This is a genomic window from Methylobacter sp. (genome assembly GCF_036845245.1).
In the GTDB taxonomy this organism is placed as follows: Bacteria; Pseudomonadota; Gammaproteobacteria; order Methylococcales; family Methylomonadaceae; genus Methylobacter_A.
In genome coordinates, this window is the sequence record NZ_DAIUEH010000044.1 from 1 (window position 1) to 48,376 (window position 48,376).

The 48,376-nt window shown below is 50.6% G+C and carries 41 protein-coding genes; 21 read left to right on the forward strand and 20 right to left on the reverse strand.

Translation table 11 applies throughout. The features are described 5' to 3' along the window. Positions 1-413 precede the first annotated feature (413 nt). The 14 genes from V7051_RS17875 to V7051_RS17940 all read left to right on the forward strand — a co-directional run bounded on the left by V7051_RS17875 (position 414) and on the right by V7051_RS17940 (position 12,915). Positions 414-680 carry a hypothetical protein gene (locus V7051_RS17875; protein WP_333877198.1) on the forward strand — a complete coding sequence of 89 codons (267 nt, stop codon included), beginning with the start codon at positions 414-416 and terminating at the stop codon, positions 678-680. Between the two features lie 13 nt (positions 681-693). Beyond that, on the forward strand, positions 694-996 hold the full coding sequence (locus tag V7051_RS17880) for a hypothetical protein (RefSeq protein ID WP_333877200.1): 303 nt from the start codon (positions 694-696) through the stop codon (positions 994-996). Between the two features lie 177 nt (positions 997-1,173). Next, complete coding sequence (locus tag V7051_RS17885; RefSeq protein WP_333877202.1) at positions 1,174-2,373, forward strand: efflux RND transporter periplasmic adaptor subunit; 1,200 nt, start codon at positions 1,174-1,176, stop codon at positions 2,371-2,373. Continuing rightward, the gene (locus V7051_RS17890; protein ID WP_333877204.1) at positions 2,370-4,319 is read left to right on the forward strand and encodes a MacB family efflux pump subunit; all 1,950 of its coding nucleotides are present in this window, start codon (positions 2,370-2,372) and stop codon (positions 4,317-4,319) included. Before V7051_RS17885 ends, V7051_RS17890 begins: the two co-directional genes overlap by 4 nt. Before the next feature lie 132 nt (positions 4,320-4,451). Then, positions 4,452-5,804, forward strand: a complete 1,353-nt coding sequence (locus tag V7051_RS17895) for an efflux transporter outer membrane subunit (protein ID WP_333877206.1) — start codon at positions 4,452-4,454, stop codon at positions 5,802-5,804. 495 nt (positions 5,805-6,299) lie between these two features. Further along, entirely contained in the window at positions 6,300-6,473 is a 174-nt protein-coding gene (locus V7051_RS17900) for a hypothetical protein (RefSeq protein WP_333877270.1), read from the forward strand. A gap of 137 nt (positions 6,474-6,610) precedes the next feature. Then, positions 6,611-6,808 (forward strand): hemin uptake protein HemP, encoded by a 198-nt coding sequence (gene hemP / locus V7051_RS17905; RefSeq protein WP_333877208.1) that lies wholly within the window; start codon positions 6,611-6,613, stop codon positions 6,806-6,808. Between the two features lie 247 nt (positions 6,809-7,055). Further along, a complete protein-coding gene (locus tag V7051_RS17910; RefSeq protein ID WP_333877210.1) occupies positions 7,056-7,301 on the forward strand; it encodes a hypothetical protein in 246 nt (81 codons plus the stop codon). Further along, positions 7,291-8,052: an energy transducer TonB gene (locus V7051_RS17915; protein ID WP_333877212.1), complete on the forward strand. Its 762-nt coding sequence runs from the start codon at positions 7,291-7,293 to the stop codon at positions 8,050-8,052. Before V7051_RS17910 ends, V7051_RS17915 begins: the two co-directional genes overlap by 11 nt. A 6-nt stretch (positions 8,053-8,058) precedes the next feature. Continuing rightward, a complete protein-coding gene (locus V7051_RS17920) occupies positions 8,059-8,847 on the forward strand; it encodes a MotA/TolQ/ExbB proton channel family protein (protein ID WP_333877213.1) in 789 nt (262 codons plus the stop codon). Beyond that, positions 8,844-9,272 (forward strand): ExbD/TolR family protein, encoded by a 429-nt coding sequence (locus V7051_RS17925; protein ID WP_333877215.1) that lies wholly within the window; start codon positions 8,844-8,846, stop codon positions 9,270-9,272. Before V7051_RS17920 ends, V7051_RS17925 begins: the two co-directional genes overlap by 4 nt. Before the next feature lie 107 nt (positions 9,273-9,379). Then, a complete protein-coding gene (locus V7051_RS17930; protein WP_333877217.1) occupies positions 9,380-11,521 on the forward strand; it encodes a TonB-dependent receptor in 2,142 nt (713 codons plus the stop codon). A 44-nt stretch (positions 11,522-11,565) separates the two neighbouring features. Then, positions 11,566-12,237 (forward strand): Fe2+-dependent dioxygenase, encoded by a 672-nt coding sequence (locus V7051_RS17935; protein ID WP_333877219.1) that lies wholly within the window; start codon positions 11,566-11,568, stop codon positions 12,235-12,237. A gap of 21 nt (positions 12,238-12,258) precedes the next feature. After that, positions 12,259-12,915, forward strand: coding sequence for a PepSY-associated TM helix domain-containing protein (locus tag V7051_RS17940; protein WP_333877221.1), 657 nt, complete (start codon positions 12,259-12,261; stop codon positions 12,913-12,915). 69 nt (positions 12,916-12,984) lie between these two features. On the opposite strand, the gene V7051_RS17945 is transcribed toward V7051_RS17940, so the two are convergent. Beyond that, positions 12,985-13,317, reverse strand: coding sequence for a YnfA family protein (locus V7051_RS17945; RefSeq protein WP_333877222.1), 333 nt, complete (start codon positions 13,315-13,317; stop codon positions 12,985-12,987). 472 nt (positions 13,318-13,789) lie between these two features. Between V7051_RS17945 and V7051_RS17950 the strand changes: the two genes are divergently transcribed. Beyond that, on the forward strand, positions 13,790-22,330 hold the full coding sequence (locus V7051_RS17950; RefSeq protein WP_333877224.1) for a GH36-type glycosyl hydrolase domain-containing protein: 8,541 nt from the start codon (positions 13,790-13,792) through the stop codon (positions 22,328-22,330). Positions 22,331-22,403: 73 nt separating this feature from the next. On the opposite strand, the gene V7051_RS17955 is transcribed toward V7051_RS17950, so the two are convergent. The 4 genes from V7051_RS17955 to ppnN form a co-directional block, all read right to left on the reverse strand. Then, a complete protein-coding gene (locus V7051_RS17955; RefSeq protein ID WP_333877225.1) occupies positions 22,404-24,629 on the reverse strand; it encodes a putative bifunctional diguanylate cyclase/phosphodiesterase in 2,226 nt (741 codons plus the stop codon). Between the two features lie 164 nt (positions 24,630-24,793). Then, on the reverse strand, positions 24,794-27,718 hold the full coding sequence (locus V7051_RS17960; RefSeq protein WP_333877226.1) for a chemotaxis protein CheB: 2,925 nt from the start codon (positions 27,716-27,718) through the stop codon (positions 24,794-24,796). Between the two features lie 172 nt (positions 27,719-27,890). Next, positions 27,891-30,257: a type IA DNA topoisomerase gene (locus V7051_RS17965; RefSeq protein WP_333877228.1), complete on the reverse strand. Its 2,367-nt coding sequence runs from the start codon at positions 30,255-30,257 to the stop codon at positions 27,891-27,893. A gap of 156 nt (positions 30,258-30,413) precedes the next feature. Beyond that, entirely contained in the window at positions 30,414-31,787 is a 1,374-nt protein-coding gene (gene ppnN, locus V7051_RS17970; protein ID WP_333877230.1) for a nucleotide 5'-monophosphate nucleosidase PpnN, read from the reverse strand. Positions 31,788-31,919: 132 nt separating this feature from the next. Between ppnN and V7051_RS17975 the strand changes: the two genes are divergently transcribed. From V7051_RS17975 to V7051_RS17985, 3 genes are all read left to right on the forward strand, one after another. Next, positions 31,920-32,273: a hypothetical protein gene (locus V7051_RS17975; protein WP_333877232.1), complete on the forward strand. Its 354-nt coding sequence runs from the start codon at positions 31,920-31,922 to the stop codon at positions 32,271-32,273. Positions 32,274-32,525: 252 nt separating this feature from the next. After that, positions 32,526-32,732, forward strand: a complete 207-nt coding sequence (locus V7051_RS17980) for a cold-shock protein (RefSeq protein WP_006892427.1) — start codon at positions 32,526-32,528, stop codon at positions 32,730-32,732. A 111-nt stretch (positions 32,733-32,843) separates the two neighbouring features. Beyond that, on the forward strand, positions 32,844-33,110 hold the full coding sequence (locus V7051_RS17985) for an RNA recognition motif domain-containing protein (protein WP_333877236.1): 267 nt from the start codon (positions 32,844-32,846) through the stop codon (positions 33,108-33,110). Between the two features lie 659 nt (positions 33,111-33,769). On the opposite strand, the gene V7051_RS17990 is transcribed toward V7051_RS17985, so the two are convergent. The 14 genes from V7051_RS17990 to V7051_RS18055 form a co-directional block, all read right to left on the reverse strand. Further along, a complete protein-coding gene (locus V7051_RS17990) occupies positions 33,770-34,132 on the reverse strand; it encodes a hypothetical protein (protein ID WP_333877238.1) in 363 nt (120 codons plus the stop codon). Positions 34,133-34,158: 26 nt separating this feature from the next. After that, positions 34,159-35,388 (reverse strand): beta-ketoacyl-ACP synthase, encoded by a 1,230-nt coding sequence (locus V7051_RS17995; RefSeq protein WP_333877240.1) that lies wholly within the window; start codon positions 35,386-35,388, stop codon positions 34,159-34,161. Next, on the reverse strand, positions 35,382-36,107 hold the full coding sequence (gene fabG, locus V7051_RS18000) for a 3-oxoacyl-ACP reductase FabG (RefSeq protein WP_333877242.1): 726 nt from the start codon (positions 36,105-36,107) through the stop codon (positions 35,382-35,384). The genes V7051_RS17995 and fabG overlap by 7 nt, the downstream gene beginning before the upstream one ends. Positions 36,108-36,179: 72 nt before the next feature. Then, complete coding sequence (locus V7051_RS18005; protein WP_333877243.1) at positions 36,180-36,590, reverse strand: hotdog family protein; 411 nt, start codon at positions 36,588-36,590, stop codon at positions 36,180-36,182. Beyond that, positions 36,587-37,765, reverse strand: coding sequence for a beta-ketoacyl-[acyl-carrier-protein] synthase family protein (locus V7051_RS18010; RefSeq protein ID WP_333877245.1), 1,179 nt, complete (start codon positions 37,763-37,765; stop codon positions 36,587-36,589). The genes V7051_RS18005 and V7051_RS18010 overlap by 4 nt, the downstream gene beginning before the upstream one ends. After that, complete coding sequence (locus V7051_RS18015) at positions 37,762-38,100, reverse strand: nucleotidyltransferase domain-containing protein (protein ID WP_333877247.1); 339 nt, start codon at positions 38,098-38,100, stop codon at positions 37,762-37,764. Before V7051_RS18015 ends, V7051_RS18010 begins: the two co-directional genes overlap by 4 nt. Then, a complete protein-coding gene (locus tag V7051_RS18020) occupies positions 38,097-38,516 on the reverse strand; it encodes a nucleotidyltransferase substrate binding protein (protein ID WP_333877248.1) in 420 nt (139 codons plus the stop codon). The genes V7051_RS18015 and V7051_RS18020 overlap by 4 nt, the downstream gene beginning before the upstream one ends. 24 nt (positions 38,517-38,540) lie before the next feature. Beyond that, on the reverse strand, positions 38,541-39,083 hold the full coding sequence (locus V7051_RS18025; protein WP_333877250.1) for a DUF3261 domain-containing protein: 543 nt from the start codon (positions 39,081-39,083) through the stop codon (positions 38,541-38,543). Between the two features lie 14 nt (positions 39,084-39,097). Further along, the gene (locus tag V7051_RS18030; RefSeq protein ID WP_333877252.1) at positions 39,098-40,324 is read right to left on the reverse strand and encodes an NAD(P)/FAD-dependent oxidoreductase; all 1,227 of its coding nucleotides are present in this window, start codon (positions 40,322-40,324) and stop codon (positions 39,098-39,100) included. Positions 40,325-40,577: 253 nt separating this feature from the next. Beyond that, positions 40,578-42,890, reverse strand: a complete 2,313-nt coding sequence (locus V7051_RS18035; protein WP_333877254.1) for an MMPL family transporter — start codon at positions 42,888-42,890, stop codon at positions 40,578-40,580. Next, complete coding sequence (locus V7051_RS18040; protein WP_333877255.1) at positions 42,871-43,500, reverse strand: LolA family protein; 630 nt, start codon at positions 43,498-43,500, stop codon at positions 42,871-42,873. Before V7051_RS18040 ends, V7051_RS18035 begins: the two co-directional genes overlap by 20 nt. Further along, positions 43,493-43,879, reverse strand: a complete 387-nt coding sequence (vapC, locus tag V7051_RS18045; RefSeq protein WP_333877256.1) for a type II toxin-antitoxin system VapC family toxin — start codon at positions 43,877-43,879, stop codon at positions 43,493-43,495. Before vapC ends, V7051_RS18040 begins: the two co-directional genes overlap by 8 nt. After that, on the reverse strand, positions 43,876-44,082 hold the full coding sequence (locus V7051_RS18050; RefSeq protein ID WP_333877258.1) for a type II toxin-antitoxin system VapB family antitoxin: 207 nt from the start codon (positions 44,080-44,082) through the stop codon (positions 43,876-43,878). Before V7051_RS18050 ends, vapC begins: the two co-directional genes overlap by 4 nt. 158 nt (positions 44,083-44,240) lie before the next feature. Beyond that, positions 44,241-44,654: an acyl-CoA thioesterase gene (locus tag V7051_RS18055; protein ID WP_333877260.1), complete on the reverse strand. Its 414-nt coding sequence runs from the start codon at positions 44,652-44,654 to the stop codon at positions 44,241-44,243. 396 nt (positions 44,655-45,050) lie between these two features. On the opposite strand from V7051_RS18055, the gene V7051_RS18060 reads away from it, so the two are divergent. From V7051_RS18060 to V7051_RS18070, 3 genes are all read left to right on the forward strand, one after another. After that, a complete protein-coding gene (locus tag V7051_RS18060; RefSeq protein WP_333877262.1) occupies positions 45,051-45,347 on the forward strand; it encodes an antibiotic biosynthesis monooxygenase in 297 nt (98 codons plus the stop codon). A gap of 4 nt (positions 45,348-45,351) precedes the next feature. After that, on the forward strand, positions 45,352-46,545 hold the full coding sequence (locus V7051_RS18065; protein ID WP_333877264.1) for an iron-containing alcohol dehydrogenase: 1,194 nt from the start codon (positions 45,352-45,354) through the stop codon (positions 46,543-46,545). Positions 46,546-46,803: 258 nt separating this feature from the next. Continuing rightward, positions 46,804-47,532 carry a Crp/Fnr family transcriptional regulator gene (locus V7051_RS18070; RefSeq protein WP_333877267.1) on the forward strand — a complete coding sequence of 243 codons (729 nt, stop codon included), beginning with the start codon at positions 46,804-46,806 and terminating at the stop codon, positions 47,530-47,532. Between the two features lie 296 nt (positions 47,533-47,828). On the opposite strand, the gene V7051_RS18075 is transcribed toward V7051_RS18070, so the two are convergent. Further along, on the reverse strand, positions 47,829-48,376 hold a 548-nt coding region (locus tag V7051_RS18075; RefSeq protein WP_333877269.1), incomplete at its 5' end, for an efflux RND transporter periplasmic adaptor subunit.

Here is a 48,376-nt window from a genome sequence, read left to right on the forward strand (position 1 = left end):
TCAAAGAGGTTTATCGGGGCAAGCACAAGAATTACTCACTGAATTGGAATTTAGTAGCGGCTCTTGTTAACTTGCGCTATCGCTGTATTTAGGAAAGATGTCTAATAAAAGCATTGACTCATTTACATTCTGTTGTTAAGTATCGGGAGAAAATGTAAACAAGCATTGACTTTATAAATGATAATGATTATCATTTATACAAAAGTAACCTGACCTGTTTTCATTATGAAAAATAACTTGGTACACATCGCAATCTCTGCAAATACCTTGGCATCACTTATTGAAAACGAACGTATTCATGCAGTGGATTTTAAGTGTCTGGATATTGATTCGAAAAAAAACAGTCTGGAAATTACTCCTATCCACAGTGAAGTTAACACAAAAGAAAAATCTCGGATCCAAGGAGAATTATTATGTCTGAAAAAGATCAGCAAGAAGCCTTATTAATGGCTATTGAATATTTGAAATCTCAGTATGAAGCTCTGCAAAATCCATGCATTGCTTTACTTATTTCTCGATATTACCGCTTACTTGCAAATTTTAATGTGGTTAAAAGCAAGCAGGAAAAGTACACCAAATACTCAAAACTATGGCTTACTTGCCATATAAATAACCCGCGACATTCTCAAAAAATGCAAAATCAGCTTATTGATTTTATTCTGCCCCATGAAATTAACTGATACATAAAAAACCGTGGAACAAAACCTTGATAGCATCGCAACCCTCATTAAAGAGAAAAAGACTGATGATGTATCATTTGTTAAATTACATTCGGTTCTTTGCTTTTTATTGACACAATTTCATAAGGATCAATGCCCAAAACTTGCCCATTTTATCGTCAACCATCTTCGTCTGGTGATTGAGCATCCTGATGTAGCAGCTTCTCCTGACAGCCAAACTCTGTACTTGCAACTACTTCAACAATGGCAAAACATAACCACTGTCTTATTGGAACAAAGGCAAAATCTTGCAACAGAAAGCAAAAACATCCATTAAATTGAAAAAAGCGGAAATCGGCTTGACTGTACTAGCTTCAATGGGCAGTATAACTGCTTCTTTTACTGGATTATCAGGCGCTGTCAAATTGCATCCCTTTATAGCAAGCCGCCTGAATTCGGTGATGACTGTTCCATAGCCGCCTGTTTAAACTAGGCCCCAGTCCTTATCACCACCATGCTGCGAACCTGTTTTCGTAAATACCGACACGTTGTCCGTAGTCGTTTCCTGTGGATTTCTTTAATTTTTCTGATTGTTGCCGGGTCTATCGGTTACAACTTGCTGCACCCCAAGCAATCGAAAGACGTCAACAAAAATGTCGTCATCGTAACCTTGGGCGACATTGAAGAAAATGTCACCGCCCAAGGCAAACTGGAACCGAAAGAATATGTCGATGTCGGTGCCCAGGTCACCGGCCAGTTACAGAAGATTTATGTACAAATCGGCGATAATGTCACGACCGGGCAATTGCTGGCGCAGATCGATCCAAGAATTTATGCGGCTCGGGTACAGGCCGATGAGGCCAATATCAAAAACTTGCAAGCTCAGTTGATCGGGCAGCAGGCGCAAGTGCTATTCTCCAGACAGCAGTACGAACGTAATCACGAATTACTGAAAAGCAAAGGCGTCAGCCAGCAGGACAACCAGAATAGTGAGTTTAACCTGAAAATGGCCGAGGCGACCGCAGCTTCGATCCAGGCGCAAATCGAACAAGTGCAATCGACTTTGTCCGGCGATAAAACCAATCTCGGCTACACCAAGATTTACGCATCGATGAACGGCACCGTTGTCGACCAAAAAGCCCGCGAAGGCCAGACCTTGAACGCCAACCAATCGACACCGATGATTTTGCAGTTGGCCAAACTCGATACCATGACCGTGCGCGCTCAAGTCGCCGAAGCCGACGTAACGCGTTTGCGGCCTGATTTGGCGGTCTATTTTTCGACCATGGGCTCCAATGAGCGGCGCTGGCAGGGCAAGGTGCGGCAGATATTGCCGACCCCGGAAGTGATCAACAACGTGGTGCTTTACAATGTACTGGTCGATGTCGACAATCAGGACCGGCAGTTGATGACCGGCATGAGCGCGCAGATGTTTTTCGTTTTGGGCAAGGCCGAGCAGGTACCCCAGATACCGGTTGCCGCATTGGGAGCCAGAGTACGCCATGAGGACAATAGTTACGGTGCAGCTTACCGGGTTAAGGAAGTCACCGGTCAGGGCATACAGGAAAAGATCATCCATGTCGGTTTAAGAACCCGGCGTTTTGCTGAAATCCGCGACGGCGTTGAGGTCGGCGCACAATTGCAGACCGTGGCGCGCAGCGAAGACAAAAAGAAAGACAAAGTCAATCCGGCTGCGGGTGCACCGCGTTTATGAGCGCAATACCTGCGGACAAACCGTTACTGGAGCTTAAAAATATCCAGCGCTTCTATCCTAGCGGCGATAGCGTCGTTAGGGCTTTGGACGATATTTCCCTGACCATCTGGCCCGGCGAGTTCGTGGCGATTATCGGCCAGTCCGGTTCCGGCAAGTCGACGTTGATGAACCTGATCGGCTGCCTCGACAAGGCTAATATCGGCAGTTACCGTATTTTGGACCAGGATGTGGCGGAACTCGATGCCGACCGGCTGGCGGCCATGCGCCGTGAGACCTTCGGTTTCGTATTTCAGCGCTATAATCTGCTCAACAATGCCTCGGCCGCCGAAAATGTCGAAATACCGGCGCTATACGCCGGCTTGCCGAAAGCCGAACGGCATCGCAGGGCCCTTCAATTGCTCGAACAACTGGGGCTGGGCAATCGCGGCGGGCATAAACCAATGCAGTTATCCGGGGGGCAGCAGCAACGCGTCGCTATCGCCCGTGCGTTGATGAACGACGCGCCGGTGATTTTGGCCGATGAGCCGACCGGAGCGCTCGACAGCCAAAGCGGCATAGAAGTCATGGCGCTGCTCCGTGACTTGCATCAGCAAGGCCGTACCATTCTACTGATTACCCATGACGAAAAAGTCGCGGCCCATGCCCAGCGCATCCTCACACTTCGCGACGGCAAAATCGTCAGCGATGGCGTAGAAAACCGCAGCGGCCGCCTGTTGCCGCCACCCCAACATCAAGGCATCGGAGCCGCCGGAGTAGCTGCCGAACTGCTGGAAGCGGCCAAAACCGCGTTGCGTTCGTTGCATGCGAATCTGTTCCGCACGGCATTGACTTTGCTCGGCATTGTGATCGGCGTCGCCGCCGTCGTGACGATGCTGGCGGTAGGACAAGGCAGCCAGGAAAAAGTGCTCGATCAAATGCGCGCCATGGGTACCAATATCCTGTCGATCCGTCCCGGTGCTCCCGGTCTGCGCGCTAGCTCCGACGTTGCCACCCTGATCCCGGCCGATGCCGATGTCATCGCCGAATTGGGCAATGTCGAATGGGTCTCGCCGGAACGCAATACACGCTTGACCGTGCGTTACGGCAACATCGATTACGCCACCAGCGTTCAAGGTGTTGCGCCCAGTATGACCGCGGTTCGCGAGTGGGCGGTTGCCGACGGCGATTTTTTCGATGAACGCGATATGCGCCGTTATGCCCCGGTGATTGTGCTGGGGCAAACCATCAAACAGATATTGTTTCCCGATGATGCCGATCCCATTGGCCGCTATGTGATGGTCGGCAACATTCCGTTTGAAGTGGTCGGGGTAATGACGGCCAAAGGTGCCGATGCCCAAGGCAGCGATCGCGATGACGTCGTGTTTGTGCCGCTGACAACCGGATTGATCCGCTTGTTCGGCCAGAATTATCTGGGCGGTATCACTGTGAAAGTGCGCGATGTCGAACAGATCGATGCAACACAGCAAGTGATTTCCGATTTGTTAATCGACCGCCATCAAGTTGAGGATTTCCGGATCCGTAACATGGCGTCGATTCTGGCAACCGCCACCGAAACCCAGAATACCTTTACCCTGATGCTGGGCATTGTCGCTGCGATTTCCTTGCTGGTCGGCGGCATTGGCGTGATGAACATCATGCTGGTCAGCGTCACCGAACGCACCCGCGAAATAGGTATTCGCATCGCCACCGGTGCCCGCCGCCGAGACATCCTGTTGCAGTTCAACACCGAAGCGGCGGTGGTCTGTACGCTGGGCGGCCTGATCGGCGTATTGCTTGGTTTTGCGGCGGGCTGCGGCTTGCGCTATTTCGATATGGCGGTGGTTTTTTCGCCGCTGCCGGCCATATTGGCTTTTTCCTGCGCATTAGGTACCGGCTTATTGTTCGGTTATTTGCCGGCTCGTAAGGCCGCCGGGCTTGATCCGGTAGTGGCGTTGGCTGCGGAGTGAAATACTTTAATATAATTTTGGTAAAACTTTTAAAAGCTCTCACCACGAAGGCTCGAAGGACACGAAGAAAATATAATTTCTTGTCCTTCGAGCCTTCGTGGTGAATGTTTCTTTCATTTCAATACAATCTTGATGAAAAATAAAGTATCGATCATTTCCTTGCTGTTGTCTTTGACGGCCTGCAATCTGGTGCCTGATTTCCACAGACCGAATATAGAGACTCCTGCTCAATGGCATGACGCCAGTCTGTCGCGGCAAAAGTCCACTGTCGATCCGCAGTGGTGGCGGGCTTTCGGCAGTGCGGAACTCAATCGGCTGATAGCGGAAGCCCTGATCTACAACAACGATTTGGGTGCGGCCAAACAGCGTGTCGAGCAGGCCAAGGCCCAAGCCAAAATTGCAGGCGCCAATCTGTGGCCGATGGTTGGGCTACAGGGTGATGTGACCGATACCCGCAACAAAATAGGCGACAGCCACAAGGAAACAGGACAGTTTACCGTCGCCTATGAAGTCGATTTGTGGGGCGCCAATCGCGCCCGTCGCGATTCCGGTTCGGCGCTGCTGCTCAGCGAGGTTTTCGCCCGCGATGCGCTACAACTGGTGGTGATGTCGAATGTTGGACAGGCTTATTTTAACCTGCTGGCATTGGCCGAACGCAAGCGTATTGCGGTCGATTTCTTGGACAACGTCACTAATGTACTGGCGGTTGTCGAAGCCCGCCATCAGGCCGGTGCGGTATCGGCGCTGGATGTGATGCAGCAAAAGACCGAGCTGGCAACGGCGCGGGCCAACCTGGATTTGCTGACCCAGCAATATACATTGGCGGAAAATGCGTTGACGATATTGATGGGGCATCCGCCTCAAACGATGTCTTTCAATGCCGGGCATTTTTTCGACATTCTGCTGCCGCCGGCCGATGCGCTGCAACCGGCCGCTTTGCTGGAACGCAGGCCGGACATTCGGCAGGTTGAAATGGAATTGATCGCCGCCAACGCCGACATTGGCGTGGCGCGAGCGGCCTTTTACCCAAGGCTGCAATTGAGCCTGGATACGCTTATCGCCTCGCCGCAACCGGCGGGCGTGGCCTTGGCGATGGCTGCGGGCCTGACGCAACCCTTGTTCCAGGGCGGCCGTCTGGAAGGCGGTCTGGAGACTGCACAAGCTTTTAACGCCGAATTGGTCGAAATTTATCGAAAAACGGTTTTGACTGCATTTAAAGAAGTTGAGGATGCAGCGGCGGTGCGCAGCAATTCGACCCGCCGCCTGCAAGCGCTGGCCGATGCGGTGGATATGGCCCGGTCGGCATACCGGCTGTCTCAAGATCGCTATAAACTCGGGGCGATTGATTATCAAACCCTGCTTTCAACCCAACGTAGCTTATTGACTGCCGAGAACAGCCAGGTTCAAGCCCGGCAGGATGTCTTGGTTGCAATGGTGCAGCTCTATCAGGCTTTAGGCGGCGGCTGGTCGAACAAGCAATCTTAATATCATCGCACTCTATCCATCCAGGCTGAAAAACATCAGGTCGGATGGAGCAATGGCTATTGCCGGCCCATATTTGGGTAAATTATCCGATTAGCAAGGCTTTGTTCAGCATTACCGGATATGAAACTTAATAACTTCAGCGCGCCAGAATTTTTCGCGAAAGCTAAAATGGATCCGTCCGATTTTAGCAGCGAAAAATGACCGGGCCATTAATGCCTGCGGTGGCCCGCGTTCGTCCTCCTACCGTCACGGCACACAACTTCACGTTGCTACGCTGTGCGCCATGACTCCCGTAATGACCTGGCACCGTATCGGATAGTCTTGTATTTTGACTACGCTTACTCTAACGCTCCAACTTCGTCAAAACGCCCGGTCGCTGCGGCTACGCGGGGGCGTCAACGCCGCTACACTACGTTACGCTTCCTGTACTCCTTCCATGATGTCAGCGCTACAGGGCTTGAAATAATAAGGCAAATGGTCTGAGCGGGAACCGGCATAACTTTTATGCCCAAAATTGCTATTCATGAACCTGAAGACGGCATTCGGTATATTCCATTTGAGGACCCCGTCCCCAATCGTACTATCGGTATGGTTTGGCGTAAAACCCGTGTGCGCAATGAATTGTTCGATCTGCTAACGAAACTAATATCCGGAAGCCACGTAATTTGAACAACCTAAATCATAGAGACATCAATGGCTGAATTGAACATAGGTAATCGAATCTATGATTGACGTAGACCTTTAAATTTTGCGGAAATAGCAACAAATGTTGACTCGTCAAATGATAATCATTATTATTCGTACCCATGAACAAACAATCTACTCCCTCTCTCGAATCTTTGGACTTGGTGCTTCTTACAAAGCAGGCCATAACGCCGGCTTTAGGGCAGCGTTTACAAAGCACGGAGCTATTTGGTACAGCACGCGAGATTGTTATCGAACATGCGGGAGAGGAATACCGATTGCGTTTGACTCGTCAGGGAAAATTAATCCTGACCAAATAATTTAGTTATTGCACTTCATTGTCGGCAGGCTTTCTCCTCAACTGCGGACAACTCTCCTCCTGATGTTGGGAATGAGCATGCCGACAATGAAGTGCAAAGAGTAAAAATAGCCAGCCATCCAATACATTCAGGTATTGGTAGCCAGCCAATGTAAAGCCGCGCACTGCAAATATCCAGTGCCGTCTAAACGCTGCACACAACAATTTCGGCAGACTTTATCCTGCTTAACATTTGGATGGTGAGATCAATGAATTCAACTAAACAACACAAGAAAGTAGGCCTTTCCGGTAACGGCGATTGCCGCGTGGTGCTTTGCCCTGATTGCGGTGCGTTGGAGATAAATTTTGGTTCATCGACGATACACACCAATTATGAATCGCTAGAAGTACTTAGCTCGGTTTTAAATCATGCCAAAGTGCGGCTTGCCCAGATGAAAAATGAGTCATCGACAAATGACAATCCTCAACAAATAAGGAGCGGCCATGTTCACTAAAATGATCTTCCCAACCGCCACCTTTTATTTTTTGGAAAACCGCCCTGCTCCCATGTTGGGAAATATCAGTCACGGCGGAGCTAAGCGTATCAATGACCGCACATGGCTTGCCATTGGCTTGGTGCTATGCGCGCATCTGGCGCTGTTTGCAGCATTACTGCCGCAATCGCAGTCTTTACCGATTGAGACAATGCCCGAACCCATCATGGTTAGCTTGATTAGTTCGCCGCAAGCAGCACCGCAAAAGCCGACATTACCCGCTACGCCGATAGAAAAAACGCAAGAGCCAATCAAGAAGCAAGTCAAAAAACCGGTCACTAAACCTGTTGTACCGGCGATAAAGCCGACAAGTCAGCCAATCACTCCGCCTGTGGAACAGACATCCATGCCTGCAACCCCGACAACTTCCCCTGCGGCCCAACCGGAGGCGAAGCCAACGAATAACAAGGCCGCCGACACGCAGGCATATCAATCGCCAAGCTTTAACGCCGCTTATTTAAATAACCCGGCGCCGAATTATCCATCAATCTCGCGGCGACTGGGCGAACAAGGCTTGGTCCTACTACGCGTACAAGTAACAGTAGACGGCACAGCCGGCTCCGTAGAATTGCAAACCGGCAGCGGCTCAAGCCGACTCGATGAGGCTGCGCTGGAAGCGGTCAAAAAATGGCAATTTGTTCCAGCCAAACGCGGCGAGCAATCGGTTAGTGCATCGGTCGTTGTACCGGTCAGATTTTCAATAGAAGGATAAGTCATCATGCAAGCAGAATATCTCTTAGACAACCTGAAATTCATCAGCCAAGGCGGGGCGGTATCGATTACTGTAGCGGCAGGGCTGTTAGCCATGTCCATCGGAAGCTGGACTTTAATGGTCATCAAAGCGGTACAGGCGCGGCGTTTAAGAAGCAGCAGCGCCCGTTTTTTAGAACGCTTTTGGCAAGCCTCGTCGACAACCCTGTCATCAATGGTGACTGTCATGAGCGAAGATTTGAATAAAGCGGAAAACCCGTTCGCGCGTCTTGCGATACAAGGCATCAATGCTGCCAACCATCACAAGCGTTACACCGCGCAACTTTTTGCGGAACACGCAGTTACCGCCAATGAAGGTGGAAGTAGCGCACTGCAAGAACATTCGCGCCATGATGAATTTATTGCCCAGGCGCTACGTCGCGTTATCAGCCAGGAAGCCATGCACCTGGAAACGGGGCTTACCTTATTGGCTTCGGTGGGCAGTATCGCCCCTTTCATCGGGCTATTCGGCACAGTCTGGGGCATCTATCATGCGCTCGGCGCCATCGCCGTCGGCGGCCAAGCCTCTGTAGACAAAGTAGCAGGACCGGTCGGCGAAGCACTGATCATGACCGCATTCGGCCTGGCCGTTGCCATACCCGCAGTGCTGGCCTATAACGCCCTGGTACGCGATAACCGCCTGTTAATGGGCCAATTGGAAACGTTCGCCCACGATCTGCATACTTACCTGACCACCGGCGTACCGTTAGCAGCCGGGGAAGTTACCGAAATGACACCCATGGCGGTGTCATTATGATGGGCTCAGGCGGATTCGGCGGCGATAACCCCCATACCCAGCCGATGGCGGAAATCAACACGACGCCGATGGTGGATGTCATGCTGGTACTGCTGGTCATTTTCATCATTACCGCACCGCTGCTTACCCATTCAATCAAAATCGACCTGCCGCAAGCCGGCAGCCAGTCCAATCCGGAAAAACTCGATATTGTGACCCTGTCGATTAATGGAGAAGGCAAACTGTTTTGGAACGATGCGCCCTTTGAAGAGGCGGAACTTGCTTCAAGACTGGGGACAGAAGCGCAGAAAAAACCCCAGCCCGAATTGCATTTACGTGCCGATAAACAAACCAACTATCAGCAGTTAGCCATGGTTATGTCCGCCGCACAAACAGCAGGAATAGAAAAACTCGGCTTTGTTACTGAACCGAACCCCAAGCAATAACAAAACCGATAGATACCTAAAGCGTCGATCTCGAATATTTAGCCAGCCATCGCCTCATGTGTGACTAGCCAGCCAATAACAAGCTACATATAACAGGCAATATATTTATGAAAAATCACAAAAACAGACCGCTAATGCTGGCTATTGCCGCAATATTGAACGCACCGCATATCGAGGCGGCCGAAACCGCTCAGCCAGTGCTTCCTGAGGTTAAGGTGAAAGTCTCCGCTGAAAAAGAACCGGCCTACAAGGCAGATACATCCAGTACCGGGCTTAAGTTTGAAACCGCTATCCGCGATATTCCTCAATCTGTCAGCGTAGTAAAGGAAGAATTGGTTAAATCGCAAAATGCATTCAACCTGCGCGATGCCCTGAAGAATGTCAGCGGGCTTACCATCGCGGCCGGCGAAGGCGGACGCACCGGCGACTCGATCACCTTGCGCGGATTTTCAGCGAACTCCGACACCTATCTCGACGGTGCGAAAGAAAACGGCCAATACTCGCGCGACACTTTTTTCCTCGATCGCGTCGAAGTGCTGAAAGGGGCTTCTTCGGTGCTGTTCGGACGCGGATCGACCGGCGGCGTCATCAATCCGATTGCCAAAAAGCCGGTCATGGGTAAATCATTCGCCAATGCCGATTTCACCTACGGTAACTACGACTTCAAACGCACCACGCTGGATGCCGGAACAAAATTGACCGATAACGTAGCCGTGCGGCTCAACGCGCTGTACCAGGATGCCGATTCCTTCCGCGATTACAATTACACCAACCGCTGGGGCGTCGCGCCGTCGATAAAATTCGACATTACCAAGGACACCGACCTGACCCTGATGCTGTTGCACCAGGAAGAAGACAGCGTGTTCGACTATGGTGTGCCGATGATCGGCGGAAAACCCGCCAATGTGCCTGTCAACCAATTCTACGGTTTCAAGGACGACCTTCTGCAAACCTATGACACTTCGGTTGCGACTGCGATATTTAATCACCGCTTTAACTCGGAATTTTCAGTGCGGAATACGTCCCGCTACGGTAATTACGACCGCAAATACCGTACTTTGCTGTTTTCCGGAGGAGCTACCGGTACCGGAGCGGCTGCGACAATAGCACGAAGCCAGGCACTGCGCGAAAGTCCGCAAGAGAATTATTACAACCAGACCGATTTCACCTTCAAGAAACCGATATTCGGATTTAACAACACCCTGCTTTTTGGGGCGGAAGTCGGCTGGGAAGATTATACCTTCCGGTCCAAAGACTCGACCGGCGTCACTCGAGTTTCCATCTATAATCCGCTAAGCAGCCCAACCGTAGGAGCAGGACGCGCCAACGACTTCTCAGGCGTATTAACGACTGACAGGAATACAAAAACCAATACCGCTGCCGGTTACGTACTCGATCAGTTTGAGATTACGCCACAGTGGAAACTGCTTGCCGGAGGACGTTACGATGTCTTCCAGGCAAAACAGAATGACAATCTTCTCAACACCAATGATTTTGAACGCACCGATCACCAATGGAATCCGCGTGCCGGACTGGTTTGGCAGCCGAAAAATTGGCAGGCGTATTATTTCAGTTACGGCACCTCATTCAATCCTTCGGCCGAGACATTTTCGCTCGCCACTAATACCGCCAACCTTAAACCGGAACAAAACCAAAACTTGGAAGTCGGCGCGAAAATAGATCTTTTTGACGGACGACTCAGTGCAACCGGCGCATTATTCCGCTTGGAAAAAACCAATGCGCGAACAACCGATCCGACCGATCCGACTAAAAATATCCTGGCCGGTGAACAGAAAACCGACGGTTTCGAATTAGGCCTGGCTGGCGATCTAATGCCTGACTGGAGTCTTTCGGCGACCTACGCTTATCTCGATGCTGAAGTAACCAAATCGACTACTTTTGCAACAGGTTCGGTCAGCGGGCTATCCAAATCGCTCCAAGGTAAGAATTCCGTCAATGTGCCGGAGAATAGCGGCGTAGTCTGGACCAGCTACAATATCACGCCGGAATGGGAAGTCGGTGGCGGGGTATTCATGTCGGGCTCGCGTTTCACTGATGCGGTTAATGAAGTGACTTTGCCGGGCTATGCGCGTCTCGATGCGACAGTGGCTTATCACCATAAGCACTTCGATATCCAGGCCAATGCGTTCAACCTTCTGGACAAAGTTTATTACGAGTCAGGACAAACCAATACCGCCCTGCCGGGGGTACCGCTTTCGGGGCAACTCACACTACGGGTAAAATATTAAATTTTAATACCCGACTGCAACCACACCACAGATAGAGGGTAACCATGCTACTTGCCATTGAAAATATCTTAACCAACGAAGAACTCGCCGGCGCGCGTGAACTATTCGCAAAAGCACGATTCGTAGATGGCAGGGTCACCGCAGGCGAGCTCGCCGCGAAGGTAAAAAACAATCTGCAACTGGCCGCCAATGCGGAGGAAACACAAGTGCTGACCGCCATCGTTCATGATGCGTTGCATTGCAATCCGCTGTTCGTTTCCGCCGCCTTGCCGAAAGTGGTATGCCCTCCCCTGTTTAATCGCTATGTTCCCGGCATGGATTTTGGCATCCATGTCGACAATGCGATCCGCGTCGGCACGACCACTTTTCGCACCGACGTATCGGGCACACTGTTTCTGTCCGAGCCGGAAGAATACGAAGGGGGGGAATTGATCATCGAAGACACTTACGGTGTGCAGCAAATCAAACTACCCGCCGGTAGTTTGGTGCTTTATCCATCAAGCAGCCTGCATCGGGTGGAACCCATTACCGGCGGACACCGCGATGTCGCGGTATTCTGGGTGCAAAGCATGATTCGCGATATCGCCCAGCGTAGCTTACTGTTTCAGCTTGATGCCGGTATCCAGAGCTTGCGTGCCCGTGCTCCGGAAAGCCCCGAGATTATTCCCCTGGTCGCGACTTACCATAACCTGCTGCGTATGTGGGCAGACATTTGACAACAAACGGAGATTATCATAATGACGAATGTACAAAATCCGGCACTGTTAATCCGGAAACCTAAACGTATTCAATGGCTCAAATGGCTGCGCCGTACCCATGCCTGGGTCGGATTGTGGGGAGCTGCGTTGGGTCTGTTGTTCGGCATTAGCGGAATTTTACTTAACCACCGTACGGTGATGAAAATTCCGGCTGTAAAAATGGAACAGTCGCAAATCGAACTGGCTTTGCCCACCCCGGTTCCGGCCGATGCAAAAGCCCTGGCCTCATGGTTGCAGGCACAATTAAGCATTGACCGGGCACCCAATAAAGTTTCCACCGAACCGTCAAAAACCGTTACCTGGTCCGGTCAAAGCATCCAGCAGCCTAGGCAATGGAAGGTGGACTTTCAGAGTCCGCAACAATCGGTTACCGCCGAATACTGGGTAGGTAATACTTTTGTTTCGATAAAACGTCAGGATGCAAACGTGTTCGCCTTCATCACCCGCTTGCATAAAGGTGTCGGGATGGGGACAGCATGGGTGCTATTGGCGGATACGCTGTCCGGCGGACTGGTGTTTCTTTCTCTGACCGGCCTTTTACTATGGACCAAGCTGCACGGCTCGCGTCTGGCTATGGCCGGTTTGGGGCTGACCTCACTTGGGCTGGCAGGGTTTGTTATATTGGATTCACTGTAACGCTCGCATTTAATGCCCTTTTCGGCTCAAATCATATAGCGCTCAAGGGCAACGCGCTTTTGCCACGGGTTAGGCATGACGCGGCGCAAACATGATGATGCCCATGCCGACCAACGTAACAATAACGCCCACAACATCCCAAAATGAAGGGCGGACACCATCAACGCCCCAGAGCCAACCGAGAGCCACCGTAACATAAACCCCGCCGTAAGCGGCATAGACACGACCAGCCGCCGATGGGTGCAAGGTCAGTAGCCATGCGAACAGCGTCAACGACGCTGCGGCGGGAACAAGCAGCCAAGCGGACCCGCCTTGCCTGAGCCAGAGATACGGCAAGTAACAGCCGATAATTTCGGCGAGCGCTGTAACACAAAAGAGAGCGATAGTTTTGCCTATGAACATGTCCTCACCCATACGAATAAAAACAGTGTTGTAAATTCTTAGTCATAATTAATAGCCTTTCTTTATTGTTATCTGCCGGTTCAAGCAAATGCGTTACGCCTACCGGATCTTTCTGAAACAGCGGCACAATCCATAGCGTTGGATATGCGGATCAAAGCCGATTTTAAGCGTTGCATTGCACCAATTGTGCATACTCTAAAGCCGAACGCGACCTGTTTCAAATATAATCCTTTACATCTCCCCTTCATAAACCTGCCCCCGATCAGTAATACTACTTATTGCCTCAAGCATTCGGCTTCTCTAATCTACAGACGTTCAAAAGCAACATCCTCGCGCGCGAACATATTACCTTACCGGAGATTGAGTTAATTGCCCGCTGTGCTACACATAGAATTCCATTATCTTTGTAGAGTGGGATGCCCATAACCGGTAAATATTATTTTGACCGAGCGGCAGCCTAGACGGAGGACAAATGATAATGAAATTACGGGAGCATCGACGGAACATCAGGCTTGCCGACCCGGGCGGCGAAGATGAACCGATCCGGTTTGAATTATTCAGCGATGAACGCCTGGAGCAGCATGCCGCCAGTTTAGCCAAAGCACAAAAAGCCCGCATTATGCCTGAAGGGCTCAAACTGATGCCGCGAGTACGCGAAAACTCCAGAGTATTGTTTGAAGCTTACAAAGCGATAGGCAAATCGGCGCGGGAACAGCGAGCCATCACTCCGGCCGCGGAATGGGTACTCGATAATTTTCATGTCATTGAAGAGCAGATCAATGACATCAACGTCTACCTGCCGGAAAAGTTTTACCGGCAATTACCCAAGCTGATCAACGGCTTTCTTGCCGGTTATCCGCGTGTTTACGGCATTGCCTGGGCGCTGGTCGCTCATACCGACAGCCGTTTTTCCCAAGAACAGCTGAATCTTTTCATAAACGCATACCAGCAAGTCCAGCCGCTCAGTATTGGCGAGCTTTGGGCAATTCCGATCACATTACGCATCGTGATGATCGAGAACTTGCGGCGGCTGGCATTAAAAGTCATGCGTTCGCAAGTTGGAAGACGCCTGGCTGACGAACTTGTCGATCAAGCCGACAGGCTAGATCTCGCGCCCCAGACTGCCCTTTTACCCGACCCGCCTTTTCGTCAGGCCTTTGCGGTTCAACTTGTTCAGCGTTTGCACGAACCGCATCCCGGCCCTGCGCCGGCACTCGATTTTCTTAACGAATGGCTGGCCGAACAGGGCGTCACGCTGGATGAAATCGTACACCGTGAACACGCCGCGCAAATTGCAGCCAATCTGACCGTACGCAATATCATTACCAGTATGCGCGCCATATCGGCATTCGACTGGCCGCAGTTTGTCGAAGATTCGAGTCTGGTAGATAACTATCTGCGCGCTCACCCCACTTACAAAGAAATGGATTTTCTGACCCGTGACCGCTACCGTCATGCGATTGAGGATCTTGCCAAACGTTCGCCGTATTCTGAGGTCGAAATCGCCCATAAAATCATCGACAAAATTGATCAGACCGGTCAAGAACCGGATACCACGCCGCAGCAGCAGGAACCGGGTTATTACCTGATCGGCGCCGGTCGGAGTGAATTCGAGCGGGAAGTCGGTTTTCGCCCTTCTTTCGGCCAAAAGTTTCTGCGTGCCTATATCGCCCATGCTGCGTTTGCTTATCTGACCAGCATTGGGCTGGGTACACTGCTTTTGCTGGCGCTGCCGGTGGATGCCGCCGTCAACGCCGGATTAAGCGGCTTGCAGGTTGCATTGATTATCTTATGCGCATTATTTCCCGCTTCGGATATTGCGACGGCTTTGGTTAACCGGTTTATCATTGCCGCGGTGCCGCCGCGCCATTTACCCAGGCTTGAACTGAAGGACGGCCTCCCCGACTCATTGCGCACTTTTGTCGTGGTGCCGACGATGTTTATCAGCGAATACAACGTAAAAACGCAAATCGATGAGCTGGAAGTTCAATATTTGTCCAATCCGGTCAATGATGTTCATTTTGCCCTGTTGTCCGATTGGGCTGATGCAGACCAGGAAACGATGCCTGAAGATGATCGATTGTTGAGCATCGCCATCAGCGGCATAGAAGCGCTTAATGCCAAGTACGGAGATCAGCGTTTTTTCCTGTACCACCGCAAACGTCGCTGGAACCCGAACGAGAGCAAATGGATGGGCTGGGAGCGTAAGCGCGGAAAATTGCATGAATTTAATCGACTGCTGCGCGGAGCCATCGATACTTCATTTCTGCCGATTAATGGACAGCCTGCGGTTACTCCGCCGGGTGTTCGCTATGTGATTACCCTGGATGCCGACACCAAACTGCCTATAGGCGCAGTGCAACAATTGGTAGGTACAGCCGCACATCCGCTCAATTGGCCTGTTCTAGACCCGGCCACGCACTGTGTTACCAGCGGCTACAGTATTCTCCAGCCCAGGGTTACACCGACCCTGCCGCAAAGACGGGAGCATTCACTGTTTCATCAGCTGTTTTCCGGTGCCTGCGGCGTGGACGCCTATTCGACCTCCGTGTCCGAAGTGTATCAGGATCTGTTCGGGCTTGGCACATACAGCGGCAAGGGCTTGTATGACGTCGACGCCTTTGAAGCCGCTTTGGCCGGACGAGTTCCTGAAAACGCATTGCTCAGCCATGATTTATTCGAAAGTGTATTCGCCCGCTGTGCGTTCGTCAGCGATATTGAGCTGTTTGAAGAATTCCCCTCCCACGCGGAAGTTGCCGCGTCCCGCTCGCACCGCTGGGCGCGAGGCGATTGGCAGTTATTACCGTGGATTTTCGGTCCGCGCAGCAAAAACATGCCGTTGATCGGACGCTGGAAGATGCTGGACAATTTACGTCGAACTCTCTCGGCGCCTGGCGCCTTTTTTACGCTGTTGGCGGCCTGGGCGATTCCGGATGCACCGCTTGGCGCACTGATGGCGATGGTATTAATCGCGTTGGCTTTCCCGGTGTTCGAGGCCGTTATCGGCGGAATGAGGATTCGTATCGACATTCCGTTGCGTAACCAGTTGCGCACCACCACAGAAGATGTTTTGCTGGGTCTGAGCAATAGCCTGGTTACGCTGACATTGCTGGTACAACAGGCATGGCTGATGGTTGATGCGATCATAAGCACCCTAGTCCGGCTGTATATCACCAAACAAAAACTGCTCAAGTGGGTCACTGCACTGCAAGCAAAGACAACAGCGGGACACTCAATCAAGGACCTTCTCAAGCCGCTGGCCAACGTGGCTATCATAGTCGTTTGTACCGGTTCGATCGTGCTGGCATTTAATCCTGCTGCACTTGAAGTTGCCTGGCCATTCCTGCTGCTGTGGTTACTGTCGCCTGTTATTGCCCATCTCCTGAGCTTGCCGCCAAGACAGGACCCTACTGAATCATTATTTCCTGAGGATGCTTTGCAGTTACGGCAAGTCGCCAGACGCACCTGGCGATTTTTTACCACCTTTGTGACGGAACAAGAAAATCATCTGCCTCCTGATAATTTTCAGGAAGATCCGGAACCGGAAATCGCTCACCGCAGTTCGCCGACAAATTTCGGCCTCTATTTACTATCGGCACTCGCCGCGCATGACTATGGCTGGATGGGCCTTATAGATACCGTTGACAGACTCGAGGCCACTTTAAAGACCTTGGAAAAGATGCCGAGACTTCACGGGCATTTTTATAATTGGTACGACACCTGTACTTTACTGGCGCTGGAACCCAAGTATGTGTCAACTGTGGATAGCGGTAATTTGGCCGCACATTTACTGGTCGTTGTTCAGGGATGCAAAGATTTGATCCAACAGCCGTATGCGTTTTCGACATTGTTAAACGGTATTTCCGACAGCCACAGGCTGCTGGTGTCCGCACTTGACAACATCGACGATAACCAGCGCATGCAGATGGTGACACTGGAAGAACTGCGAAAGAAAACCGATAAACTTGGCGCTTTGTTGGCATGCACGCCGGCGACTCCCGAAGAATGCACGCGCTTATGGCGATTGCTAAGGCCCTGTACCGATAACCTGTTGGACCTGGCGCGCGCTTATGCCGTCGAGCGCAACGAACTCATCGAGAATAGCGAAGTACTGGCATGGGCTACTTTGTTGCACGACGATATCATTTCGCACCAGCGCGACATGGAAAATTTCGGCTCGTCGATACATTTCGGACTTGCTTTCGATAACCCACAGCAGCCGGAAGCTCAGCGCTGGAACGTGCTGGCTCAGCGGATCAATGCGCTAACTACACTTGCACAACAATTATTCGACGAGATGGATTTTCGTTTTCTCTATGATTATAAACGACACCTGTTTTCGCTCGGCTTTCGCGTTGAAAAAGGCGTGATCGACGACAGCTATTACGACCTGCTCGCCTCAGAAGCCCGCCTGACCAGCCTGATTGCTATCGCCAAGCGCGAAGTGCCGGCGGCCCATTGGTTCCATCTGGGCCGCCGGGTGACGCGCACCACGAACGGCACGGTATTATTGTCCTGGTCCGGTTCGATGTTTGAATACCTGATGCCGGCATTGGTGACCTATACGCCGCGCTACAGCCTGCTCGATCAAACCTGCCGTCTGGTGGTGCAAAGCCAGATTGACTACGGAAAACAACGCAGCGTGCCGTGGGGTGTTTCCGAATCAGCATTTAACGGCCGCGATCGCTGGTTCACTTATCAATATTCCGCTTTTGGCGTGCCCGGTTTGGGCATGAAGCGCGGCCTCGCCTATGATTTGGTGATCGCCCCTTACGCCACGGCCTTGGCGGCTATGTATCACACCCATGCCGCGGTGGAAAACTTCGAGCGCCTGGAAAAAATAGGCGCTTTAGGGCGTTACGGATTCTTCGAAGCGCTCGATTTCACGCCATCGCGGCTCGCGGAAGACCAAAAAGTGGCGTTTGTGCGCTGCTATATGGCTCATCATCAAGGCATGTCATTGGTGTCTCTGACCAATGTCGTACTCAATGAAGTGATGCGCCGCCGTTTCCATCGCGTCCCGATGATCCAGGGCGCTGAACTGCTGCTGCAAGAGCGGGTTCCGCACGGTTTTGACAAAGGTATTCCCGACTTCACCCAAGCCGAGGCTGAAGTGAAGGAAATAATACAGCCGCCGATACGCCGCGTACTTTCACCGATGTCCCTGGTTCCGTCAGCACATTTGCTTTCCAATGGCCGTTACGGGGTAATGATCACCGCCTCCGGATCGGGTTACAGCGTTTGCGAAAAACTGGCGGTCACCCGCTGGCGTGAAGATGTGACCCGAGATTGCTGGGGCAGTTATATTTATTTACGCGATTTGGCCAGCGATAAGATCTGGTCTGCCGGATACCAGCCGACTGCGGCGCTTCCCGATCGTTACGAAGTGGTTTTTCTCGAAGACCGGGTGCGTATCTCCCGCGAAGACGGCGCCATAGCCAGCCGCCTGGAAGTCATTGTATCGCCTGAGGATAATGCGGAAATCAGGCACTTGAGTTTAACCAATAACGGTACCCATACACTGGAAATTGAGCTGACTTCATACGCGGAAATTGTGCTGGCGCCTCCAATGGCCGACATTGCGCATCCGGTATTTTCCAATTTATTCATACAGACCGAATACCTGCCCAAGGCCTATGCGTTAATCGCTCAACGGCGGCCTCGGTCGGACAATGAGCCGCAGGTTTGGGCAGCTCATGTGCTGGCATCCGTCAGCATCAATGCCGGCGTTCAATATGAGACCGACAGAATGCGCTTTATAGGCCGCGGCCAAACACTACACGCACCTGCCGCCGTGATTGACGGCCGACCGCTCAGCAATACAGTCGGCGCGGTACTTGATCCGATATTCAGCCTGCGTGCACGTGTCGGCATCGAACCAGGCTCGACTGTTCACCTGACATTTACCACCTTGGTTGCCTCGTCGCGGCAGACGGTTGAAGATTTAGTCGACAAATATCACAACTCAGCGACTTTCGACCGGGTTTCCGATTTGGCCTGGACTCATGCGCATATCCAATTGCGTCACTTGCGTATTCAGCCCGATGAAGCCCAATTATTTCAAGCCCTGGCTAATCGCTTGCTGTATGCCGATCCTTCGTTGCGGGCTGATGCCAGGCTGATGCACCTGAACCAATTGAATGTCACCGGCTTATGGCGATTCAGTATCTCAGGCGACCGCCCTATTGTCGTGCTGCGAGTTGCATCGACAGAAGACAGGGCTATTGCCGATCAGTTATTACGTGCTCACGAATATTGGCGCATGAAACGCCTGTCGGTCGATTTAGTGATTTTGAATGAAAAAGAAATCACCTACGCCAATGAATTGCAAACTTTAATGGACAACATGGTCCGGGAAAACCAGTCATTTTCAGCACTTCCCGAGTACGGCGGGCAAGGTGAGGTTTTTGTGCTGCGTGGCGACCAGCTCAGCGAAGAGGAATATGTGTTATTGCAAACCACGGCTCGCGTGGTGCTGCTGAGCAGTCGCGGTACTTTGGCTGAGCAATTGATGCGCCATCCCAAGCCGATCCCAAGATTTATTCAACCTAAAGTGCTGTCTGCATCGGCTATCGAAACAAAAGAACCCGCAACCGTCCCTGCCGACATCGAATATTTCAACGGGCTGGGCGGATTTGCCGACGACGGGCGCGAATATGTGATCGTGCTGGGCAATGGGCATAATACGCCTGCGCCATGGATTAACGTGATCGCCAATGCCGAATTCGGTTTTACCGTATCGGAGCTGGGCAGCGGTTATAGCTGGAGCCTTAACAGTCGCTTGAACCAATTGACGCCGTGGTCGAACGATCCGGTCGGCGATCCTCCCGGAGAAATATTTTATTTACAGGACAACGAAAGCGGCGATTTTTGGACGCCGACTGCGTTGCCGATCCGCGTTGATAAGGCTGCCTATGTCATTCGCCACGGCCATGGCTACAGCCGTTTCGAGCATGTTTCTCACGGCATTCACAGCGAGCTGCTGCAATTTGTAAGCCCGGACGACCCGGTCAAGATTTCACGGCTGACGTTAACAAACAAGTCCCATCGTCCCCGTAAATTAACGGTTACCGCCTATGTAGAATGGGTGCTCGGGGCCTCGCGCACCGTCACCGCGCCGTATATTGTCACCGAACTGGATCAGGAGACCGAAGCCTTGTTTGCCTATAACCCGATGGATACGGACTTTGGCCGACGCATTGCTTTTGTCGATATGGCTGGCCTGCAAACTTCCTGGACCTGCAACAGGACCGAGTTTATCGGTCGTAACGGCAGCCTGGATGCGCCGGTTGCTTTGAGTCAATCCAGAGCGCTTAAAAGCCGTGTCGGTGCAGGGCTCGATCCTTGCGCGGCATTGACGGCGCAAATAGAGCTTGCCGCCGATCAAAGCATCGAAATTGTCTTGCTGCTGGGACAAGGCAATGACCGCGACCATGCCGGCGAACTGGTCAAGCGTTATCGGGCTGCGGATATTCAACAAACGTTTTCCGAAGTAAAACAGTCATGGCGCAAGACACTCGGCAAAACTCAGGTAAAAACGCCGGACAGAGCGCTGGACTTGATGTTGAACGGCTGGCTGCTGTATCAAACCCTGAGCTGCCGAATGTGGGCGCGGGCCGCATTTTATCAGGCAGGCGGGGCCTTCGGGTTTCGCGACCAATTGCAGGACAGCATGGCGCTTGCGGTGGCGCGGCCCGATCTTGTCCGCGCTCATCTGCTCCGCGCGGCGGCGCATCAATTCATCGAAGGCGATGTGCAGCATTGGTGGCACCCGCCTTCCAATCGCGGTGTGCGCACCCATTTTTCGGATGACCTAATCTGGCTGCCGTATGTGGCGTCGCACTATGTCAAGGTCAGCGGTGATAGCGCTGTACTCGACGCTTTGCTGCCGTTCCTGGAAGGACCGGTGCTCACGCAGGAACAGGAAGATGCTTATTTCGAACCGGCTACATCGACGCAACAAGCCAGCCTGTTTGAACACTGCGCGCGAACGCTGGATTTGAGTTTAAAAACCGGCATACACGGCCTTCCGCTGATGGGTTGCGGCGACTGGAACGACGGCATGAACCGGGTTGGCCATCTGGGCAAAGGAGAAAGCGTGTGGCTGGCTTGGTTCCTGATCGCTACGTTATCGGAATTTGCCGGTCTGGCGCAGACGCGCGGCGACACTGAACGCGCCTCGCGTTGGCGCGAACACGCGTTCAAACTGCAAGCGGCGGTGGAAGCCGAAGGCTGGGATGTATCCTGGTACCGGCGCGCCTATTTCGATGACGGTACGCCGCTAGGATCTGCGTCCAATACCGAATGCCGTATCGACTCGCTGGCCCAAAGTTGGAGCGTCATTTCCGGCGCAGGTAATCCTGAGCGGGCGCGGCTGGCAATGAACTCGGTCCGGGAATACCTGGTCCAATATGGCGATGACCTGGTGCTGCTGTTTACGCCGCCGTTCGACAAAACGCCGCTGGACCCCGGTTATATCAAAGGCTACTTACCGGGCGTCAGGGAAAACGGCGGGCAATACACCCATGCAGCGGTCTGGTGCGTCATCGCCTACGCCATGCTCGGAGACGGCGATCAGGCGGCAGAACTCCTGCATATGCTGAATCCGATCAATCGCACCGCTAACCGGACCGGCGTCTATGCTTACAAAGTCGAGCCGTATGCGATAGCAGCGGATATTTACGCGGTACCGCCCCATGTAAGGCGCGGGGGCTGGACCTGGTACACCGGCGCTGCCGGATGGTTTTATCGAGCCGGTATGGAATGGATGCTGGGCCTGAATATTCGCGCCGGCAATATGTATTTCAATCCTTGTATTCCGCGCGAGTGGCGTAGCTATAATTTAAGCTATCGGCACGAAGAAACTGACTATGACATTACCGTCAGCAATCCGAACGGAGTATCGAAAGGCGTCGTGTCGATTGAGCTGGACGGAATGCTGCAATCAGGAGAAGACGGTATTCCGCTATTACAGGATGGAAAGAAGCATCAGGTATTGGTGCTGATGGGTTGACTCCAGTTTCCACAGGTAATCGCATATTGAAGCTGTGGGCACGAATTCATTCGCGCCCACAACGTAGCAATAATCAACGTTTCGCGGTCGACAGCAACTTCTCGAATTCATCCGCGGCCACCGGCCTGGAAAACAAATAACCTTGTCCGTAATCGCAACCGGCGGCGATCAGCAAATCGCATTGCTGCTGTGTTTCTATACCCTCTGCGATAACCTTGATGCCCAATTTGTGCGCCATCACAATGATCGCTTCGCACAACGCCAGGTCGCTGGCATCAGGGCTGAGGTTACAGGTGAACGACCGGTCAATCTTCAGGTAATCGATGTCGAATTTTTTCAGGTAAGATAATGAAGAATAACCTGTCCCGAAATCGTCCAACGATACCCGAACACCGGCATCCCGAAACGCCAGCAGTTGGTCGCTGACTAAAGTCCCGGCATCCATCAACAGTCCTTCGGTAATTTCTACCACTAGGCTTTGCCCAGGCAACCCGAGTTCGTTCAGATAGTCGAACCAGCCAAGATGGCCCTTGCCTTCTCTCTGGAATTGCACCGGCGATTTATTGATGCTGATCTGAAAGTCGCTAGAGTACTCTTTACGCCATTGCGCCACGTGCTGCATCGCTTCGCGAAACACCCACTCACCGATGTCGATAATCATGCTGGTTGATTCGGCGACAGGGATAAATTCAGCCGGATTAATCAGGCCGCGGGTCGGGTGCTGCCAGCGAATCAGCGCCTCCGCCTTATGGATGGCACCGGTAGTCAATTCCACGATCGGCTGGTAAGCCAGCCAAAACTGATGTTCGGTCAGGGCATTACGTAAATCGTTAACCAGCCGCATCCTGGTTAAGGCGGCTTCCTGCATTGAGATGGTAAAGTAGTGACGGCAGTTGCGTCCCTGATCCTTCGCGGCATACATGGCCTGGTCGGCGTTTTTTATCAGCACATCGATATTATCGGTATCTTCAGGATATAAGGTGATGCCGATGCTGACCGATACATAAGCAATCTCGCCCGCCAACTCGAACGGTTTGGTGAGCTGGCACAGGATGTCCTGGGCAAGACGCTCAATACTGTCTTGCTCGCGTAATTCGGTCAAAATAATCGTAAATTCATCGCCGCCCAACCGTGCGACGGTATCGGTATTGCGCACGCAATTGAGCAGGCGCTGCGCCATATCCTTGAGCAGCAGGTCTCCTTTGCTGTGCCCCAGCGTATCGTTAACATCTTTGAAATGATCGAGATCGAGAAACAGCAATGCCAGCGGCAGGCCCATGCGCCGGGATTTTTTCATCTCCTGCGCCAGGCGCTCGTAAAACATATGGCGGTTGGGCAAGCCGGTCAATGAGTCAAAGTTGGCCTGCTGCCAGATGGTTTGCTCCGCATGTTTCTGATCGGTGATATCCGAGAACGTCGCGACCCTATGCCGTACATTGCCTTCATCATCGTAAACCGTATTGATCGTCAGCCATTCAAGATAGGTTGCGCCGCTCTTGCGCCGGTTCCATATTTCACCCTGCCAATGCCCTGTTGTTTCCAGTGCATGCCACATAACCTGGTAAAACGCTTCGTTTTGTTGCCCTGACTTAAGCAATGATGTCGATTGGCCTACAGACTCCTGTAATGTGTAACCGGTCAGTTCCGTGAAGGCCGGGTTAACGGTAACAATCCGGTTGTCGGCATCGGCCACCATAATGGCCTCGCCAATCGCCTGATAGACCAGATCCGCCAATTTTAATTTCTCTTCATTACCTTTTCGTTGGGTAATATCGATCAGTATCACCCGGCAGGTCTGCTCGTCATCATTGGCAATGGCTTCGATATGTACAATCAGTGTTGAGTTCCGATTGACAGGAAGCAAGGTCAGTTCACAGCTGTGGGCCGTCTCATCGACAAATACGCCGGCCAGGAAATCGTTAAAAACGGGTAAAGCATCGGCACTAACGAAGCTTGAAAAGCGTTGCTGTTTAAGCTGCGCGCGAAATATTCCCAGCTGTCTGGCGGCCCTGAGATTGAGCTGATGAATCGTGCTGTCACGCGCCAACGTAAGATAGCCGACCGGCGCCATGTCATAGAGTTCGGTGTAACGCTCCAGGCTCGCTTCCGCTTCGGCTCGTGCTAAATACAACGCCTCATTTTGCATTTCCAGCTCGATTTGATGAACCTGTAATTCGTGCACCAGTTTTTTTGCATCTATGTCAATGTCGGGCGCGATTGACTGTTGTTGGGCAAGCTGCTGTTCCGCCTGCCGGCGCAGGCTGTCGGTGTCGATAAATGGCTTGTGTTTTTTTGTCACACGTTATCTCGGTGTATCGTGAAAATCCCAATATTTTTACAAGGTATTATAAGCTGATGACACTCCCACTAAGGAATTTTTAACATCAGGGGGGGTATAGCCCTTTCCTGGCGATACCAAGGGTTCGATGATCCAGCCTGTTCTTTACCGCTTAGCTTTAGACACTATAAATAAATTCCGGAATTGGAAATATTATCTGCGCCTGAGTTTTCCTGCCGTATAAATCCGGCTTCCTTCTTATGTTTCGTAATAACGGTACGAATAGCAACATACTGATAAGGTTTGCCTCTCGCGTTTAAAAAAGGAACGATGGTGGTATCCACCCAATAAAGAGAACCGTCTTTGGCGCGATTACGGATTTCTCCCTTCCAGATATGCCCATGTGCAATGGTGTGCCACAAATTGAGCATGAATTCCTTTGGGTGGTAGCCCGAATTGATAATGCGGTGGTCCTGTCCGATCAGCTCTGCGCGCGAATACTTGGAGATCGCGCAGAACTTGTCATTTGCATAGGTAATCAAGCCTTTCCGGTCGGTAATCGCTACAATCGCGTGTTCATTCAGTGCCAACTCAAGGTTTTTGGCGAGACTAATGTCAACAAAGGTAATGACTACGCCATCGATTACATTATCCATTGTCCGGTAAGGCATGATGCGCACATCAAACCAGCGTGAATCGTGAGTCTGGATTTGTTTATCCGAAACTATCAGCGTACGTAATACCTCTATCGCGTCCTGTTGCAACAAAGGATAGTCCAGATCGGTCGTAATATCGGATAACGGCCGTCCCTCGTCTTGCGGCAACAGTCTGAATATCTGCGTGGTATGGTCGGTAAAACGCCGCAAATGCAATTTGTTGTTCAGGAACACCGTGGCAATTTCGGTGCTGTTAAGCAGGTTCTGCATATCGTTGTTGGCCCACTGCAAGGTATCCAGTTTGGCTTGCAGCTCCGCATTCACAGTCAGCATTTCCTCGTTCACTGATTGCATTTCTTCCTTGGAAATCAGCATTTCCTGTATGGCCGCTTGGCGTTCTTTATGGCTGGCTTTGATTTCTTCCCGCAAGAAAAATATTTCATCGCGCAAAGTCTGTATTTCCAGCTGGGCTTGTTGCAGCGCCTCGGGCTGCGATAGCTGGGCAAGACGTTTGCGGGTGCGTGCTGTCGCGATATCGGTAAACACGATAATGACCTTGCCGTGCAATGCCTGCACCTGGTCGATCGCTTGCACAATCACATTAACGGTATGCACCTTACCGCTTTCGCCGGTTATTTGCAGACCGTCCAGGCGTACTGCTTTATTGCTCTGCAACGCCAGACGGATCGACCCTGTCATTGCTTGGCGCAAGCCGTCGCGCGCCATCGCGTAGATGTTCAGATTGGCTTTTCCGGTAGAAGGCTCCAGATACTTGCTGGTATGGCCGCTAAAATAAAGGATATCGCCATCGGCGTTAACCAGCACCGCTGCCGGGACATAGTGAGTAAGCAGCAATTGATCCATCAGTTGTTGCAGGCTGGCATGATCAGCCGTCGGCCTGACCGCAGGCACAGCGGTAAAATGTTTATTCGGAAAATCCACTTCAGGTTTCGGTAAAGGATTGTCAATACGGCGGTAGATACGCGCTTTGGCCGCCAACGGCGTAAAAAGATAACCGCAATTACCGGTACTTTCGGCTGAACCCAGTAACAGCAAGCCATGGGGGTTTAGCACATAATGAAACAACGGCAACAGTTTTTCCTGTAACTCAACGGAAAAATAAATGAGCAGGTTACGGCAACTTATTATGTCCAACCGGGTAAACGGCGGGTCATTGATAATATTATGCTGCGCAAAAATAATCATTTCGCAAATTTCATTTTTTACCCGATAGCCGTTGTTTTCGACGCTAAAGTAGCGGGCCAGGCGCTCCGGTGAAACATCGGCAACGCTATGGGCCGAGTATATCCCCTGACGTGCATGAGCTATCGCATCCGCGTCAAGATCGGTAGCAAAAATCTGTAACGAGTAGCGCGCCTCAGGCTTGGCTTGTTCGATCGCTTCGATAAAAGTCATCGCCAGCGTATAGGCCTCCTCTCCGGTGGAACAGGCAGGTACCCAGGCTCTTATTATCTTGCCGCCAGGATAGTTTGTCAGTAGCTCGGGTATGACCTCAGTCATTAGAGTGCTCCATATCGCCGGGGTGCGGAAAAAGCTGGAAACACCGATTAATAACTCTTTGAATAATAAATCCTGCTCTTGCGGGTTTTCGCGTAAATAATGGATGTAAGTGGAGATATGTTCGAGCTGATGCAGCCCCATACGCCGTTCAATACGGCGATAAAGCATGCTTTTTTTATATAACGAAAAATCATTGCCGGTCCGGACGCGTAGCAGAACGATAATTTTTTCCAGATTGCTCAGAGAGCTGTCTTCCAATATCTGTCCTGAGCTGGCCAAAATATCTTTGGATGAGCGCTGGAAATAATTGCTGATATGAGTAGCCAGTTCTGCCGCAGTGCCGATAATGTCGGCTAAGTTGGCATTGATCACACTGCGCGGCATACTGTCGAACTTGGCTTCTGTAGGGTCTTGCACCATGACCAGGCCGGACTTTTTCTTGATCGCGCGCAGGCCCATCGTGCCGTCCGAACCCATGCCCGAAAGCAATATGCCGATACTTTGGTCGCGCCGGTCTTCGGCCAAGCTACAGAAAAAAGTATCTATCGGCAGGCGTAATCCGCGCGGCGCAGCCGGATCAAGCGAATAAAGCGTGCCGTGCAGTATGGATAACTCTTTATTCGGGGGATTTATATAAATGCAATCCGGTTTTATTTTCATACGATTTTGGGCTTCCAATACCGTCATCGCCGTAATGCGTTGCAACAATTCGGGCATCATGCCTTTTTGGCTGGGGTCGAGATGTTGAATGACGACGAAAGCGACGCCCATGTTATCGGGCATATGACTGAAGAAGTGTTCGAGCGCTTCAAGTCCGCCGGCGGAGGCGCCTATGCCGACAATCGGCAGTAACTTATGGGTAGCAAGATAGGCAGGACCCATTATCGCGTCTTTAGAGAATGGGCCGTTATCGACAGCAGTTGATTTATCCATGGATAGCTCCTATTTTTTATAACTTCAACGCTCGGTTTTATATCGCCTCTTTCTGGTCGGTAAAAAAAGAGAAGATACCGTTGTTGATATGCAATAAGTATATATTACACCGCCCCTTCCGAAGCTGTTTAAAAACAGAAAAGCCAAAATTGCAATTGGTTTTACCGAGCTATTAACGCTCGCCAAAAGCCATTTCAACTTTACCGTCGATCAATTTCAGGTTAGCTTCAAACTCTGCGCCTGTGCCGGATTTAAAGCCTTTTAGCACGCCCGTCTCACCCTTGTTAAGTAATTTTTTAGCCATCGCTACGGTAATTTTTTTATGCGCGACGGTTTTCCAGATCGCCATTTTGCAGCCGTTGCGCCATTCGCTGCAACTATAGGCTTTTGGCGTTTCAATGATTTTGCCGTTGCACAGCGGACAGTCGGCAATGGCTTCTTTTACGACAGACCGCTGCGCTGACTCGGCTTTGACATAACCTGTTTCGCCTTGTCTATTTAGCGTCAATTGAGCATTGAAGACTTCATCGTTCAGCTTGATTGCGTAGCTGTGCAGGGTCCGGGCGTTTTGTAATAATTGACAGGCCATGTCCCGAGTAACTGGTACGCCATACATTTGTTTCCATAACACAAATTGACAACCGGCTTTCCAGTCGCTGCAACCGTAGCCTTTTCGGCCTTCAATAACAGGATGTCCGCATAACGGGCAGTCGCCCAAACGGCTTTGGTCGTAAAGCGGCCGATCCGATTCGTCTTTGATTTTTTGGGTGAACCGGATGATTTCGGCCATGAATTGATCGGGATCGTAAGCGTTGTGTTCTATCTTTTTGAGTTTAGCTTCCCATTCGCCGGTCATCGCCGCAGACTTCAAGCGATCGTCGGCGATGATGGAGATCAAATGCCGCCCCGATTCGGTACTGATCAGGGTCTTTTTTTGCCGCTGTATGTAGTTCCGCTTGATTAACACTTCGATAATCGAAGCCCTGGTTGCCGGCGTGCCGAGACCTTTTTCTTTTAACGCTTCCTTGAGTTGTTCGTCATCGCAGGTTTTACCGGCCGATTCCATAATGCTCAGCAAGCTGGCTTCGTTATACGGTTTCGGCGGCGTGGTTTTACCCTGGTTTATCGACGGCTGCTGCGGGCCGGTTTCGCCTTTGACGAAGTTGGGCAGGATTTTTGATTCTTTATCGGATCGACTTAACGAATCGTTTTTATATAAGACTTGCCAGCCGGGCGATTCGATAATCGTGCCGGTGGTTTTAAAATTTATTGTGGGAGCGGCTTTAGCCGGGCTTGTCGAGACTAAAGTCTCTCCCACAATACTGCCCAACACAGTCGTGATTTGCTTGATGCAAGGCGGATAAAATACTGCAATAAAGCGTTGGGCTATGGCTTCGTAGACTTTAGCTTCATGGCCCGATAGCGAACCCGGCAATGCGGTCGTCGGGATAATCGCATGGTGATCGCTGACTTTGGCGTCGTTGAATATGCGGCTGCTCAGCGTCAGTTTGTCGAGATCGAGCGGCTCAATCTGCTGGTCGAATTTAGAACGTAATCTGTTCAACAAGGGCTTCATGCCCGGCTTCATATCGTTAGTTAAATAACGGCTGTCGGTACGCGGATAAGTGACGTGTTTTTTCTCGTATAGCTGTTGGGCGGCGCCTAAGGTTTGGTCGGCAGTCAGGCCGTAGCGGATACTCATGTCTTTTTGCAGATCGGTCAGATCATATAATAACGGCGGGCTGAGCGTCTCCTTCTTGCCTTTGACTTCGGTAACCTGGAAATCCCGCTCCGCGATTTGGCTTAGCAAGGTTTCAGCGGCGGCCTTATTATCGAATCGTCCTCCGACATATTGAAAATCGGCATCGCGGTACAGTGTGTGCAATTCCCAAAAATCTTTCGGTATAAAACTGCTGATTTCCGCGTCTTTTTGCACAATCAGCGCCAATACCGGTGTTTGCACCCGGCCTATCGTCCATAAGCTGCCTTGCTGACCGAACTTGAGCGTGTATAGCCGCGTCGCATTCAAGCCGACGATCCAATCCGATTCGCTACGGCATTTGGCGGCGCGATAAAGTCCGTCATAAGTATGGCCGTCCTGCAATTTGGCAAAACCGTTGCGTATCGATTCATCGGTTAAAGAGCTGATCCACAGGCGTTTAAACGGTTTGTGCACGCATTCGGCCCAGGACAAAATGTACCTGAAAATCAACTCCCCTTCTCTCCCCGCGTCGGTCGCGCAGATGATCTCGTCGGCGGCCTTGAACAAGTGTTTGATGGTGTTTAGCTGTTTTTGCGCCGAGGCATCGCCCCTGGCTTTTAAGCCGAATTGTTCGGGAATGATAGGCAGGGATTCCAACGACCAGCGTTTCCAGGCTTTGTTATATTCATCCGGTTCTTTCAGTTCGACCAGATGCCCGAACGCCCAGGTAATTTGATAGCCGTTGCCCTCAAAATAACCGTCGCGCTTGTTGTTGATGCTCAGGCATTTGGCTATATCGCGGGCGACTGACGGTTTTTCGGTCAGGATGACTTTCATGATGCTGATAACTGTTTATCCTCACGCGCTGCATGGGAACGAAAACGAAATTTAAAAAATCCTCACCACGAAGACACGAAGGTCACGAAGTTTTATTTCTTCGTGACCTTCGTGTCTTCGTGGTGAATAAAAACTTTTAATCTCATAACGGGCTCATTATTTGATAATCTTATAACACGGCAAATATTTCTTCCCCGGCAATTTCATCCTGTGCTGTTCAACAAATGAATTCAGCAACGAATCCATCAGCGCCATGATGTCTTCATCGCCATGGATTTCAAAATGACCATATTGTTCGATCGCACGTATGCCTTCGTCTTTTACATTACCCGCCACGATGCCGGAAAATGCCCGGCGCAAGTTGGCAGCGAGCTGGTGGTTTTCCTGGTCTTTATGCAAGGCCAGATTTCTCATGTTTTCATGTGTAGGTATAAACGGCTGTTGAAACACATGGTCGATCTTGAGTTGCCAGTTGAAATAGTAGGCGTCGCCTTTTTCTTTACGGAATTGTCGTACCTGCTGGATGCCTGCATGCATTTGTTGAGCAACCAGCACCGGATTATCAATAATAATTTTATAACGCCGCTGCGCGGATTCACCCAAGGTACCGGTAATAAAGCGGTCAATTTGCCTGAAATATTCGGCTGAACTGTCCGGGCCGGAAAAAATCAGCGGAAACGGCATGCCTTCATTGTCAGGATGCAGCAAGATACCCAGTATATAAAGTATTTCCTCCGCCGTACCCGCGCCGCCGGGAAACACGACGATACCATGCCCGGTACGGACAAAGGCTTCCAGGCGTTTTTCGATATCCGGCAGGATCACCAGGTCATTGACTATAGGATTAGGCGATTCGGCCGCAATGATGCCGGGTTCGGTTATGCCCAAATATTGGCCGTTTTTTATCCGCTGCTTGGAATGACCGATGGCAGCTCCTTTCATCGGGCCTTTCATTGCTCCCGGCCCGCAGCCTGTGCAGATATCCAGGCCGCGCAGCCCCATCTCATGGCCGACTGTCTTGCTGTAATCGTATTCTTTGCGACTGATTGAATGCCCGCCCCAGCACACGACCAGATTCGGTGTGGTCATCGGCCGCAGAATTTTGGCATTGCGCAAGATGTGAAACACCGCGCTGCTGATACCGTCGGAGGTATTCAAATCAAACATCGGATTATTATTGATCTCGTCACTGACGTAGATAATGTCACGCAGCACCGCAAATAAATGTTCGTTGATGCCTTTGATCATTTTGCCGTCAACAAAGGCATGGGCGGGAGCTGACTTGACATCCAGCTTAATACCGCGCTGCTCCTGAACGACGCGTATCTCAAAATCGGGATAGCGTTCCAGCAACTCTTTGCCGTCATCCATGCCGCTGCCGCAGTTTAATACCGCGAGCGAGCAATTACGAAATAGCCGGTACAATCCGCCCTGACTGGTGTCGAGCAATTTGGTTACTTCTGCTTTGGACAGTACATCCAGACGACCCTCGGGCGTGATGCGAGCGTCAACTACTTGATGGTGTTTCATAATATTCCTTTTAGTTATGCCGGCGTGATTACCGGCTTTATCTAGCGGCAAACACGACAGATTCGATTCATTCGGCATTCAGCGATCTACGATATTCTTTAGTCTGGGTTAACTATCATGGGCTATAAAAAAATGAATTCAATCACTAAAAAAATGCTGCTCATCGGTTTTATGCTGCCTTGTGCCTGTGCCGCCCATTATCCACAACAATATTCATATTATCCCGGTAACTCCGGTTATAGCAGCGGATATGCCATTATGCACGGAAACCATCATGGAGAAAGACCGAATTACTATGATAACGGCTATCGTCAAGGGAATGACTATTTTCCACATCATTACCGTTATGATCAATACAAGGCTCAACCGCGCGAGGGCAATAATTATCAAGAACACCGGCAGCGCCATGACAGCGGCTATGGTCATCAACATAACGATGACGACGATAATCATCATAATAACGTCGACCGTAGAAACCATTATTAATGGTTTACCGTCAATAAATCTTCCCGTTAAATGTAGGTAGAAATACTAGCTTCTAAATTATCAATGGCTATACGGGGGATTAGCCTCTATAATGTAAGTCTAAATAGACGGCACTCCATATAAACGTGAGGCTTCTATTTAAGTTTTGCATGTTATTCAGCACTTTTCAGAAATTCCATTCGCTTTTCTCCTTAAAATTGCCCGGCATGATTTGCAATCAAACATTTTCATTGATTTATATAGGTAATTTATATGGCAACAGGTACTGTTAAGTGGTTTAACGAAGCTAAAGGCTTTGGTTTTATTTCTCCAAGCGATGGCAGCGCAGATGTATTTGTACATTTTTCTGCAATCGCAAGCGACGGCGGCTACCGTACATTGGCCGAAGGCCAAGCAGTTAAGTACGATGTAGAATCAGGCCCTAAAGGCCCACAAGCGTCACAAGTAAGCGCAGCTTAAACTCTCGCTTTACTGTCCAACATCCAACCCCGCCTTAGATAATAAGCGGGGTTGTGGCATATCCGGTTCATCCGGCCAATCAACTCACCCCCTTTATTTAGGACATGTCTTTTGAAACGAATTTTTGTAGGAAACTTACCTAGCGAAGCCACTGAAGAAACTGTACAGGCTTTATTTTCTGAATACGGCAAAGTCCGCTCCATTCAACTTGTTTCCGATATCTTTAGCGGAAAATGCCGGGGCTTCGGCTTTATCGGAATGGAAGGTCATGAAGCAAGAGCCGCGATAGCCGCGCTGGACGGCAATCTTTATTGCGGAAAGCCGTTAAAAGTCAAATTTGAAGAGATTACTGCCGGTAAAAATGGCAGACGCCATTAAAATATTAGCAGCTCAAGCTCCCTATTCCCCGATGATTTAACTGCCTGAGCCGCACTACGGCAACAGGTAATTATCACACGCTGGTTGTCTAAGTCATTCCTAACAACGGGATGATTTGAATATTACTTCCGCAAAGAAAGACAGCAACAAAGCGCGTTAATATAGCTGAGCTATCTGGGCGACCTGCTTACCGGTCGCCCCCAATTCCGGGCAACAATGACATTCATTTCTTTCGCTCTAGAACTTATATTTGCGAGAGTTTTTGAAGCCGCATAAAAGCACTTTCTCCAAATACCCGTATCAAGCAGGCAATAAACCGGACCCATTGGTTCAGTGATCAAATCCCGCCATATTTCAAGAAATAAAGCTTGACAAGCAATCTCTACCTCAAGCTTTTCCACAGGTCTATACAATATACTTTTGTTTCAGCGGCATAACTGAAAAACCTCAGTCTTTCTGTAAAAAAACATATCAAAAATTATCTTATCGTCACCTAAGTCATTGATAGTTGATGTTATATTAATCGAAAATCGCGCACTGGCTACAATCTGACCAATTTAACAAAAAAGCTTTAGAAGTGAATAGTTAGGTCCTGTATTTCCAGTTTATACACAGAGTTATCCACAGAAAATGTGGATAACCCCGGTTATTCGAATGTCCTATTCCTGCTTGTCATTAACCAGATCGTAGGTGATATCCGGATTAAATCCCATAGGCCAATAGATCGCTGCAAACGGCGGCCAGAATATCGAAACGGTGCGGAACTTTGTCCTTAATTTACCCTCTTTGACAACCTTGCCGCCTTTTTCCAAGCGGTAAGGAATACCGCCTTCCGGCGGTATTCCCGCAGCCGTCCAGAAAAACGGCTTGGTGGTGACTTTACCATCTGCCTTAATATCTACCGGCTCAGGCCTTTTATAAACATACAGATCAGTGCCCGGCGGCACTTTGAACGTACCTGTCGTGGTACAGCCTGAGACCAAAACCAGTAAAGCCAAGGCTAAACATATTTTTTTTATCATTGTAGTTCTCCAGGTTGAATGGGATGTCAATCATCCCAACGCTTAAAAATCAAAGAGGTATTGATACCGCCAAACGCAAAATTGTTACTCATCACATAGTCGCAATCGAACAGACGGATATCCTCTTTAATATAGTCCAGCCGGGCACATTCAGGGTCAATGTTGTCAAGATTGGCCGTGGCATGAAACCAGCCTTCATTCATCATATTGACCGCCACCCAAGCTTCCAGCGCACCGCAAGCGCCCAGAGTGTGGCCTGTAAAGCTTTTCAACGCGCTGATCGGCGTTTTATCGCCGAATACTGCTACGGTCGCCTGGCTTTCGGCAACATCGCCGTGACCGGTTGCCGTGCCATGCGCACTGATGTAACCGATCGCGGAGGCTTCCAGCTTGGCATCCTGCAAGGCCAAACGCATCGCAACCTGCATACTGCCACTGTTAGGCTGGGTGACATGCAATCCATCCGAATTGGTTCCGAACCCCACTAATTCGGCATGAATATGAGCACCGCGCGCCAAAGCACTTTCCAGCTCTTCCAATATCAACGTACCTGCGCCTTCGCCGATAACCAAGCCATCGCGGTCTCGATCGAACGGCCGGGGGCTTTTATCCGGCGTTTCATTACGAAGGCTGGTTGCAAATAAAGTATCGAACACCGCCGACTGGATAGCCGAAAGTTCTTCAGCGCCACCTGCGACCATCAATTTTTGCTGACCGAATTTTATCGCCTCATAAGCATAACCGATGCCCTGACTGCCGGAGGTACAGGCGCTTGAGGTCGTATAAATCCTGCCGTTAATGCCAAAAAACAGGCTGATATTGACCGGCGCGGTATGGCTCATCATCCTGATATACGAAGTTGCATTCAAACCGCCGGTGGCATGGTTAAGCAGCATGTTGCCGAATTCGGCGATAGCGTCAGGACTGCCCGATGAACTACCGTAGGCAACGCCCATCTGTCCGCTTTTAAGACAATCGTCGTGCAGCAAACCGGCGTCAATCAATGCCAATTCGGTTGCATAAGTCGCCATTAAAGCGATACGCCCCATGCCGCGAACCTGCTTGCGAGAATAATGTTCAGGCCGGGTAAAATCGGCAGGCGCGCCCAAGCGGGTATTCAAGCCTTGGTACTTGTCCCAGTCCTGCATTACACAAATGCCGGTCGACTTGTTTTTAAGGCGCTCGGCAACTTGCTGCCAGTTATTACCTATCGGCGAAATTCCGGCCATACCGGTCACCACCACGCGTTTCAACATAAGCCTCCATTGACCGAAATGACCTGCCGGGTAACGTAAGCGGCATCCTCCGACATTAAAAAAGCCACAACCGCCGCCACTTCTTTGGGATTCCCTATCCTGCGCGCCGGAATCATTTTCTTGATTTCTTCCAACGGCAATTGGTTGACCATCTCCGTATCGATAAGGCCCGGCGCTACGCAATTGACGGTGATATCGCGCTTTGCCAATTCCAAAGCCAGCGCTTTGGTCGCACCGATAATACCGGCTTTTGCCGCACTGTAATTGACCTGGCCGCGGTTGCCCATCAAGCCGGACACCGACGATAAAGTGACGATACGTCCAGGCTTGCGCCGCCTGACCATAGGCATAACGACAGGTTGTAATACATTATAAAAACCGTCGAGATTGCTGTGAATCACGCTGTCCCACTGTTCACCGGTCAACGACGGAAACGCGTTGTCGGCCGTAATACCGGCATTGCACACTACGCCGTAATAAGCGCCGTGGCTTTCGATATCCTGGTTGAGCTGTTCGCTGCATTGGGCGCGCTCGGCAATATCGAACTGCAAAATCCGGGCTTGTCGGCCCAATTGCTCTATTTCAGCCACGACCTCTTCAGCCTGACCACGTTGGCTTCGGCAATGAATGATCAAATCAAAGCCCTGTTTAGCCAGATATAACGCAATCGCCTTGCCGATGCCCCGGCTGGAGCCGGTCACTAAAACAGTTTTATTCATAATGTACTCATGTGTTGTTCCAATACTTTATCTCGCTATGCAGACCTTCCAGGTTTTTAAAACCTGGAAGGTCTAAAACGGTGGCTGATAAACATTCAAATTAGCGACAATTTCCACACCATCCCCCAAAATTCGGCAATCAAAAACTCCCAAATTATCATCTTGTATGATTTTTTCCACCCGAATCATTAACATTGTACCAACCTTAAATGCGGCAACATTGCTGCTATAGCGACGGGTTCCCAGCAAAAATCCCAGCCGGATCGGCTCATTAGCCTGTTTTGCCATCACGCCCGCATACGCAGCTACGGCTTGAGCCATATATTCAATCCCGGCCCAGGCCGGAACCGTTTCATCATCGCCCAGCAAGCCATCGCCGCGCACCATCAGTTCGGCAGTCAAGCCCTGGTCGTCATGGTCGACGATACGATCCAGCAACACCATGTCGCCGGTATGCGGAATCAAATCGGCAACCTCAATCATGCCCGTCCCACCACAATAGACACGTTATTGCCGCCGAACGCAAATGAGTTGCTTTGACAGGTATTGATTCTGCGCCCCAACGCTCCGCTTTTTGTGACCAGGTTTAACGCGGGCAATGCCGTATCCGGCTCATCATCGTTAATATTCGGAATCAATGCGCCGTGTTCATCGTCATGCGTCAGCAGCAACCAGCAAAAAGCCAATTCCAACGCGGCGGCAACACCCAGCGTATGCCCGGTCATGCCCTTGCTGGAACTGGCCGCCACCGTTGAACCAAATAAGGCATTAACGGCTTTACTTTCCATCGCATCATTCAATACCGTGGCAGTGCCGTGCAGGTTCAGGTAATCGATCTGCCGAGGCGTTTTACCTGCATCATCCAGCGCAATCTGCATGGCCTTGATCACATCGGTCGCGTCCGGGTCGGGGGCGGCAAAATGATAGGCATCGCTGGTTGCGCCTATGCCTTGCAATACCACCGGTCCGGGTTCTTTACTCAATACAAAAAGACTGGCCGCCTCACCAATATTGATGCCGTCACGATGCAAACCAAACGGTTTGCATAATCCGGTACTAATCGATTCCAGCGCGGTAAAACCATTAACGGTCAAGCCGCATAAACTGTCGGCTCCACCGACGATGACCGCATCGCATATACCCTGCCTGATTAACCGCCGCGCCGACGCAAACGCCTTGCCGCTGGAGGAACAGGCCGTAGAAATCGTGTAAGCCGGGCCTTGAACACCCAGCTTATCCGCCAAGAAGTCAGCCCCTGCACCCATTTGTTGCTGCTTGTAATGAAACTCATCCGGCAATACGCCGTTTTTAGCCCAATAATCCAGCGCAAGCTCGGTATTGCGCACTCCCGAAGTACTGGTGCCCAGCACAATACCGATACGATCGGCACCGTATCGGGTCATCATGTCGCTCACGGTCTGTTCGATCTGGCTTAATGCGGCCAGCAACAGACGATTATTCCGGCAGTTGTAAACGCTGTAACGTGGCTCAATCTCCGGAAGATCGGCTGCAACAGCTCCGACAACACAGCGAGTCCCGAACTGATCGCTGGCCGATAACCCCGAGCGATCTCCCGCTAGCAGCCGCTTTAACACCTCGGATTTGCTATTGCCGACCGCGCACAACAGGCCTAAGTCATTCAGATATAAGGTCGTCATGCTCTGTCATTAGCGAGTTCAATCCCGCCTTCTTTGGAATAAATGACCACGCCAACCCGGTCGATATATTCAAGCAACTGGCGATTTTTTAAGCTTTGATAATCTTGCAAATCCACCGTATAAGGAAGATCGGAATCCGCTAGCGCCATCAACACATCCGCAATTAAAAAACGATTCAAGTCGCGGCCAAAAGCAGCCAGGTCAATGTCGCTTTGAGCATGATGCGTGCCTTTTGCGCGCGAGCCGTACAGTTTGACCGTTTCAATCTCCGGATAATGCGCAAAAATCTGTTTCAGTAATACAATCTGTTTTGAATTTAAGCCGTACTGCGTCATGACTCATTGGCTTCCTGTAATAATTCCAGATACCATGCATCCAGCATAGGCAGGTAATCGCTTTGAATGGTTTTAATCACCGCTTCGAATTTTTGAAAGTCGTAGGTATGGCTCATCAAATTACGGTCGCCTATCATTTTCAGCCAAGTCTCGGCATCGTCAATATATTTAGATGCATAAGCCTGTTTAACAATGGTTTTGGGCGATATTTTATCCAATACCAAACCATCGTTTTCCATTTTGTCTTTCAGGACTTTCCAGGCCAATTCAAAGGTGTATTCAAAACGTTGAATAACGCCTTCTTTTTCCAGTTGACTGAGCTGGTCCAAGTCATTCTCCATTGCCTCGCGCAATAACAAAAATGCCCGTTTGAAATTATTAAAACGTTGCTGACAGCGAATGTCTTGATTATTCATATTTACAACTTGCTGCAATTGGGCTTATTTTGAAAGATCTTCATAACTTACCGTTTTAATATTCAGGCGGTAATTGTACCGAAAATTGACCAATTCAACGGCTTTCGGCCAAACCGGATCAGAAGATAAATAATTAACTTCAACTTGTTTGTTATTGCTGACCGTTAAAATTCGTTTTTTATCGACTTCTTCCAGCCGCCAATCGGCCGGGAGTATTTTTTGCAGCTCGGCAAGCGGCCAATAAACCAGTTGCAGGTCGCTGATGATAAATTCCGGGTTGACCGATTCCGGCAATAACGGACTTTTATCGGACACCACGTTGTGACCGTCGTAGGTCAAATTGAACAGGCTCAAGCCGTCATTACTGAGTCCTGCCATCGCGATATGGTTTGCGTCCAGTTCCAGAATCGCCAACAGGGATTCCTGCCGATCCGCCCAAACCGCGTTTATTTGCTGCACGATCCTTCTGGCCGGACCTAAGGGCCGCGCAATCGGCATTAGCTCAGGTTTATCGGTAACAGGTTCCGACTGCATCAGCGCACAACTGGACAGCCAGAGTAAAAACATAGCGCTGAAAATCCTTATCGGCATAACTCAACCAAGGTATCCAACCTCGAACGGGCATTTTTAACGTAAGGATTATTTTCATCCCAGGCATAACCGGCCAGTATTGAACTGATCATCGCCTTCACTTCGGGTTGTTGCCTTGGGTGAAAGATCACGTCTTGAAAACGGCCGTCATACCACGCATCGACAAACACCCGGAAAGTATTGACGCCGCGCTGCAAAGGTTCGGCGTAATCCTGCTGCCAGTCGACCGTTTCATCGTTAAATTGCCTAACCAAAACATCCGCAGCCAGCGCGGCAGACTTCATCGCAATGGTAACGCCGGATGAAAACACCGGGTCCAAAAACTCGCCGGCATTGCCTAATAGTGCATAGCCTTTGCCGTACAAGCTTTTTACATTGGCCGAATAGCCGACAATGGTGTTGATTTTCTCATCGAACACAGCATCCTTAAGCAATGCGGTCAAACTGGGATCTTGTCCGATAATGTCCTGCAAGGCCTGATCGTTACTGTCCCAGCCTTGAAGAAATTCCGGCTCCGCAACCACGCCGACGCTGCTGCGTCCGTTGCTGAACGGGATCAGCCAATACCAGACATCTTTATGCTCGGGATGGACCGTGATCCTAATTTTGTTTCGGTCGAATTGCCCTGTCTCGATCCGGTCTTCAATATGGCCGAACAAAGCTTGCCTGACCGGAAACCCGGATGGCGATTCCAAATCCAGCAATTTGGGTAGGATACGCCCGAAGCCGCTGGCGTCCAGTACAAAATCGGCATTGTAGGTCATAACTTCGCCGCGGCTGTTGCGCACCGTCAACTCCGGCCGGTCGGCGGCAAAATCGGCTGCGATCACTTCCATTTGCCACTGTATATCAACGCCCATGCGCACCGCTTCATCGGCCAGCAGTTTGTCGAACCGGCCGCGCTGCACCTGGAACGTGGTGCCCATGCCCGGCGTAAACTTGTCTTCAAAGGAAAATTCGGTTTGCTGATCTTGGTATACGAAAGACGCACCGTTTTTATACTGAAAACCGGCGTTAACCAACGCATCCATCATCCCGGCCTGCTTGATGAATTCCATGCATTGCGGCAACAGGCTTTCGCCGATGCTGAAACGCGGAAACAACTGCCGCTCCAGAATGGTCACTTGAAAGCCCTGGTTTTGCAGCAAGGCACCCGTGATGCTGCCGGACGGCCCGGCGCCGATGATGATAATTTCGCCTTTATTATGGTTTGTCATATTACCTTTTTATATTCCTTAACTAATGTTACACAAGCCAGATAAAAACACCACGAAGACACGAAGAGCACGAAGTTTCATGTTTTTATGGCGCTCACGTTAAAATGTCACTGCATGTTGTAAAGCTGACTCTAAACGCATCAACTTAGGCAAGAAGCCACATATTCAATCAATTAGAGCATCAGCAGATTGATATATTTTCTTCGTGTCCTTCGTGTCTTCGTGGTGAAAATTTCTTATCTATTGCCTAACGTCAGTTCCTTAAGCCAATCAATGGCGCGCACAGCAGCGCCGTTACAATACCGGCAGTTACGGTAAAACCGAACGCATGCACGATCTCGGTGGAACTGATCGCCAACAAGCCGAACGCCAGCAAGGTCGTTAATGCCGACAGCGTAACCCCCAGCGAAGTGCTGGCGCGCCTGTCGCCGGCCATGAAAAAGAACAGTCCGTAATCGACGCCGATGCCCAGTACCAGCAATAACGCAAACAGGTTGAACAGACTGAACAACTGATCGAACCAGCCCAGCATGGCTAACGAAACCGCCAGCGAAACAGCCGGCACCGACATGATGGTCACCCCGTTGCGCCAGCCGAACTTGTAGCCTAAACCTAGCGAGGCCAGGAAAAAAGCCGCCAGCAACAAGCCGCTGGCCCTGATCCGATAGCGCGCAAACAATGACGATACCGACTCGACCTGATCCACCCAGACAACGCCAGGCAAATCCTGCACTGCTTTTAATGCGTTTAAATCGTTGATGCCGATTAACGCAACCGTGCTTTGGCAACGTCCATCGTCACAACCCAGCCACAACTGTTGCTTGGTTTCATCGGCAGTCGCCAGCCATTCCGGCAAGGCCAACGTATTGTGCTCTGCTGCGGCAAATTGTTTGTACTCGGCTTGCACCGGCGTCTTGTCGAAACCAAGATCGCTCATATAGCGCTCAAGCAAGCCTGAGTCATACAGCTTGTGCTTTAACAGCTGGTAATTTTGCTGCTGTTGGTTTACATCGGGCCAATAGCTGCTCAAGCCTTGATAAGCAGTCAGCTCTTTTTGCTGTTTTAACGCGTCCAGTCGTTTAAGCAGTCTTTGCTCGTTTTGATGCCAGTCGGCCTGACCCTTTCCCGACACCAGGAAAAACTGGTTGTCAGGACTCATCGGAAATAAAGACCGGATTTTATCGGCGCTGCGGAGCAACTCTGCCGGTGGCGATTGCAGCAAACGCACGTCGTCCTGCGGCTTCAGCGTCCACAGGCCGCCCGCGACAAAAACCGTCAACATCAATCCCAGCCAGCGCCGGTTGTCGTTAACCCAGAGCGGCCAGCGCTCTTCCCAATAAGTGGTCAGTTTAAGTATGCCCGGCTGATGATCGAATCTGAATCCGGTCAACAGCAACGGAAACAGCAGTACCACCGTCAGCCAGGCAACCAGCAAACCGATGGCGGAAAATAACGCCACTTCCTGCAAGCCCGGAAACGGCGAAAAACCCAGGCCTGCATAACTTAGCAAATTGCTTATGAGCCCCAAAGACAATCCCGGCAGAATAAACTTTAAGCCTTTTCGGGGATTCCAATCCTTTTCGCCGAAACTGTCGCACAAAAAATGCTGCGCGTAATCATCGGCGACGCCGATCAAGCTGGCGCCGAAAACCAGCGTAAGAATATGTATCTTGCTGAAAAACAGTACGCAAACCACCAACGCAGCCAACAGGCCGCTGCCGATTGCAATACTCGACAACAGCAAAGGCCGCACGCTACGGAAAGTCACCCACAGCAACACAATAATGCCGAGACTCGAACCTATACCGACAGTGGAAATCTCCTGTTTGGCCGATTCAGCGCCATGCGCGGTAAACAACGCCATGCCGGAAACCAGCAGTTCGCCGCCAGCCGTTTTGACTTGCTTCGTTGCACTGTTAACCAGACTTGACAATGTTTCCAGCTTATCGAGCTGCAATCTTTCATCCTGCAAATCGGTCAATAACACCGCCCAAAACCGCTGCCGGTCGGACAACACGACGATGCCCTGCTCCAGATTCAACTTGACCGGGTTTTGCGCGCTGAAATAGCGGCTAAATATCAACGCGGGATCGCGTTCCAGATCGGCCGCCTGCATCTGCCCGATCGGACTGTTCAATATTTCCAGGTTTTGTCTGAGTAACTGATCGGGATCAGGCGCCAAGATTGCCTGGGTATGTACATCCAACAGCTGATAGCGATAAGGAAACAGTTGCCGGTATTGCTGGATATATTGCTGTTGGGGCTGTTCCAGCACCACCTTGTTAAACAGCTTGCTCTGTTCCAGTTGCTGTTTAAGTTTTTGTGCCAGACTTATGGCTTCTTGAGACGTCCCAGCACCCGCCAGCCAGATCAATTTCCGGTTCAGAGGCTCGTTATGTTGCCGGATAGCGTTGGCGATTTCCGGTTGCTGTTCATTGGTCGGCAACAGCGCTAAAAAGCCGGTTTCCAGCCAGTCTTTAGTCAAGGCCTGAATGCCGAGAACACATATAACCAGCATTCCGGCCAGCCAAAGCCCTGCGGTCAGTTTAGGGTGATAAACGTTCAAAATCGGATTGTTGTTCGTCGGTTAACGTTGCAGGATGGGTGATGTTATCAAAAGCAATATCGGTAACATTGCCATTGGCTTCGCGTATTTCCAGCTTATGCAGCTCAGTATCGCCCGATAGCATCATCGTGCTGATAATTTTTTTCAACATCTCATCCTTTGGGGTTAGCTCCAGTTGCCAGGAAGTTTTTTGATCGCTTCCTGTGACGGTAAAACCATCGGTTAACGCCGCCAGATCTCCGCCCAACATGGCCTTGAAAACCTTGCCGAAAGCCGCCGGTACCGCTTGCTCGCCCTGCCCTGTCAACAGTCGCGACTCATTAACCAGCAGTAATGAAACAATCGGCGTCAGAGTTTTCCAGATAACGCCCTTGTTTTGATCATAGGTAAACGTACCTGTGGAAATTATCGGTTTGTGTAGTACCTTCAGATGTTTTTGCTGGTGAAAGTAGCCTTGGGTGATCGGCGATTTTGCCAATCTAGCGGTAATTTGACTTAACACATCGCCAGCGTAACTTTGATCAAGTAACAGAAAAAACACTAATAATGTCTTTAAGAAAATAGCCGGGATAGAGCGATAGCGTAATTCAGTGATGCTCTTGCTAAACATACAACTCAACCGCTAAATGCTGGAAATGTTTATCAATCGTCAATACTTTTGCTTGATAACGTTGAGCGATAACAGCGATTAACGCATCGGTTAAAGGCAGAGTGATACCGCGACTTCTAAGCTTTTGCAATAACAATCCGGCGTTTAGCCAATCAAGCTCCTGTGTAGGGAAAGACGCTACGGAATTTATTAACAGACTAATTTGTTGCTGCTGTTTTTCAGTTTTAACGCCTTGCAGCAATTCGGCAATAATCACGCCCGTTATAGCTACTTGATTGTTTTCTATTAAAACAGCCACTTGATTTCCTAGCTCCCCTTCCTGGTAACGTAAAAAATCAATCCAGGCGCAAGTATCGACTAAAACCAAGCCATCACTCATTTATTGATTTCCAAATCACGCATTGCCTGCCAGTTATCCTCAATATCAGCTTGCCCACGTAAGGCTAATAAATCCTGCTGCCGCTTTGCCTGCTGCAAATAGCTTTGAATAGCTTTATAAATAGCTTCAGATTCAGTATCGGCATGAGTGTAGCTCATCAGGCTTTTTAACTGTTGGTCATCGATAGTAACGGTTGTTTGCATGACATAATCCTGAAAATAGTTATCTTTGATTTAATATGAGGAATCATATACCTGATTTCTCATAGCCCTGCAAATCACGCAGCATGTTAATCGGCACTGCTTCGTGCTGCGACATTTTGAGCGAATCAATAAATACAACAGCAACGCTCTGAGTAAAATCAAGACACCTCCAAACCGAGCTTTTCAAACAACACCGCAGGCGAGACAAAACACATTTCTCGCGTTACCAAGTCTACAGCCACCTGAACGCTATGACCTTTGGTCAACCTTAAGCCCGATTGTTTATCGGTAATCAGGTAGGTTATTTTCAGGCGGTTTTCCCATTCGACGATTTGCGCTTTTACCGTAATGGTCTGCCCGAATACCGCTGGTTGCGCATAACGGATGCCAAGATCGATAACCGGCCAGGCATAGCCTGAATCGCGCATTTGCGGATAGTTGTAATCGATTTTGTCCAGCAGCGCGCAACGTGCGATTTCAAAATACTTGGCGTAATGCCCATGCCAGACCACTTCCATCATGTCAACATCATGGAAGGGAATTTGCAGGTCGATTGATGTTTGATAGATCATAATTGATACTAGTTTTCTCGTTCCCACGTAGCGCATTAAACATTGTAGGAGCGGGCCATGCCCGCGATGAAGGAGCTGCAATTTTGCAATTGCCGCCTAAATGTCGCGGGCGCGGCCCGCTCCTACGGTGTGGCTGGCTTAACTTAACGCAGTGTCATAGTGCGTGGAAACTAGAAGAAAAGTAGCGACGCACCTCGGCCAAAGCGATGGATAAAACCATTCTTACCCAGTTCAATACTATATATTATCTCATAACTTAGAGACTATTCCGCAGCAATGCAGCCACAGGCCAAAACAAAGCGATGCGGCTTAAGCTCCATTCGTTTTCATAGACCTGAAAACTACATTGCCTGAAGTATAATATCCGCCACATTCATAACTCATAAAGGCGCCGCCATGCACGTTACCTTGGTTCATGTTCACGTAGACCCCGCACATATCGATGATTTTATTGCCGCCACACGGATCAATCATGAAGCTTCGATCCAGGAATCCGGCAATCGCCGGTTCGACGTACTGCAATCCCCCGAAAATCCCGGCCAATTTATCCTTTACGAAGCCTATGCTTCCGCCGAAGATGCGGCAGCCCACAAAGAAACTGCCCATTATTTAACCTGGCGCGATACCGTCGCCACCTGGATGGCGGAACCCCGCCAAGGCATCAGTTATAACGGCCTCTTCCCTCAAGGATAACATTATGCAATTTTCCCCCTTCTCCATCTCGCGCTTGCCGCGCATTAGTTACGGCAGCGGTCGTATTAATGAAGTCCCGGCGCTGGCGGCGAGCTATGGCCGTAAAGCTTTGCTGGTGACCGGCAAACAGTCTTTTTGCTCGACACCGCGCTGGCAAGCATTTACCCAAGCGCTGGAAAGCAAAGGCATCAACTGGCTGCATTTTACCGTTTCCGGCGAACCGTCACCGACGCTTGTGGATCAAGCGGTAAGCCAGTTTCGCGGCGAAGCGGTTGACGTGGTTATCGCAATCGGCGGCGGCAGCGTGCTCGATGCCGCCAAAGCAATAGCCGGACTGTTGCCGCACGGTAACTCGGTCATGGATCACCTCGAAGGCGTCGGCAAGAACGTCCCGTATCACGGCCCCAGCACCCCGTTTATCGCGGTCCCCACCACCGCAGGAACCGGCAGCGAGGCGACCAAAAACTCGGTGCTGAGCGTACAAGGCCCGGACGGCTTCAAGAAATCCTTCCGCGACGAATGCTTGATCCCCGAATACGCCGTGATCGACCCCGATTTGTTATCAAGCTGCCCGCGCGAACTGGTCGCAGCCGACGGCATGGACGCGTTCACCCAACTGTTGGAATCCTACGTCTCGCTGAAAGCCAACCCCTTTATCGACGCGCTGGCCTGGAGCGGCATGACCGCCGTGAAGGAAGGTTTTTTTGCCGCCTGGGAAGGCAACGAACCGGCCGCCGCTCAGGGTCGCGGCGCGATGGCTTATGCGGCCTTGCTGTCCGGCATCACCTTGGCCCAAGTCGGCCTGGGCTCGGTGCACGGCTTGGCCTCTCCGTTGGGCGCTTACTTTCCTATCCCGCACGGCGTGGTCTGCGGCACTTTGGTATCCGCCGCGACCGAAGTCAATATCAAGGCCATGCAGGAGCGGGAACCTGAAAACCCGGCTTTGGCTAAATATGCGCAAGTTGGGCGGTTACTGACTGATAAGCCTGATCTTGATGATGCTGCGGCGCGTTCGGCTTTAATTGCTCTACTGGCCGAGTGGAGCGAACGGCTGCAATTGCCTAGACTTAATGGCTATGGGATTAGCGAATCGGATTTTCCGATGATTGTGGCTAATAGTCGCGGTAGTAGTATGCAGACTAATCCGATTGTCCTGACAGATGAGGAGATTAATACGATTTTGGTGCAGAGGATTTGAGTTAAAACGTGTGTAGGATGTGCTGAACAAAGTGAAGCGCATCTTTCGCGATTGATGCGCTTCGTACCTCAGCACATCCTACGACCCTGACGTTGGCGGTTAGACTTAATTTATGATGAATCCACATTTGCTGAGGATAACGATAGTCGAAGCAAAGTTTCGCTAGCCTAAATGTATGAATTAATATATTAATGCAGTCTTTCTTACGCCAATTTGACGATTTTCATACTTGATAATCAAAATATGCCACAAACGATAATGACAAATGATTCCTCCCCCGATCCTAAGCAAAATTTCATACTTGCAGCCCTTTCGGCCACTGAATACAATCGCTTGTTACCCGAGCTCAAGCTCGTTCAGTTGCCATTGGGATGGACGATATCTGAGTCAGGTGACCATGTAAATTTTGTGCATTTCCCGACCTCTGGCATTGTTTCGCTGGTCTATTCCCTGGAAAACGGTTCTACAAGCTCAACCGCTCTGGTTGGAAACGAGGGTATAGTGGGTATTTCCATTTTTATGGGAGGGGAGAGCCTGCCTACCAGCACAGAAGTGCAAAGCGTAGGTTATGCTTATCGACTCAGCCGGAAAGTAATGAAACAAGAATTCTCGTTAGGAGGTAAACTTCAACACGTAGCCCTGCTTTTTACGCAGGGGTTACTTGCTCAGACATCTCAAGTTGCAGTATGCAACCAACATCATAATCTGGATCAGCAAATTTGCCGATGGCTGTTAATGACTTTGGATAGATTACATGACAATGAAGTGGTAATAACGCAAGCTAGAATTGGAGAATTCTTGGGTATACGCCGGGAGAGCGTGTCCCTCGTTCTTGGTCAGTTAGAAGCTGAAAAATTGATTATACGCGTACGTGGTCGGATTACCGTGTTGAAACGCCGCGAACTTGAAAAGCGAGTGTGTGAGTGCTACGCGGCGGTTAAAGATGAGTATGAACGCTTGCTCCCCAGCCACCGAAAATCAAAGTAACGGGTTTAATTAACAAAAAGCACGAAGGAGCTACCGTTAAGCCATTTACCAAGCGGGGCGCGAGTTGCAACCCCGCTCCTAACATTTAAATGCCTAATTACCGTCAAACATTTCGAGCGGGGCATGTTGCCCCGCCCAGCGAGGAGGACTAACCCGATTGTGCTGACGGATGAGGAGATTAATGGCATTTTGGTGCAGAGGCTTTAAATAAGGTGTCGCTCGGACAAGAAAGAAACTTTTCACGCCTATCCATGCGGCGCAATACGCTACGCTATTGCGCTCTACAAATTACAAAATTATTGCTCACCCACCCGAATCACAACATCCGTCTCCAACCCAATCGGCAAATCAGTCCCTTGCGGCAATTGCACGAACACCTGCCGAACATCAACATCCTTACGCTCTGTCGCAGTCCGCGCAAAAACGGTTTTCTTGCCCATGATCGGCTTGATATGGGTCACGACGCCTTCAATCGCTTTGCTTTCCAGCCCTCGCCCTGACAGCGTCGCGCGTTGGCCGACGCGCAGCATCAACGCATAGTTTTCATCCAGTTCGGCGCGGACCTGCAAATGGCTGACATCGGCGAACAATATGACCGGCTCGCTGCTGTCCGTGGCGTCCCCGGTTTGCCGAAGCACTTCCAACACCATGCCGTCGCTCGGCGCCCGCAGCTCGGTTGCATCCAAGCGCGCTTTCTGCAGGTTAAGCTTGGCTTCGGCAACCTGCAGCTGCGCTTCGGCGACGGCTTTGTCGACCGGGCGTACATAATCCTGCAGATAATGCAATTCGGGGTAATGGGTCAAATATGTGAATTGCACATATAATATCGAGTATGACCTGTTAT

What these genes read in the sequence shown, in the direction of transcription:
- V7051_RS17875 (WP_333877198.1), top strand. Translation starts at nt 414, where the DNA reads ATGTCTGAAAAAGATCAGCAAGAAGCCTTATTAATGGCTATTGAATAT.
- V7051_RS17885 (WP_333877202.1), top strand. Translation starts at nt 1,174, where the DNA reads ATGCTGCGAACCTGTTTTCGTAAATACCGACACGTTGTCCGTAGTCGT.
- V7051_RS17890 (WP_333877204.1), top strand. Translation starts at nt 2,370, where the DNA reads ATGAGCGCAATACCTGCGGACAAACCGTTACTGGAGCTTAAAAATATC.
- V7051_RS17895 (WP_333877206.1), top strand. Translation starts at nt 4,452, where the DNA reads ATGAAAAATAAAGTATCGATCATTTCCTTGCTGTTGTCTTTGACGGCC.
- hemP (WP_333877208.1), top strand. Translation starts at nt 6,611, where the DNA reads ATGAACAAACAATCTACTCCCTCTCTCGAATCTTTGGACTTGGTGCTT.
- V7051_RS17910 (WP_333877210.1), top strand. Translation starts at nt 7,056, where the DNA reads ATGAATTCAACTAAACAACACAAGAAAGTAGGCCTTTCCGGTAACGGC.
- V7051_RS17915 (WP_333877212.1), top strand. Translation starts at nt 7,291, where the DNA reads ATGTTCACTAAAATGATCTTCCCAACCGCCACCTTTTATTTTTTGGAA.
- V7051_RS17920 (WP_333877213.1), top strand. Translation starts at nt 8,059, where the DNA reads ATGCAAGCAGAATATCTCTTAGACAACCTGAAATTCATCAGCCAAGGC.
- V7051_RS17925 (WP_333877215.1), top strand. Translation starts at nt 8,844, where the DNA reads ATGATGGGCTCAGGCGGATTCGGCGGCGATAACCCCCATACCCAGCCG.
- V7051_RS17930 (WP_333877217.1), top strand. Translation starts at nt 9,380, where the DNA reads ATGAAAAATCACAAAAACAGACCGCTAATGCTGGCTATTGCCGCAATA.
- V7051_RS17935 (WP_333877219.1), top strand. Translation starts at nt 11,566, where the DNA reads ATGCTACTTGCCATTGAAAATATCTTAACCAACGAAGAACTCGCCGGC.
- V7051_RS17940 (WP_333877221.1), top strand. Translation starts at nt 12,259, where the DNA reads ATGACGAATGTACAAAATCCGGCACTGTTAATCCGGAAACCTAAACGT.
- V7051_RS17945 (WP_333877222.1), bottom strand. Translation starts at nt 13,317, where the DNA reads ATGTTCATAGGCAAAACTATCGCTCTCTTTTGTGTTACAGCGCTCGCC.
- V7051_RS17950 (WP_333877224.1), top strand. Translation starts at nt 13,790, where the DNA reads ATGATAATGAAATTACGGGAGCATCGACGGAACATCAGGCTTGCCGAC.
- V7051_RS17960 (WP_333877226.1), bottom strand. Translation starts at nt 27,718, where the DNA reads ATGGATAAATCAACTGCTGTCGATAACGGCCCATTCTCTAAAGACGCG.
- V7051_RS17965 (WP_333877228.1), bottom strand. Translation starts at nt 30,257, where the DNA reads ATGAAAGTCATCCTGACCGAAAAACCGTCAGTCGCCCGCGATATAGCC.
- ppnN (WP_333877230.1), bottom strand. Translation starts at nt 31,787, where the DNA reads ATGAAACACCATCAAGTAGTTGACGCTCGCATCACGCCCGAGGGTCGT.
- V7051_RS17975 (WP_333877232.1), top strand. Translation starts at nt 31,920, where the DNA reads ATGAATTCAATCACTAAAAAAATGCTGCTCATCGGTTTTATGCTGCCT.
- V7051_RS17980 (WP_006892427.1), top strand. Translation starts at nt 32,526, where the DNA reads ATGGCAACAGGTACTGTTAAGTGGTTTAACGAAGCTAAAGGCTTTGGT.
- V7051_RS17990 (WP_333877238.1), bottom strand. Translation starts at nt 34,132, where the DNA reads ATGATAAAAAAAATATGTTTAGCCTTGGCTTTACTGGTTTTGGTCTCA.
- V7051_RS17995 (WP_333877240.1), bottom strand. Translation starts at nt 35,388, where the DNA reads ATGTTGAAACGCGTGGTGGTGACCGGTATGGCCGGAATTTCGCCGATA.
- fabG (WP_333877242.1), bottom strand. Translation starts at nt 36,107, where the DNA reads ATGAATAAAACTGTTTTAGTGACCGGCTCCAGCCGGGGCATCGGCAAG.
- V7051_RS18005 (WP_333877243.1), bottom strand. Translation starts at nt 36,590, where the DNA reads ATGATTGAGGTTGCCGATTTGATTCCGCATACCGGCGACATGGTGTTG.
- V7051_RS18010 (WP_333877245.1), bottom strand. Translation starts at nt 37,765, where the DNA reads ATGACGACCTTATATCTGAATGACTTAGGCCTGTTGTGCGCGGTCGGC.
- V7051_RS18015 (WP_333877247.1), bottom strand. Translation starts at nt 38,100, where the DNA reads ATGACGCAGTACGGCTTAAATTCAAAACAGATTGTATTACTGAAACAG.
- V7051_RS18020 (WP_333877248.1), bottom strand. Translation starts at nt 38,516, where the DNA reads ATGAATAATCAAGACATTCGCTGTCAGCAACGTTTTAATAATTTCAAA.
- V7051_RS18025 (WP_333877250.1), bottom strand. Translation starts at nt 39,083, where the DNA reads ATGTTTTTACTCTGGCTGTCCAGTTGTGCGCTGATGCAGTCGGAACCT.
- V7051_RS18030 (WP_333877252.1), bottom strand. Translation starts at nt 40,324, where the DNA reads ATGACAAACCATAATAAAGGCGAAATTATCATCATCGGCGCCGGGCCG.
- V7051_RS18040 (WP_333877255.1), bottom strand. Translation starts at nt 43,500, where the DNA reads ATGTTTAGCAAGAGCATCACTGAATTACGCTATCGCTCTATCCCGGCT.
- vapC (WP_333877256.1), bottom strand. Translation starts at nt 43,879, where the DNA reads ATGAGTGATGGCTTGGTTTTAGTCGATACTTGCGCCTGGATTGATTTT.
- V7051_RS18050 (WP_333877258.1), bottom strand. Translation starts at nt 44,082, where the DNA reads ATGCAAACAACCGTTACTATCGATGACCAACAGTTAAAAAGCCTGATG.
- V7051_RS18055 (WP_333877260.1), bottom strand. Translation starts at nt 44,654, where the DNA reads ATGATCTATCAAACATCAATCGACCTGCAAATTCCCTTCCATGATGTT.
- V7051_RS18060 (WP_333877262.1), top strand. Translation starts at nt 45,051, where the DNA reads ATGCACGTTACCTTGGTTCATGTTCACGTAGACCCCGCACATATCGAT.
- V7051_RS18065 (WP_333877264.1), top strand. Translation starts at nt 45,352, where the DNA reads ATGCAATTTTCCCCCTTCTCCATCTCGCGCTTGCCGCGCATTAGTTAC.
- V7051_RS18070 (WP_333877267.1), top strand. Translation starts at nt 46,804, where the DNA reads ATGACAAATGATTCCTCCCCCGATCCTAAGCAAAATTTCATACTTGCA.